This is a genomic window from Streptomyces sp. NPDC057694 (assembly GCF_042799415.1).
In the GTDB taxonomy this organism is placed as follows: Bacteria; Actinomycetota; Actinomycetes; order Streptomycetales; family Streptomycetaceae; genus Streptomyces.
This window is the reverse complement of sequence record NZ_JBHVIX010000008.1, coordinates 1-57,123: the sequence shown is the minus strand read 5'-3', so window position 1 is coordinate 57,123 and position 57,123 is coordinate 1. Positions and strand designations below refer to the sequence as shown.

47 protein-coding genes and 1 pseudogene (1 of these 48 only partly in view) are annotated in these 57,123 nt (G+C 71.9%); 27 read left to right on the top strand and 21 right to left on the bottom strand.

Going from position 1 to position 57,123, the window contains the following annotated elements:
- The 3 genes from ACFVDP_RS19555 to ACFVDP_RS19545 form a co-directional block, all read left to right on the top strand.
- On the top strand, positions 1-1,059 hold the 3' portion of the coding sequence (locus tag ACFVDP_RS19555; protein WP_383491045.1) for a peptidase C39 family protein. It extends 318 nt beyond the left edge of the window; the window shows 1,059 of its 1,377 coding nt (coding positions 319-1,377); its start codon lies beyond the left edge, outside the window; it ends in the stop codon at positions 1,057-1,059.
- A 159-nt stretch (positions 1,060-1,218) separates the two neighbouring features.
- Positions 1,219-1,365 carry an SCO1431 family membrane protein gene (locus tag ACFVDP_RS19550; RefSeq protein WP_383491043.1) on the top strand — a complete coding sequence of 49 codons (147 nt, stop codon included), beginning with the start codon at positions 1,219-1,221 and terminating at the stop codon, positions 1,363-1,365.
- A gap of 95 nt (positions 1,366-1,460) precedes the next feature.
- Entirely contained in the window at positions 1,461-2,093 is a 633-nt protein-coding gene (locus ACFVDP_RS19545; RefSeq protein WP_383491041.1) for a TetR/AcrR family transcriptional regulator, read from the top strand.
- Between the two features lie 49 nt (positions 2,094-2,142).
- On the opposite strand, the gene ACFVDP_RS19540 is transcribed toward ACFVDP_RS19545, so the two are convergent.
- A complete protein-coding gene (locus tag ACFVDP_RS19540) occupies positions 2,143-3,384 on the bottom strand; it encodes a glycoside hydrolase family 18 protein (protein ID WP_383491039.1) in 1,242 nt (413 codons plus the stop codon).
- Between the two features lie 348 nt (positions 3,385-3,732).
- On the opposite strand from ACFVDP_RS19540, the gene ACFVDP_RS19535 reads away from it, so the two are divergent.
- The 3 genes from ACFVDP_RS19535 to ACFVDP_RS19525 all read left to right on the top strand — a co-directional run bounded on the left by ACFVDP_RS19535 (position 3,733) and on the right by ACFVDP_RS19525 (position 7,721).
- On the top strand, positions 3,733-4,896 hold the full coding sequence (locus tag ACFVDP_RS19535) for an acyl-CoA dehydrogenase family protein (protein ID WP_383491037.1): 1,164 nt from the start codon (positions 3,733-3,735) through the stop codon (positions 4,894-4,896).
- A gap of 619 nt (positions 4,897-5,515) precedes the next feature.
- Positions 5,516-6,589, top strand: coding sequence for a hypothetical protein (locus ACFVDP_RS19530; protein WP_383491487.1), 1,074 nt, complete (start codon positions 5,516-5,518; stop codon positions 6,587-6,589).
- A gap of 28 nt (positions 6,590-6,617) precedes the next feature.
- Complete coding sequence (locus ACFVDP_RS19525) at positions 6,618-7,721, top strand: phosphotransferase family protein (RefSeq protein WP_383491035.1); 1,104 nt, start codon at positions 6,618-6,620, stop codon at positions 7,719-7,721.
- A gap of 11 nt (positions 7,722-7,732) precedes the next feature.
- Here ACFVDP_RS19525 and ACFVDP_RS19520 read toward each other — a convergent pair whose 3' ends face one another.
- A complete protein-coding gene (locus tag ACFVDP_RS19520) occupies positions 7,733-8,170 on the bottom strand; it encodes a hypothetical protein (protein WP_383491032.1) in 438 nt (145 codons plus the stop codon).
- Between the two features lie 223 nt (positions 8,171-8,393).
- On the opposite strand from ACFVDP_RS19520, the gene ACFVDP_RS19515 reads away from it, so the two are divergent.
- From ACFVDP_RS19515 to fxsA, 4 genes are all read left to right on the top strand, one after another.
- Positions 8,394-8,837: an Lrp/AsnC family transcriptional regulator gene (locus tag ACFVDP_RS19515; protein ID WP_361546599.1), complete on the top strand. Its 444-nt coding sequence runs from the start codon at positions 8,394-8,396 to the stop codon at positions 8,835-8,837.
- Positions 8,838-9,026: 189 nt separating this feature from the next.
- Positions 9,027-10,640 carry an amidohydrolase gene (locus ACFVDP_RS19510; protein WP_383491030.1) on the top strand — a complete coding sequence of 538 codons (1,614 nt, stop codon included), beginning with the start codon at positions 9,027-9,029 and terminating at the stop codon, positions 10,638-10,640.
- Between the two features lie 500 nt (positions 10,641-11,140).
- Complete coding sequence (locus ACFVDP_RS19505; RefSeq protein WP_383491028.1) at positions 11,141-11,914, top strand: polyprenol monophosphomannose synthase; 774 nt, start codon at positions 11,141-11,143, stop codon at positions 11,912-11,914.
- Positions 11,915-11,984: 70 nt separating this feature from the next.
- Positions 11,985-12,566 (top strand): FxsA family membrane protein, encoded by a 582-nt coding sequence (gene fxsA / locus ACFVDP_RS19500; RefSeq protein ID WP_383491026.1) that lies wholly within the window; start codon positions 11,985-11,987, stop codon positions 12,564-12,566.
- Positions 12,567-12,663: 97 nt separating this feature from the next.
- Here the strand turns inward: fxsA and ACFVDP_RS19495 are convergent, their stop codons facing one another.
- The 4 genes from ACFVDP_RS19495 to ACFVDP_RS19480 all read right to left on the bottom strand — a co-directional run bounded on the left by ACFVDP_RS19495 (position 12,664) and on the right by ACFVDP_RS19480 (position 16,148).
- Positions 12,664-13,038 carry an RNA polymerase-binding protein RbpA gene (locus ACFVDP_RS19495; RefSeq protein ID WP_003977404.1) on the bottom strand — a complete coding sequence of 125 codons (375 nt, stop codon included), beginning with the start codon at positions 13,036-13,038 and terminating at the stop codon, positions 12,664-12,666.
- 267 nt (positions 13,039-13,305) lie between these two features.
- On the bottom strand, positions 13,306-14,667 hold the full coding sequence (locus tag ACFVDP_RS19490) for an MFS transporter (protein WP_383491024.1): 1,362 nt from the start codon (positions 14,665-14,667) through the stop codon (positions 13,306-13,308).
- Positions 14,668-14,715: 48 nt separating this feature from the next.
- The gene (locus tag ACFVDP_RS19485) at positions 14,716-15,483 is read right to left on the bottom strand and encodes a glycerophosphodiester phosphodiesterase (RefSeq protein ID WP_383491022.1); all 768 of its coding nucleotides are present in this window, start codon (positions 15,481-15,483) and stop codon (positions 14,716-14,718) included.
- Positions 15,480-16,148, bottom strand: a complete 669-nt coding sequence (locus tag ACFVDP_RS19480; RefSeq protein WP_383491021.1) for a YitT family protein — start codon at positions 16,146-16,148, stop codon at positions 15,480-15,482. The genes ACFVDP_RS19485 and ACFVDP_RS19480 overlap by 4 nt, the downstream gene beginning before the upstream one ends.
- Before the next feature lie 149 nt (positions 16,149-16,297).
- Here ACFVDP_RS19480 and ACFVDP_RS19475 point away from each other — a divergent pair, with 149 nt between their 5' ends.
- The gene (locus ACFVDP_RS19475) at positions 16,298-17,797 is read left to right on the top strand and encodes a PLP-dependent aminotransferase family protein (protein WP_383491019.1); all 1,500 of its coding nucleotides are present in this window, start codon (positions 16,298-16,300) and stop codon (positions 17,795-17,797) included.
- Between the two features lie 115 nt (positions 17,798-17,912).
- Here the strand turns inward: ACFVDP_RS19475 and ACFVDP_RS19470 are convergent, their stop codons facing one another.
- Together ACFVDP_RS19470 and ACFVDP_RS19465 are read right to left on the bottom strand one after the other, a co-directional pair.
- The gene (locus tag ACFVDP_RS19470) at positions 17,913-19,433 is read right to left on the bottom strand and encodes a hypothetical protein (protein WP_383491017.1); all 1,521 of its coding nucleotides are present in this window, start codon (positions 19,431-19,433) and stop codon (positions 17,913-17,915) included.
- A gap of 112 nt (positions 19,434-19,545) precedes the next feature.
- The gene (locus ACFVDP_RS19465) at positions 19,546-19,740 is read right to left on the bottom strand and encodes a hypothetical protein (RefSeq protein WP_018534760.1); all 195 of its coding nucleotides are present in this window, start codon (positions 19,738-19,740) and stop codon (positions 19,546-19,548) included.
- Between the two features lie 280 nt (positions 19,741-20,020).
- Here ACFVDP_RS19465 and ACFVDP_RS19460 point away from each other — a divergent pair, with 280 nt between their 5' ends.
- The 5 genes and pseudogenes from ACFVDP_RS19460 to ACFVDP_RS19440 all read left to right on the top strand — a co-directional run.
- On the top strand, positions 20,021-20,413 hold the full coding sequence (locus ACFVDP_RS19460) for an ankyrin repeat domain-containing protein (protein WP_383491015.1): 393 nt from the start codon (positions 20,021-20,023) through the stop codon (positions 20,411-20,413).
- A 279-nt stretch (positions 20,414-20,692) separates the two neighbouring features.
- Positions 20,693-22,105, top strand: coding sequence for a HEAT repeat domain-containing protein (locus ACFVDP_RS19455; protein WP_383491013.1), 1,413 nt, complete (start codon positions 20,693-20,695; stop codon positions 22,103-22,105).
- A gap of 151 nt (positions 22,106-22,256) precedes the next feature.
- Positions 22,257-23,381 (top strand): glycosyltransferase family 4 protein, encoded by a 1,125-nt coding sequence (locus tag ACFVDP_RS19450; RefSeq protein ID WP_383491011.1) that lies wholly within the window; start codon positions 22,257-22,259, stop codon positions 23,379-23,381.
- Complete coding sequence (locus ACFVDP_RS19445) at positions 23,378-24,535, top strand: glycosyltransferase (protein ID WP_383491009.1); 1,158 nt, start codon at positions 23,378-23,380, stop codon at positions 24,533-24,535. The genes ACFVDP_RS19450 and ACFVDP_RS19445 overlap by 4 nt, the downstream gene beginning before the upstream one ends.
- A pseudogene (locus tag ACFVDP_RS19440) lies at positions 24,532-25,362 on the top strand (SGNH/GDSL hydrolase family protein); the annotation flags it as partial. The gene ACFVDP_RS19445 and the pseudogene ACFVDP_RS19440, both read left to right, overlap by 4 nt.
- A gap of 219 nt (positions 25,363-25,581) precedes the next feature.
- Here ACFVDP_RS19440 and ACFVDP_RS19435 read toward each other — a convergent pair.
- The 4 genes from ACFVDP_RS19435 to ACFVDP_RS19420 form a co-directional block, all read right to left on the bottom strand.
- On the bottom strand, positions 25,582-26,562 hold the full coding sequence (locus ACFVDP_RS19435; protein WP_383491007.1) for an NAD-dependent epimerase/dehydratase family protein: 981 nt from the start codon (positions 26,560-26,562) through the stop codon (positions 25,582-25,584).
- A complete protein-coding gene (locus tag ACFVDP_RS19430) occupies positions 26,559-26,996 on the bottom strand; it encodes a MerR family transcriptional regulator (protein ID WP_383491005.1) in 438 nt (145 codons plus the stop codon). Before ACFVDP_RS19430 ends, ACFVDP_RS19435 begins: the two co-directional genes overlap by 4 nt.
- Before the next feature lie 77 nt (positions 26,997-27,073).
- Positions 27,074-27,904: a putative hydro-lyase gene (locus tag ACFVDP_RS19425; protein ID WP_383491003.1), complete on the bottom strand. Its 831-nt coding sequence runs from the start codon at positions 27,902-27,904 to the stop codon at positions 27,074-27,076.
- A complete protein-coding gene (locus ACFVDP_RS19420) occupies positions 27,901-29,205 on the bottom strand; it encodes an MFS transporter (protein ID WP_383491001.1) in 1,305 nt (434 codons plus the stop codon). Before ACFVDP_RS19420 ends, ACFVDP_RS19425 begins: the two co-directional genes overlap by 4 nt.
- 125 nt (positions 29,206-29,330) lie before the next feature.
- On the opposite strand from ACFVDP_RS19420, the gene ACFVDP_RS19415 reads away from it, so the two are divergent.
- The 4 genes from ACFVDP_RS19415 to ACFVDP_RS19400 all read left to right on the top strand — a co-directional run bounded on the left by ACFVDP_RS19415 (position 29,331) and on the right by ACFVDP_RS19400 (position 37,306).
- A complete protein-coding gene (locus ACFVDP_RS19415) occupies positions 29,331-30,029 on the top strand; it encodes a GntR family transcriptional regulator (RefSeq protein WP_383490999.1) in 699 nt (232 codons plus the stop codon).
- Positions 30,030-30,098: 69 nt separating this feature from the next.
- Positions 30,099-31,625: a hypothetical protein gene (locus ACFVDP_RS19410; RefSeq protein WP_383490997.1), complete on the top strand. Its 1,527-nt coding sequence runs from the start codon at positions 30,099-30,101 to the stop codon at positions 31,623-31,625.
- A 103-nt stretch (positions 31,626-31,728) separates the two neighbouring features.
- Entirely contained in the window at positions 31,729-32,622 is an 894-nt protein-coding gene (locus ACFVDP_RS19405; protein WP_383490995.1) for a hypothetical protein, read from the top strand.
- Between the two features lie 52 nt (positions 32,623-32,674).
- A complete protein-coding gene (locus ACFVDP_RS19400) occupies positions 32,675-37,306 on the top strand; it encodes a hypothetical protein (RefSeq protein WP_383490993.1) in 4,632 nt (1,543 codons plus the stop codon).
- Between the two features lie 94 nt (positions 37,307-37,400).
- Here ACFVDP_RS19400 and ACFVDP_RS19395 read toward each other — a convergent pair whose 3' ends face one another.
- The gene (locus ACFVDP_RS19395; RefSeq protein ID WP_383490991.1) at positions 37,401-37,868 is read right to left on the bottom strand and encodes a hypothetical protein; all 468 of its coding nucleotides are present in this window, start codon (positions 37,866-37,868) and stop codon (positions 37,401-37,403) included.
- Between the two features lie 420 nt (positions 37,869-38,288).
- Between ACFVDP_RS19395 and ACFVDP_RS19390 the strand changes: the two genes are divergently transcribed.
- From ACFVDP_RS19390 to ACFVDP_RS19375, 4 genes are all read left to right on the top strand, one after another.
- Positions 38,289-41,183: a nitrate- and nitrite sensing domain-containing protein gene (locus ACFVDP_RS19390; protein WP_383490989.1), complete on the top strand. Its 2,895-nt coding sequence runs from the start codon at positions 38,289-38,291 to the stop codon at positions 41,181-41,183.
- Positions 41,180-41,617, top strand: coding sequence for a roadblock/LC7 domain-containing protein (locus ACFVDP_RS19385; protein WP_383490987.1), 438 nt, complete (start codon positions 41,180-41,182; stop codon positions 41,615-41,617). Before ACFVDP_RS19390 ends, ACFVDP_RS19385 begins: the two co-directional genes overlap by 4 nt.
- Before the next feature lie 9 nt (positions 41,618-41,626).
- Complete coding sequence (locus tag ACFVDP_RS19380) at positions 41,627-42,031, top strand: DUF742 domain-containing protein (protein ID WP_383490985.1); 405 nt, start codon at positions 41,627-41,629, stop codon at positions 42,029-42,031.
- Between the two features lie 103 nt (positions 42,032-42,134).
- On the top strand, positions 42,135-42,740 hold the full coding sequence (locus ACFVDP_RS19375; RefSeq protein WP_383490983.1) for an ATP/GTP-binding protein: 606 nt from the start codon (positions 42,135-42,137) through the stop codon (positions 42,738-42,740).
- Positions 42,741-42,861: 121 nt separating this feature from the next.
- On the opposite strand, the gene glpK is transcribed toward ACFVDP_RS19375, so the two are convergent.
- From glpK to ACFVDP_RS19350, 5 genes are all read right to left on the bottom strand, one after another.
- Positions 42,862-44,379: a glycerol kinase GlpK gene (gene glpK / locus ACFVDP_RS19370; protein WP_383490981.1), complete on the bottom strand. Its 1,518-nt coding sequence runs from the start codon at positions 44,377-44,379 to the stop codon at positions 42,862-42,864.
- Between the two features lie 88 nt (positions 44,380-44,467).
- Positions 44,468-45,223: an MIP/aquaporin family protein gene (locus tag ACFVDP_RS19365; RefSeq protein ID WP_383490979.1), complete on the bottom strand. Its 756-nt coding sequence runs from the start codon at positions 45,221-45,223 to the stop codon at positions 44,468-44,470.
- Positions 45,224-45,672: 449 nt separating this feature from the next.
- Positions 45,673-46,863: a lipid-transfer protein gene (locus ACFVDP_RS19360; protein WP_383490977.1), complete on the bottom strand. Its 1,191-nt coding sequence runs from the start codon at positions 46,861-46,863 to the stop codon at positions 45,673-45,675.
- Complete coding sequence (locus tag ACFVDP_RS19355) at positions 46,860-47,297, bottom strand: Zn-ribbon domain-containing OB-fold protein (RefSeq protein ID WP_383491485.1); 438 nt, start codon at positions 47,295-47,297, stop codon at positions 46,860-46,862. The genes ACFVDP_RS19360 and ACFVDP_RS19355 overlap by 4 nt, the downstream gene beginning before the upstream one ends.
- A 111-nt stretch (positions 47,298-47,408) precedes the next feature.
- Positions 47,409-48,218 (bottom strand): M15 family metallopeptidase, encoded by an 810-nt coding sequence (locus ACFVDP_RS19350; RefSeq protein WP_383490975.1) that lies wholly within the window; start codon positions 48,216-48,218, stop codon positions 47,409-47,411.
- A 71-nt stretch (positions 48,219-48,289) separates the two neighbouring features.
- Here ACFVDP_RS19350 and ACFVDP_RS19345 point away from each other — a divergent pair, with 71 nt between their 5' ends.
- Positions 48,290-48,826, top strand: a complete 537-nt coding sequence (locus ACFVDP_RS19345; protein WP_383490973.1) for an NUDIX domain-containing protein — start codon at positions 48,290-48,292, stop codon at positions 48,824-48,826.
- Positions 48,827-48,872: 46 nt separating this feature from the next.
- On the opposite strand, the gene ACFVDP_RS19340 is transcribed toward ACFVDP_RS19345, so the two are convergent.
- Positions 48,873-51,236, bottom strand: coding sequence for a glycoside hydrolase family 31 protein (locus ACFVDP_RS19340; protein ID WP_383490971.1), 2,364 nt, complete (start codon positions 51,234-51,236; stop codon positions 48,873-48,875).
- Between the two features lie 214 nt (positions 51,237-51,450).
- Here ACFVDP_RS19340 and ACFVDP_RS19335 point away from each other — a divergent pair, with 214 nt between their 5' ends.
- On the top strand, positions 51,451-53,424 hold the full coding sequence (locus ACFVDP_RS19335; RefSeq protein WP_383490969.1) for an acetoacetate--CoA ligase: 1,974 nt from the start codon (positions 51,451-51,453) through the stop codon (positions 53,422-53,424).
- A 79-nt stretch (positions 53,425-53,503) separates the two neighbouring features.
- Positions 53,504-54,406: a hypothetical protein gene (locus tag ACFVDP_RS19330; protein WP_383490967.1), complete on the top strand. Its 903-nt coding sequence runs from the start codon at positions 53,504-53,506 to the stop codon at positions 54,404-54,406.
- Between the two features lie 69 nt (positions 54,407-54,475).
- On the opposite strand, the gene ptsP is transcribed toward ACFVDP_RS19330, so the two are convergent.
- Positions 54,476-56,146: a phosphoenolpyruvate--protein phosphotransferase gene (gene ptsP / locus ACFVDP_RS19325; RefSeq protein WP_383490965.1), complete on the bottom strand. Its 1,671-nt coding sequence runs from the start codon at positions 56,144-56,146 to the stop codon at positions 54,476-54,478.
- 75 nt (positions 56,147-56,221) lie between these two features.
- Positions 56,222-56,671 carry a PTS glucose transporter subunit IIA gene (locus tag ACFVDP_RS19320; protein WP_383490963.1) on the bottom strand — a complete coding sequence of 150 codons (450 nt, stop codon included), beginning with the start codon at positions 56,669-56,671 and terminating at the stop codon, positions 56,222-56,224.
- Positions 56,672-57,123 lie beyond the last annotated feature (452 nt).

The following is a 57,123-nucleotide window of genomic DNA, read 5'->3' as shown; positions in this document are numbered from 1 at the left end:
TCGCCCGTCCACACCCTCGCCGTGCCCGCCACCGAGGTCATCGCCTCCTGGAACGCGCACACGCCGGCCGGAACCTGGATCCAGATCGAGCTCCAGGGCACGTACACCGACGGCACCCGGACCCCCTGGTACGTCATGGGCCGCTGGACGGCCGGGGACGACAAGGACGTCGACATCCGCCGCACCTCCGTCGACGACCAGAGCGACGACAAGTCGAGCATCTGGACCGACACCTTCTCCATCGACGACGCGGCGTCCGGCCTGCGCCTCGTCTCCTACAGCCTGCGTCTGACCCTGCTGCGCGCCCCCGGCGCCAAGGCCGCGCCCACCGTCTGGCGGCTCGGCGCGATGGGCTCGGACGTCCCCGACCGCTTCACCGTCCCGGCCTCCGTCCCCGGCTTCGCCGGTGAGCTGGCGGTCCCGCGCTACTCGCAGGACGTGCACGCCGGGCAGTACCCCGAGTACGACGGCGGCGGCGAGGCGTGGTGCAGCCCCACCTCCTCACAGATGATCATCGAGTCCTGGGGGCGGAAGCCGAGCGCCGCGCAGCTCGCGTGGGTCGACCCGGCCTACGCCGACCCGCAGGTCTGCCTCGCGGCCCGCTCCACGTACGACTACCAGTACGAGGGCTGCGGCAACTGGCCGTTCAACGCGGCGTACGCGGCGACGTACAAGGATCTCCAGGGTGTCGTCACCCGGCTCGGCTCGCTCACCGACCTGGAGACGCTGATCGCGGCCGGCATCCCGGCCATAACGTCCCAGTCGTTCCTGAAGACCGAACTGACCGGCGCGGGCTACGGCACCTCCGGGCACCTGATGACGGTCATCGGCTTCACCGCCGACGGCGACGTGATCGCCAACGACCCGGCCTCGCACGACGATCCGGCGGTCCGCCGCGTCTACAAGCGGCGCGAGTGGGAGAACATCTGGCTGCGCACGAAGCGGTACAACGCCTCCGGCAGCGTCGTCTCCGGCACCGGCGGCGTCTGCTACCTCTACTTCCCGGCGCACCCGAACCCGAGCCAGCGCAAGGCGCTGGCGGCCGTCGGCGTGCGCTGACCGCCGCCGGTTCCAGGGGGCGGGACGCGTGATGAAGGTCTCGGTCGCAAGAGGCTGCGGCGATGGCATGGTGGAGAAGGCGCCGGAGGGGAGTCGGGCGCCTTCGGGGGGAGTTCCTGCCCCGATCAGGCCTCTGATCACGAGCCGAGCGAGACGCCCATGACCGCCAGTTCCGCCACCGCCCATGCCACCCGTGCCCGTACCGGTGGTCCCCAGGACGACGGCCCCAAGATCCTCGAGCACGTCCTGGGCTGGACCTTCGTCGTCGTGGTGGCGATGTTCGTCACGCAGCTCGGCTGGCTGTGACCAACCCGCCACCCGGCGTGAGGTGATCCGCATCACTGCCGGCCCGTGAGGTGCCATACTGCGGAATCCGCAGGAGTCGGACACCAGGGCCGGAATTGAAGAACAGTGAACAGCGGGCGCGCGGCACCGACCGATCCGTCGCGCGCCGCGCCGAACTCATCGCCATCGGACGGAAGTTGTTCGCCCACACGTCCTACGACGCGCTGTCGATGGACGACATCGCCCAGCAGGCCGGCGTCGCCAAGGGGCTGATCTACTACTACTTCAGGTCCAAGCGCGGCTACTACCTCGCGATCATCGAGGACTCCGTCGGCGACCTCGTCGACCTGGCGAGCGGCGCCGCCGATCTGCCCCCGGTCGACCGCGTGCACCGCACCATCGACGGCTATCTGCGCTACGCCGAGCACCATCAGGCGGCGTACCGCACGATCATCACGGGCGGGGTCGGCTTCGACGCCGAGGTGCAGGCCATCCGGGACGGTGTGCGCGAGGAGATGATCGCGACCATCGCCCGGGGCGCGTACGGAAAGCCCGATGTGCCGGAGCTGGCCCGGCTCGCCCTGCTCGGCTGGCTGTGCAGCGTGGAGGGCGTCACGCTGGACTGGATCGGCAGCCGGGAGGTCGAACGGGACACGGTGCGGGCCCTGTTGGTGCGCACCCTCGTCGAGATCCTGCGGGTGATCGAGGAGTTCGAGCCCGCGTACCCGGCGCCCGTGACCACAGCATGACGGGGTGGGACCGGAATCCGGTCCCACCCCGCCTGTCCTGCCGCCGTGCCTAGTCGATCGCCTTGATCAGCTCGCCGTCGGAGGTGTCACCGGACAGCTCCCACAGGAAGGTGCCGCCCAGGCCCTGCTGGTTCTTGTAGTCCATCTTCCCCGCGATGGTCTGCGGGGTGTCGTAGCTCCACCAGTCCGAGCCGCAGTGCGCGTACGCGGTGCCGCCGACCGTGCCCGTCGCGGGGCACTTGGTCTTCAGCTCCTTGTAGTCGTCGATGCCCTGCTCGTACTTGCCGGCCGCGGGACCGGTGGCCGTGCCGCCGGGGGCGTCCTGGGTGACGCCGGTCCAGCCGCGCCCGTAGAAGCCGATGCCGAGCAGCAGCTTGGACGCCGGGACGCCCTTCGCCTCCAGCTTGGCGATGGTCGACTCGGAGTTCCAGCTCTCCTTCGGTATCCCCGTGTACGAGGTCAGCGGCGAGTGCGGGGCCGTCGGACCCTGCGCGTCCCAGGCGCCGAAGTAGTCGTACGTCATCGGGTTGTACCAGTCGACGTACTGGGCGGCGCCCGCGTAGTCCGTGGCGTCGATCTTGCCGCCGTCCTCGGCGTCGGCCGGGATGGCGGAGGTGATCAGATAGTCGCCGCCGAACTTCGAACGCAGCGCCGACATCAGGTTCTTGTACGCGTCGGGGCCGCTGGTGTCACAGGTCAGGCCGCAGGCGTTCGGGTACTCCCAGTCGATGTCGATGCCGTCGAAGACATCGGCCCACTTGGAGTTCTCGACGAGGTCGTAGCAGGACTGGGCGAACGCGGCCGGGTCCTTCGCCGCCTCGCCGAACCCGCCGGACCAGGTCCAGCCGCCGAACGACCAGAGGATCTTGAGGTTCGGGTGCAGCTTCTTCAGCTTGAGCAACTGGTTGAAGTTGCCGCGCAGCGGCTGGTCCCAGGTGTCGGCGACCCCGTCCACGGCCTGGTCGGCGGTGTACGCCTTGTCGGTCGCGGCGTAGGAGTCACCCATGGCGCACTTGCCGCCCTGGACGTTGCCGAACGCGTAGTTGATGTGGGTGAGCTTGTCGGCCGAGCCGGACGTCTCGACGTTCTTGACGTGGTAGTTCCGGTCGTAGACACCCCATTCGGTGAAGTATCCGACGACCTTCGAACCGGCGGCGGTCGTACCGGAGCCGACGTCCGGCTGGGCCGACGCGCTGCCCGCGGAGGCGAGCAGTCCGGCGCTGAGGACGACGCCGCACGCGGCGGCGGCGAGCGCCTTGAGGCGCATGCGGGGGAGGTGCGGTCTGAGCATCTTGTCTCCTCGTGGGGGAGGGGAGCATGCGGGATGTGGGGAATTCCGTGCTGGACCTGCGGACGGAACAGTAGGAGGACTAGACCAGTGGGGTCAATGGTCCGAACCAATCTCCCCACCTTCCGCACACGCCGCGAAGGGCCCAGGAGTGGTGCTGAAAAACTTGGAGTAAGCGGTCGTTAACCGGTGACGCGAGGCTCCGGATCGGGAATACTCAACACGCCGCAGCCGCTGGTCAGCCGCTTCCGAGACCCGGAAGGGCAGCATCGGTTCCGGTAGTGACCACCCGGTGGCGTCGCCTCACCCCGCGGCGCCACCGCAGCGCCCGCCTGGGAGGAGAGCGTCGCCATGCCGGAGCCAGGAGTCGAGCGTCAGCTGCCGACGGACGAAGCTCAGGACCTGATGCAGCTGGTCCGTGACATCGCCCAGCGGGAGATCGCCCCGCGCGCGGCCGAGGAGGAGGACGCCGGCCGCTTCCCGCGCGAGACGTTCTCGCTGCTGTCCTCGTCGGGACTGCTGGGACTGCCCTACGACGCCGAGTTCGGCGGCGGCGACCAGCCCTACGAGGTGTACCTCCAGGCGCTGGAGCAGCTGGCGGCCGCGCGCCTCACGGTCGGGCTCGGCGTCAGCGTCCACTCGCTGGCCTGCCACGCACTGGCCAACTTCGGCACGAAGCAGCAGCGCTCCGAGCATCTGCCGGACATGCTCGGCGGCGGGCTGCTGGGCGCGTACTGCCTCTCCGAGCCCTCGTCGGGATCCGACGCCGCCTCCTTGCGTACGAAGGCGGTGCGCGACGGCGACGACTGGGTGCTGACCGGCACGAAGGCCTGGATCACCCACGGCGGAGTCGCCGACTTCTACACGGTGCTGGCCCGCACGGGAGGCGAGGGCGCCCGCGGCATCACGGCGTTCCTGGTGCCCGGTGACGCGGCCGGGCTGAGCGCCGCCGTCCCCGAGAAGAAGATGGGGATGAAGGGCTCGCCCACTGCGCAGGTCCACTTCGACGGAGTACGGATCGGCGACGTGCGGCGGATCGGGGACGAGGGGCAGGGCTTCCAGATCGCCCTGTCGGCCCTCGACTCCGGCCGGCTCGGCATCGCGGCCTGCGCGATCGGCGTGGCGCAGGCCGCGCTGGACGAGGCGGTGTCGTACGCGAAGGGCCGGTCCCAGTTCGGCCACCCCATCGCCGACTTCCAGGGCCTGCGCTTCATGCTCGCCGACATGGCGACGCAGATAGAGGCGGGCCGCGCCCTGTACCTGTCGGCGGCCCGGCTGCGGGACGCGGGCCGGCCGTTCTCCAAGCAGGCGGCCATGGCGAAGCTGCTGTGCACCGACGCGGCGATGAAGGTCACCACGGACGCGGTGCAGGTCCTCGGCGGGTACGGCTACACCGCGGACTTCCCGGTCGAGCGCCTGATGCGCGAGGCGAAGGTGCTGCAGATCGTCGAGGGCACCAATCAGATCCAGCGCATGGTCATCGCCCGCCACCTCGCGGGACCGGAGTCGCGCTGAACTGCCCGGTGCTGAACTGCCCGGTCCGCACGGTGGGCGCCACCAGCTCCACCCACTCGGGGTCGTGCCGGCCCGGCAGCGTCCTGCCGCGGTCGGCCCAGCTCGCGATCAGGGCCCGGTAGATGGGCGGGTCCGGATGCGCCACGGGGGCCGCGACACGCTGATGGGCGTGCGGCGGCGCGGGCCGCGGGGGCTGAGGAGGCTGTGGGGCCGCGTGGGACAGCTGGGGCGAGTGGGACGGGTGCGCCTGCGGTGCCTGCTGTTGCTGATGATGAACCGATTCTGCGGCAACAGGGACGAGGATGCGCCTGCGTCGTCCGGTGGGCGCAGAGGCCGGGATCTCCGTCGGGGTCATGCCAGGTCAACGTTCGGGCGACGGGTCAGGTCACGTGTTGACGGTATCGAGCGTCCGTTCGCGGCATAACCGTGCTCCGATCGCGCCCCGGTCGAACATCTGGTCAGGTACGGAGAGCTGACGTACCGTCAACTCCCCGCCGCCGGGCAGGCCGTACCCCTCCGGGCGACGTCAACCGGTCCGCACGCAGGGAGGATGCCCGTGGCCGACGACGAACGTCCCGTGGCTCTCGACGAGTACCCCGTCCACCAGGTCCCGCTGTCGATGAAGCACGTGGCGACCGGGGACCGCAACGCCTACGACCGCTGCATCTTCCACCTCGTCGACCCCGAGGGGCGCTTCCTGCTCATCCTCGGCCTCGGCGTCTATCCCAATCTCGGTGTGATCGACGCCTATGCCACGCTCCGCACCGACGACACCCTGCACGCCGTCCGCGCCTCCGACGCGCTGGACGAGGAGAACCGGATGGGGATGGAGGTCGGCCCGCTGCGCATCCACGTCGAGCGCCCGCTGAAGGAGTTCGCCCTCAGCTGCGCCGCCGACCCCGACGACGCGGACGGACTCTCGTACGAGCTGACCTGGCGGGCCGCCTTCCCGGCGCTGTGGGAGCCGCACCACCTCCAGCGCAAGGGCGGCCGGCTGACCCTGGAGGGCAAACGGTTCGTGCAGGCCGGCCGGGTCGACGGGCGCCTGCGCATCGGCGGCCGTGAGGTGGACGTACGAGGCTGGACCGGCACCCGCGACCGGAGCTGGGGCGTGCGCCCCGTACCCGGCGAGGAAGGTGGGCGGCTCGCCCAGGACCATCCCACCGAGGGCTTCCACTGGATCTGGGCACCGGTCCGCTTCGACGACCGTTTCCTCATGGTGCTCACGCAGGAGGACGCCGACGGGTACCGCACCCTCACGGACGCCACCCTCGTCCGCGAGGGCCACCGTGACCGCCAACTCGGCTGGCCCCAGACCGACATCACCTACCGCCCCGGCACCCGCCACCCCGAGAGCGCGGTCGTCCACCTCACCGATCCGGTCGCCCGCAAGCCCCTCGAACTCGGCGTGGAGATCCTCACCTCCTCGCCGCTCGCTCTCGGCGCCGGGTATCCGCCGGCCGACGACTGGCAGCACGGCACCTGGCAGGGCCGGGGCTGGACCGACCGGCGCGCCTACGACCTCTCCGACCCGTCCGCCCACCCCCTGGCCGCGTACGGGGTGACCGATCACGCGGCCCGCTTCACCCTCGACGGGCAGGTCGGCCACGGCATCTTCGAGCACGGCAGCTTCGGCCGGCACGACCCGAGCGGCTTCACCGGCTTCGACTCGGTCGCCCCGCCACGCCCGTAAACCACCTTCAGGCAGAGGGAGTTCGACGATGGCGACAGCGCCACGCCCGCGCACCTCCACCCGCGAACCCGAAGAGATCGCCCGCCGGCTCACCGCGTGGCTCGGCACCAGGCTGCCCGGCGCCGCGGCGGTCGACGTCCGCGTCCCCGAGTCCAACGGCATGTCCAGCGAGACCCTGCTCTTCGACATCGAGCACCCCGAACCCCCGGTGCGCGCCTGCGCGTTGCGCCTGGCCGCCGATCCGTCCGCGTACACGATCTTCCCGGTGTACGACATGCCGCGCCAGTACCGCACGATGCGGCTCGCCGCCGAGCTAGCCGGGATCCCGGTACCGCGGGTGCTGTGGCTGGAGGAGGACCCGGGCCCGCTCGGCGCGCCCTTCTTCGTCATGGAGCGGGTCGCCGGCCGGGTGCCGCCCGACGTGATGCCGTACACCTATGAGGGCAACTGGCTGCACGCGGCGACCGACGCCGAGCGCGCACGGCTCGAAGAGGCGAGCATCGGCATCATCGCCCGGCTGCACGACGGCGTACCGGCGGCCGCCGCCGAGTTCCTGGCGCTGCCCGGCGAAGGCAGCCCGCTGCGCCGCCACGTCACCGCCCAACGGGCCTTCTACGCCTGGGTGGTGGCCGGGCTCGCCCCCTCACCGCTGATCGAGCGCGCCTTCGACCGGCTGGAGGAGTTGTGGCCGCGCGACGAGGGCGAGGCGGTCCTCAACTGGGGAGACGCCCGGATCGGCAACATCATCTACGACGGCTTCGAACCGGCCGCCGTGCTCGACTGGGAGATGGCGGCGCTCGCCCCGCGCGAGGTCGACCTCGGCTGGACCGTCTATCTGCACCGCTTCTTCCAGGACCTCACCGTGAGCTTCGGCCAGCCGGGACTGCCCACGTTCCTGCGCCGCGACCGGATCGAGGAGAGCTACGCGCGCCGCACCGGCCACACCCCGCGCGACATGGACTTCTACACGCTCTACGCCGCCCTGCGGCACGCGGTGGTGATGCTCAGGGTCGCCTATCGGCAGGCCCACTTCGGCGAGGTCGCCGTACCCGCGGATCCGGACACACTGATCCTGCACCACGACAGTCTGCGCGCCATGGTGCAGGGCAGTTACTGGCGAGACCTTGAGTGACCCAGGGTGGGTCAGGCGGCCCTGTCCTGCTGCCGGGGCACCTGGAGCGGGCGCGAACCGGGCCCGCCGACGTGGGAGAAGGGCTGGGTGCGCCAGTCGAGCCCCTGAGGGAGCGTCAGCAGCAGCGCCGTGTCCTGTTCCTGAGTGCCCGTCACGTCATCGGCGGGGCGGGCCTCGTCGGCCGCACGCCCGGTGCCCGCACAGACGGAGAGCCCGAACGGGTTCCAGGGCGAGGTGACGTGGGCGTGCTCGGGCAGCTCGTCCTCGTCCGCGAGGAGGGCGATGGGCTGGGCGCAGTCCGGGCAGATCACCCGGTACATCTCGAACGTGTCGTACGCGTCGAGCTCGTCGTCGAAGCCGGGTTCGACGCCCTCCGGCTCGGGCTCGACGGCCGCCTGCTTGCGGTTGCCGCGCACGGCAGGGCGTCCGGGACGCTTCACACTCTGCATGGGATTCTCCCCCTCGGGTGGGCCGGCCGCGGATGTCCATGAGTCGCGGCCTCGACCACAGCAAGCACTTCCCGCCCCGTGCGCGAGGTAACCGCGCGACACCCCAGGACACGGCCGGAAAGGTGTGGTCTTCGTCACATGCCGATTGCAGGTGCCCGAGGCGCGGTAGACGAGAGGCCCTTCGCGGTACCGGGAGGATCAAGGGACCGGTAGGTTCGTCGCCATGGAGGAGCTCGACCGACAGATTGTGCAGCTGCTCGTCAAGGACGGGCGGATGAGCTACACCGACCTGGGCAAGGCCACGGGCCTGTCCACGTCAGCGGTGCACCAGCGGGTGCGCCGTCTCGAACAGCGCGGCGTGATCCGCGGCTACGCGGCCGTCGTCGACCCCGAGGCCGTCGGACTGCCGATGACGGCGTTCATCTCGGTGAAACCGTTCGACCCGAGCGCCCCCGACGACATCGCCGAACGCCTCGCGGGCGTCCCGGAGATCGAGGCGTGCCACAGCGTGGCCGGCGACGAGAACTACATCCTGAAGGTCCGGGTGGAGACCCCCCACGAGCTGGAGAACCTCCTCGCCCGGGTCCGCTCCCTGGCCGGCGTCTCGACCCGCACGACGGTAGTCCTCTCCACCCCGTACGAGGCCCGCCCGCCGCGCATCCAGTAGGCCCCCGCCGCCTTGGGCAATCTGCCGCCCCAAAGCCTTGGGCAATCTGCCGCCAGGGGCGGCAGGGTGGGCAAGGCGGCACCCCGGGGCGGGGCGAGCGCTCCGTCCGGCCTGTGCCCCGGCGCGGCCCCGCCCGACAAATAGGACCCCGCGCACACCGCCCCCCGCGCGACGCGGGAAACTGTCCCCATGAGCACGCCCCCCAACACCCGCACCGTCCTCCTGCGCCGCGGCGAGGTCCACAGCCCCGCCGACCCCTTCGCGACCGCCATGGTCGTAGAGGCGGGCCACGTCGCCTGGGTCGGTTCGGAAGGCGCCGCTGACGCGTTCGTGGACGGCGTGGACGAGGTCGTCGACCTCGACGGCGGCCTGGTCACCCCGGCGTTCACCGACGCCCATGTGCACACCACGTCGACCGGCCTCGCCCTCACCGGCCTCGACCTCACCGCCGCACGCACCCGCGCCGAAGCCCTCACCCTCGTACGCGACCACGCGACGTCCCGCCCCACCGACCGGATCCTCCTCGGACACGGCTGGGACGCGGCCCGCTGGCCCGACGGCCGGCCGCCCACCCGCGTCGAACTCGACGAGGCCACCGGCGGCCGCCCGGTCTATCTCTCCCGCATCGACGTGCACTCCGCCGTCGTCAGCACGGCCCTGCTCGACCTCGTCCCGGGTGTCCGCGACCGCGCCGGGTACGACCCCGAGGGCCCCCTCACCCGCGACGCCCACCACGCCGTGCGCGCCGCCGCCCTCGGCGCGGTCGGCCCCCAGCAGCGCACCGAGGCGCAGCGCGCCGCGCTCCGGCACGCCGCCTCGCTCGGGATCGGCTCGGTCCACGAGTGCGGCGGGCCCGACATCTCCTCCGAGGACGACTTCACGGGCCTGCTCGACCTCGCCCGCTCCGAGCCCGGCCCGCGCGTCGCCGGCTACTGGGCGGACCGCGACATCGAGCGGGCCCGGGGCCTGGGCGCGCTCGGCGCCGCCGGCGACCTCTTCGTGGACGGCGCCCTCGGTTCGCACACGGCGTGCCTGCACGAGCCGTACGCCGACGCCGCCCACACCGGCACCGGCTACCTCACCGCGGACGACATCGCCGCCCATGTCGTGGCCTGCACGGAGGCGGGCCTCCAGGCCGGTTTCCACGCCATCGGCGACGCCGCCTGCACCGCCGTGGTCGACGGGATGCGCGCGGCCGCCGAGAAGGTCGGCCTCGCGCGCGTGCGCGCCGCGCGCCACCGGGTCGAGCACGCCGAGATGCTCACCCCCGAAACCGTCGCCGCCTTCGCGGAGTTCGGCCTCACCGCGTCCGTGCAGCCCGCCTTCGACGCCCTGTGGGGCGGCACGGACGGCATGTACGCCGACCGCCTCGGCGCCGAGCGGGCCCGCACCCTCAACCCCTACGCGGCCCTGCTGAAGGCCGGCGTCCCGCTCGCCTTCGGCTCGGACAGCCCGGTCACCCCGCTCGACCCGTGGGGCACGATCCGCGCCGCCGCGTTCCACCGCACGCCCGAGCACCGCGTCTCCGTACGCGCCGCGTTCACCGCCCACACCCGCGGCGGCTGGCGCGCCGTCGGCCGCGACGACGCGGGCGTCCTCGTCCCGGGCGCCCCCGCCGACTACGCCGTCTGGCACACCGGCGAGCTGGTCGTGCAGGCCCCGGACGACCGGGTGGCGCGCTGGTCGACCGACCCGCGCTCGGGCACCCCGGGCCTGCCGGACCTGACCCCGGGTGCCGAACTCCCGGTCTGCCTGCGGACCGTCGTGTTCGGACAGACGGTCTTCGTACGGCCGGACGAGTGATGTACCGGGGCGGCGTGCATCCGATCGCGGGTCCGCACCGTCCCGTACGACCTGCGTATCCTCCGCCCTGACCAGGCGTGTTCCCGAAGACCCCCAGGTCAAACGGCTGTTGACAGAACGCGGCGGGGGGCGGGTAGGTTCGGCCGGGTCCACCACCTTCCAGGCACGACCGGGGAAGTCCACGCAGTCGTCGAACGCAGCTGGGTCAGGGGGTGGTGCGCCGCACCGGCGCATCATCACTGGGAGCCAGGCCCAGCGCCCGCGCCACGGGGCGCTGGAACGTTCCGGCCGGTCGAGCCAGGTGCGACCCGGGTGGGGCCCGGGCGTTCAGTAGACAACGGCTTTAGGTCGACCCGCAGCCAGCGGGCCCCAGGTCGGCCCGAAGGACGCCCGGCCCCGATCCGCAGTTTCCGTTCACCCGCCGCAGGGCGCCTTGTCGGCGTGAACTTTCCTGCTCGCTATGGTGGTCCCCTTGTGCAGGAAAGTTTTAAGGGGAAGCTGTGAGCGACGGCGGCGGGCGGAAGTTCGGCCCTCTGGGTACGGCCTTGGTGATCATTCCGACCTTCAACGAGGCGGAGAACATCACGTCCATCGTGGGCCGCGTCCGGGCAGCGGTGCCCGCGGCGCACGTCCTGGTCGCCGATGACAACAGCCCGGACGGCACCGGCAAGCTCGCCGACGAGCTGGCCGCCGAGGACGATCAGGTGCACGTGCTGCACCGCACCGGCAAGGAAGGCCTGGGCGCCGCCTATCTGGCCGGCTTCGCCTGGGGCATCGAGCACGACTACGGCGTCCTGATCGAGATGGACGCCGACGGCTCGCACCAGCCGGAGGAACTGCCCCGGCTGCTCACCGCGCTCAAGGGCGCCGACCTCGTGCTCGGCTCGCGCTGGGTGCCGGGCGGCCGGGTCGTGAACTGGCCCAAGTCCCGCGAGTTCCTCTCCCGCGGCGGCTCCACGTACTCGCGCCTCCTGCTCGACGTCCCGATCCGCGACGTCACCGGCGGCTTCCGCGCCTTCCGCCGCGAGACCCTCGAAGGCCTCGGCCTCGACGAGGTCGCCTCGCAGGGCTACTGCTTCCAGGTCGACCTGGCCCGCCGTGCCGTCAAGGCGGGCTATCACGTCGTCGAGGTCCCGATCACCTTCGTCGAGCGCGAGCTGGGCGACTCCAAGATGAGCAAGGACATCGTCGTGGAGGCCCTGTGGCGGGTCACCACGTGGGGCGTGGGGGAGCGGGTGGGCAAGGCGCTCGGACGCAGGCCGGAGGCCCGCTGAGCCCCTCCTGGGGCGCGTTCCTGATCTTCTCCTTACGCCACTTGGACGCGGTACCGGGCACACTTGAGCCATGACCACTGGTACTCCGCCCCGCAAGCCCCCGGGGGCCCGGCGCTCCCGGGCCCGTACGCTCCTGCCGATCGGCGTCGCCGCGTGGGTGGTCCTGGAGATCTGGCTGGGGACCGTCGTGGCGCAGGCGATCGGCGGATTCCCGTACTTCCTGATCATGGTGGCCGGCTTCGTGCTCGGCGCTGTCGTGATCAAGGCGGCCGGACGCCGCGCCTTCCAGAACCTGAACGAGACGCTCCGGCGCCAGCAGCAGGGTGTCGTGGAGGCCGGGGAGCAGCGCCAGCAGGGCAATGGGCTGCTGCTGCTCGCCGGCCTCTTCCTGATGATCCCCGGACTGATCACGGACGCCTTCGGCCTGCTGCTGCTCGTCCCGCCGCTGCGCACGGCCCTGAGCCGCTACACGGAGCGGACGCTGGAGAAGAGGATGAGCGCGGCGGCCCCGGGCTCGCTGGGCGACGCGTTCCAGCAGGCGCGGATGCGCCAGCCCGGCTCCACGGTCATCCAGGGCGAGGTCGTCCGCGAGGACGAGTACCCGGGCCCGCGCCGGGACGACGCCGACCCGCGCCCGCCGCTCACGCCCTGAGGCGGCGCGGGCGCACATGACAAAGGCCGGGGGCCGGACACACGGTGTGTGTCCGGCCCCCGGCCTTGTGCTCTGTTTGTTCAAGCCCCGCTTGGGATCACGCGGACTTGCGGCTGTCCCTCGGGTGGACCGCGATGTTCATCGCGCCCGAGCGCAGTACCGCCAGGCGCTCCTCGAGGACCTCTTCGAGCTCCTCACGGGTGCGCCGCTCCATCAGCATGTCCCAATGCGTACGGGCGGGCTTCGCCTTCTTCTCCTCAGGGCCGTCACCGTCCACGAGAAGTGCCTGGGCCCCGCAGACCTTGCACTCCCACTCCGGCGGAATCTCGGCCTCCACCGAGAAGGGCATCTCAAAGCGATGGCCCTTCTCGCATGCGTACTCCACGGCCTGGCGCGGAGCCAGGTCGATGCCGCGGTCCGTCTCATAGCTGGTCACTACGAGGCGTGTGCCGCGAAGAGCTCGCTCACTCATGAATCGTGCCTCCCGGGCTTGTCGCCCACAGGACAGGTGTCGCTGTCGTCGTCATCCGGTCAACGTCCGGTCGGCGGTAAAGATTCCCGGTCCCCGGGTCATGCGTCGCCGTCGTAGCCGCAGCCTGATCAGTACATGCTGTACCCACCGGCGCCCGGTTTGTCACATCTGACACCAGATGTTACCTAGCGTCGCAATATCTTGACGTGCAGTAACGGTACGCCTGGCAGGCCAACCGCGTACACTACCGGCCTTTGCCCTCAGGTGCTAAATCCGGGTCGGTACAGGATTCCCCGCGTCGCGGATCGCCTGACGGACAGGTACCCGCGCGAGCAGGACAAAACCGATCACAAAGAAGGCAACCAGCGACACGATCGCGTCCCGGTAACTGCCGGTCAGCTGGAACGCGAGCCCGAACACCAGCGGCCCCACCCAGCTCATCCCCCGGTCGCTCATCTCGTACGCGGAGAAGTACTCGGCTTCCTTGCCGGCCGGTACGAGGTGCGAGAACAGGGAGCGGGAGAGGGCCTGGGTACCGCCGAGGACGAGGCCGATGCCGACCGCCAGGGCGTAGAACCACCCGGGCGAGCCCTTGGGCAGGAAGTAGCCCGCCCCGATGGTCACCGTCCACGCCACCAGGGAACCGAGGATCGTGCGCTTCGCGCCGTACGCGCGCGCGAGGCGGCCCATCCCGAGCGCCCCCGCCACCGCCAGGACCTGCACCAGGAGCACCGCCGTGATCAGCGACGACTGATCGAGGCGCAACTCCTCGGAGCCGTACACGGAGGCCTGGGAGATCACCGTCTGCACACCGTCGTTGTAGACGAGATAGGCGAGCAGGAAGGAGAGCGTCAACGGATGGCGGCGCATGTCCTTCAAAGTGGCGAGCAGCTGACGCAGCCCGGTCCCCGTCCGCGTACGGCCCTGCGCGGGAATCGAGCGCCGCTCACGCAGACGGCGTAGCGGGATCAGGGTGAACGCGCCCCACCAGAGTCCGGCGGAGGCGAGGCAGATGCGCACGGCCGTCGACTCCGTGAGGCCGAAGGAGTCGTGGGCCAGATACAGCACCAGGTTCACCACGAGTACCAGCGAGCCGGCCGCGTAGCCGAAGGCCCAGCCGCGCGACGACACGGCGTCGCGCTCCTCGGGAGGGGCGATCTGCGGCAGGAAGGAGTTGTAGAGGGCCATCGACACGGCCAGCGCGGCGTTCGCCACCACGAGGAGCAGTCCGCCGAGCAGATAGCGGTCGCCGCCCAGGAAGAACATGGCCGTCGTGGCCGCCGCGCCGATGTAGGCGGAGAGCGCGAGCAGGGGCTTCTTGCGGCCCGACCGGTCGGCGGCCGCGCCCGCGAGCGGCATCACGAAGATCGCGACGATCACCGAAAGGGAGACCGTGTACGCGAAGAAGGACCCCGCGCGGACCGGGATGCCCAGCGGGTGCACATAGCCGTCCGCGTCCGCCGCGGCCTTCGCCACCGAGGTGAGATACGGGCCCAGGAACACGGTCAGGACGCTCGTCGAGTAGACCGAGCACGCCCAGTCGTAGAAGTACCAGCCGCGTTGTTCGCGCTTGCGCTCGGCCAGGGCGGTCGCGCCCGTCGCCGTCTCGTGCGCGGTGTCGGTGCCCACCCGTGTCCCCTTGTTGTCCCCGTGAGTCCGTCGCGCCGCGGGCAGCCGTCAGGCCCAGGTTCCCCGGTCCTTCAGCACGTCCCGCAGCGTCTCGATGTGATCGGAAACTATGCCATCGACCCCGAGGTCGAGAAGCCGTCTCATCTCGGACTCCTCGTTGACCGTCCAGACATGGACCTGGAGACCGCGCGCGTGGGCGGCTCGTACGAAACGGTCGTCGACGACCCGGATCCGCCCATGGGTGACCGGGACCTGCGCGCAGACGGCCGAGCCGCGCAGGACCGCCGGGAGGCCGTACGACTTCAGGCGCAGGCCGAGCACGCCCTTGGTGCCGTACGAGGTGGCGAGCCGCGGCCCGGCGACGGCCTGCGCCTTGGCCACCCGGCTCTCCGAGAACGAGCCCACACAGACCCGGTCCCACGCGCGCGTGCGGCGGAGCAGATCCAGCAGGGGCACGAGGGCCGGCTCGGCCTTCACGTCCACGTTCCAGCGGACGTCCGGGAAGGCCTCCAGGAGATCCTCGAAGAGGGGGACCGGTTCCGTGCCCGCCACGCGCGCGTGGCGGATCTCGCTCCACGGCAGATCCGCGATCCGGCCCCGCGCGTCCGTCACCCGGTCCAGGGTGGCGTCGTGGAACGCGACGAGGCGGCCCTCGCGCGTCGCGTGCACATCGGTCTCGATGTAGCGGTAGCCGAGGTCCACGGCGTGCCGGAACGCCGCGAGGGTGTTCTCCAGACCGCCCGCCGCCCCGCCGCGGTGGGCGAGGGCGAGCGGTCCGGGATGGTCGAGATAGGGGTGGCGTACGCGGTCGGTCACCGACGCAGTATCGCCCGTCGCGGTGACGCCCCGGCGGCCGCGGTGAATCCGGCCGACGGCGCGGGGGCGGCGAAGACGCGCAGGAAGAACTGGGCCAGCGGGCCGATCGCGACCGCGTACAGGACGGTGCCCACCCCGATCGTGCCGCCGAGCAGGAACCCAGTCACCACGACGGCGACCTCGACGGCCGTGCGCATCAGGCGGATCGAGCGGCCCGTGCGCCGGTGCAGCCCCGTCATGAGGCCGTCGCGCGGACCGGGCCCGAACTTCGCCGCGATGTAGAGGCCGGTCGCCGCCCCGTTGAGCACGATCGCGACGATCATCAGCGGAATACGGACCCCGTAGGCGTGCACCTCGGGCACGAGGGCGAGCGTGCCGTCCATGGCGAGGCCGACCACGAACACGTTCGACACCGTGCCGAGGCCGGGACGCTGGCGCAGCGGGATCCACAGGAGCAGTACGAGCGCGCCCACGATGATCGACACGACGCCGATCGAGATGCCGGTCAGCTCGGAGAGGCCTTGGTGCAGCACGTTCCACGGCTCCAGGCCGAGTCCCGCCTCGACCAAGAGCGCCGAGCTGGCGCCGTACAGGGCGAGACCCACGTAGAGCTGGAGGAGGCGGCGAGGGAGGGGGCCGCTGCCGGGCGCGGGCGGCAGCGGCATGGACGGCTCCGGCACTGTCGGCTCCGACGCTGACGGCTCTGGCGCGGACAAGAGAACCCCCTGTGGTGGCTGTGGACTGACCCGTGACACTCTGTGGCCTGTAAACCCCTGCCAACCATGGCCAATTCCGGGAAGGTGGACTGGACCGCATGGCTCAGTGGACTTCGGCGATCGGCTCGGCCCAGCTCGCCCGGCTGCTCACCTCGCAGCAGGAGCGCCCGCCGGGCCCCGGCGCCCGCCGCCCGCCCGCCTACCGGGCGCTCGCCGACGGCATCCGCCTGCTCGTCCTGGAGGGCCGCGTCCCGGTGGCCACCCGGCTGCCCGCCGAGCGGGAGCTCGCCCAGGCGCTCTCGGTCAGCCGCACCACCGTCGCGGCCGCCTACGAGGCGCTGCGCGGCGAGGGGTTCCTGGAGTCCCGCAGGGGAGCGGGCAGTTGGACCGCGGGCCCGGCCGGGAACCCGCTCCCCGCCCGGGGCCTCGAACCGCTGCCGCCCGAGGCCCTGGGCTCGATGATCGACCTCGGCACGGCCGCCCTGCCCGCCCCCGAACCGTGGCTGACCCGCGCCGTGCAAGGCGCACTCGACGAACTGCCGCCCTACGCCCACACCCACGGCGACTACCCGGCTGGGCTGCCCGCGCTGCGCACGATGATCGCCGAGCGGTACACCGCGCACGGCATCCCGACCATGCCCGAGCAGATCATGGTGACGACCGGCGCCATGGGCGCCATCGACGCGATCTGTCACCTCTTCGCGGGCCACGGCGAGCGCGTCGCCGTCGAGTCGCCCAGCTACGCGAACATCCTCCAGCTGATGCGGGAGGCGGGGCTGCGGCTCGTCCCCGTCGCCATGGCCGACCGGCTCACCGGCTGGGACGTCGACCGCTGGCGGCAGGTGCTGCGGGACGCGGCGCCGCGACTCGCCTATGTGGTCGCGGACTTCCACAATCCGACCGGCGCGCTCGCCGACGAGGAGCAGCGCCGCGCACTGGTCGACGCGGCCCGCTCGGCGGGCACCGTGCTCGTGGTCGACGAGACCATGACCGAGCTGCACTTCGACCGCGACCAGAAGATGCCGCGCCGCGTCTGCGCCTTCGACCCGGCCGGCTCGACGGTCGTCACGGTGGGCTCGGCCAGCAAGGCGTTCTGGGCGGGCATGCGGATCGGCTGGGTGCGGGCCGCCCCGGACGTGATCCGCAGTCTGGTCGCCGCGCGCGCCTACGCGGACCTCGGCACTCCGGTCGTCGAGCAGCTGGCGGTGAACTGGCTGCTGAACACCGGCGGCTGGGAGGAGGCCGTGGATCTGCGCCGCGGCCAGGCGCGGGAGAACCGGGACGCCCTCGTCGGCGCACTGCGCCGGGAACTGCCCGACTGGGAGTTCGACGTGCCGGAGGGCGGCCTGACGCTGTGGGTGAAGGCGGGCGGCCTCTCCGGATCGCGGCTCGCCGAGGTGGGGGAGCGGGTCGGGGTGCGGGTGCCGTCCGGGCCGCGGTTCGGCGTGGACGGCGCCTTCGAGGGCTATGTGCGGCTGCCGTTCACCGTGGGCGGCGCCGTGGCCGACGAGGCCGCCGTGCGGCTCGCGGCGGCGGCCGGACTGGTGAGGGACGGTCAGGGTGCGGGCGGGGACGTGCCGCGCACCCTGATCGCGTAATACGCCGTCAGTACTCCACGAGCGCCGATCGCGTGATCCGGCATCAGTACTTATGGAGCGCCGATCGCGTGATCCGGCGTCAGTACTTATGGAGTGCCGATCGCATGATCCTTCGTCAGCGCTCCGCGAGCGCCTCGGCCTCGTCCGGAACCGCCTCCGCCTCCACGGCGGTGTCCGCGGACTCGGCGGGGGCGAGCCGCTGCGGCAGCAGCCCCATGACCGCCTGCCGGTGCGCCTCACTTGTCGCGTCGTCGTAGGGGTCGGGTGTGGCCGGCACCTGGAGCCGGAGGACCGGCCCCGCGCCCAGACGGGCGTAGCCGCGGCCGGCCGGGACCTCGGAGGTGGGGGTCGTCGGCGGCTGGATGCCGAGGACGTCCTCCAACTCCTCCGGAGTGGCCGGACCGAGCACCACGCGCGCGCGGGTGTGCTGGCGCACCGGCTCGATCAGGGCGTCGAGGCTGTCGAACTGCTCGGCCACGACGACCGTCACGCCGGCCGCCCTACCGTGCCGCAGCGGCACCTGGAGCAGCGTCTGCGGATCCCTGCGGCCGTCCGCCGCGGCGAGGTGACCCAGCGCGCTGGGCCGGTCGAGCAGGATCCACAGAGGGCGCTTGATGTCGTCCGGAGTGGGGTGCCCGGCCTGTCGCGCCCGGTTCGCCGCGATCAGCCGGCGCTCGGTCTCGTTCGCCGCCCATTCGAGGCTGGCGAGCGCCCCCGCCAGACCGCACTCGACGGCGAGGACACCGTCCCGGCCGACCAGACAGGCGTAGTCGCCGGTTCCACTGCCCTCGATGATCAGTACGTCGCCGTGCTCGAGGGCCTGCAGCGCGATCGAGCGCACGAGGGACGTCGTGCCGCTGCCGGGCTGGCCCACGGCCAGCAGATGGGGCTCGGTGGAGCGGACGCCGGTGCGCCAGACGACCGGCGGCACGTCCCGCTGCTCCTCACCGTCCATGACCGGCAGCGTGCGCTGCACCCCGGTCTCGTCGGTGAAGCCCAGCACCGTCTCGGCGGGGGCGGTCACGAAGCGCTGGGCGGCGATGTGGGTGGGGAGCGGGGCGAGCACCGTCACGGTGAGGTGGTTGCCCTCCTCGTCCCAGGCGAAGTGGTACTCACGGCCGCGGCCCAGCTTGGCGCCGAGCAGCTGCTCGATCCGGGCCCGCGACTGCGCCTCGCCGTCGGTGAAGTAGGCGGGGTAGCTGATCGTGAGCCGGTCGAAGCGGCCGTCGCCGTCGAAGTCGTAGGTCTCGAAGGCCTTCTCCCACTCGCCGCCGTGGGCGTAGAGCGGGCTGGGGTCCTCGGCCACGGAGAAGTACGGGACGAGCGCCTCGTAGAGCGAGGAGAGGCGCTTGACCTGCGACTCGTCGGGTCCGGCCGGCGCCTCGGGCTGCTTGGGGTCGCGGCCCTTCCACGCGGCCGCCGCCATGACCGTGATGATCGCGAGCAGCGGCCCGTAGGGAATGAACACCACGACCAGGACCACGGCGGCCACCAGGAACAGCAGCGGTCCGCGCCGGTCCTTGGGGGTGTCCGTCCACTTGCGTCGCCCGGCGGCAACCAGACGACGCAGTCCACGGGTGATCGTGATGAGCGGATGGAGTACGTCGGTGGCGCCGTCGGCGGCCGTCCGTGCCATTTCCCGGCTCCGGGCGATGGAGGCGCTGCCGGTGCTCAGAATCCGGGGCAACGGGGAGTTGGGACGCCTGACCACGTCGGTCTCCTGAAGGTGTGTGCGGGTGGATGGGCCGTCAGAACTTGATCCCGCCGAGCAGGCTGGCGAGGCTCGCGCCGCCTGCCTTGATGCTCGGGGCGATGGCCGTGCCCGCCAGGTAGAAGCCGAAGAGGGCGCATACCAGTGCGTGCGAGGCCTTCAGTCCGTCCTTGCGGAAGAACAGAAAGACGATGATGCCGAGCAGCACGACGCCCGAGATGGACAGGATCATGAGGGTTCTCCTGGTTGGTGGGGACAGTCACCATGAGTTCTTCCAGGCTCACAGCATGTATCTATACGACAAAAGGTGCAAATGGGTGGATTTCCTCATGTTTCACCCGGTCAGCAGACGCGGATGAGGTACCCGGACGGGCTGTCGGACGGTCGTCCGTACTGCCCGTGATCTTTGCCTCGGCGGGGTCCGCTCATGTGCCCCGGCGGGCAGTACCCTGGCGATTCACTCGTACGGCCGCACGGCTGTACCGGCACGGATGTGAAAGGCGGTTCAGTCGATGAGCGAAGCCCCCGACCCGGAGGTCGTGGAGCTGGCCACCAAGATCTTCGACCTCGCGCGCCGCGGCGAGACGGAGGCACTCACGGCGTACGTGGACGCGGGCGTGCCCGCGAACCTCACGAACGACCGGGGGGACACGCTCGTCATGCTCGCCGCGTACCACGGCCACGCGGAGACCGTGACCGCGCTCCTGGAGCGCGGCGCCGACGCCAACCGTGCGAACGACAAGGGACAGACCCCGCTCGCGGGCGCCGTCTTCAAGGGCGAGGAGCCGGTGATCAGGGCGCTGCTCGCCGGTGACGCGGATCCGGCCGCGGGGACGCCGTCGGCGGTCGACACGGCTCGGATGTTCGGCAAGGCGGAGCTCCTGGAGCTCTTCGGCGCCTCCTGAGACACAGGCGCTGACCAGGCAGAACGGGGGTGCAGGAAATGTGGTCGCGGCGGGCGGAACCGCTGGGTCATGATGACGGCGTGATTTACGGACGCGATGGCGGGGCAGGTGCTGCCCACGTGCCACGTGGGCCGTAAGTGGCCCGGTTCGGGCCTTGGACGAGAGGCAGAGAGATGGTCTACAGCAAGCAAGAAACGGCGGGCGCTCCGACGTGTTGTCACGTGGCCAGGTAGGTGCGGATTCCCGGTTGCGTCGACGCTTGATGTGAGGCTGTTTCCCATGTTCGAACCGGTCATAGCGCCCAGCGGTACGCTGCTCGGCCTGCTGCAGCGGGGCCGCGGTGACGGCACGCTGCACGCGCTGACGGCGCCGCGGGACGAGGCGCTCGCGGCTCTCAATCACTGTGTGCTGAGCGACCCCCGCCACGACTGGCAGGTGGAGAACCGCTCGCTGTACTACGCCCGTCTCTACCTCGACCTCCACGGCGAGCTCGGGGAGATCGAGCGGCACCTCTTCGACCCCGACGACGTCGTCGACACGGACGAGTGCCGTACGGGGCTCGCCCTGTCCGTGCTCGGGCACCTCGCCTCCTATGGCAGGCGGGACGCCCTGGAGCTGCTGCGCAGGTACGCCGCCTTCGGCGGGAACTGGGCCTGGGCGCTCGACGAGCTGGCCCTGCGCGACGACGACGCCGGACTGCGCGCCCTCGCCGAGCCGGTCCTCGCCCGCTTCCCCCAGGACGCCGAGGCCGATCTCGTCGCGGCCGTCCGCGACGCCTTCGAGCCCCGCCCGTGGCGGTTGTGGGCCGAGGACCCGCGGCCCCACATCGGAGCACGCGTGCGTGCCGCCCAGGAATCCGGCTCCTTCGACCGCTGGCAGCGGCAGATGCGGCCCTCGGGGCCGCGCCCCGAGTGGAGCGTGCAGGCCGTCTTCGACTGGGCGCAGGAAGGCTTCGAGCGGGGCGCGGTGCTGTACGTGCCGGCCGCGCGCTGCCTGACCGCCGTCGCGGGCCCCACGGACCGTGCCGAGATCCTGCGGGCCGCCCGCGAGGGTTCGGACGGAGCCCGCTGCACCGCCCTGCGCTACTTCACCGACACCCAGGATCCCGACGTACTGGATCTCGTCGAGGCCGCCGTGGAGTCACCCTCCCGGGTGGTCGTGGACGCGGCCGTCGACTGCTTCGAACGGATGCGGTCCGTCGCCGCCGTGGAGCGTGCCCGGCGCTGGGCACCACGGCCCGACGTGCTCGGCGCCGCCGCCGGGCGGATGCTCGCGTGCCGCGGCGGCACCCAGGACCGCGAGCTGGTCCTGACCGCCCTCCGGGAGGCCGTCCGCGGCGACGGGCCCGACGCCCCCACCCTCTGGCCGCTCGTCGACGGGGCGAGCCGCCTCGGCATCGTCTGCGCGGCCCCCGTCCTGCGGCACATCTACCGCGAGACCGCCTCGTCCCACGGACGCGGACAGGCCGCCCGCGCCCTCGCCGCCACCGACCCCTCCTTCGCCGCCGGGTTCGCCGTCGAGTGCCTGTGGGACTGCGAGGAGTCGACCCGCGAGATCGCCGCACGGCACGCCGAGACCGGTGACGCCCGGGTGGTGGACCAGTTGCGCAGGCTCGCCGCCGACCCGGCCGAGGAGGCCGAGGTGCAGACCGCCGTACGCAGCAGGATCGGGCCGGACGCGACGGCCCTGTGACGCCCTGATGGACGGGAGGCGGCCCCCGGGCGAGGGGCCGCCTCCCGCCGTTTCCCCAGGTGTCGCGGGGTGACCCAACGCTCACGGGACGTTCCACGGCGGGAAAGATCCACTTTGACGTGGGCACGCCGGACGCGGCGAGAACACCCGTATGCGTGTCGTCATCGTGACCGAGTCCTTCCCGCCCGACATCAACGGAGTGGCGCACTGCGCCCTGCAGACCGCCCGGCATCTCGCCGCCCGCGGTCACGATCCCCTGGTCGTCGCACCGGCCGTCGCGGCCGGCCCCGAGGCGGACGCGGCCGCGCCCTGCCCGGTGGTCCGCGTCCCCTCACTGCCGCTGCCCGGCTATCCCCAGGTCCGGGTGGCGCTGCCGAGCCGGCGCGTTGCCCAGACGCTGGCCGCGCACGGCGCCGAACTCGTCCATCTGGCCAGCCCGTTCGTGCTCGGGGTGCGCGGTATGACGGCGGCCGCCCGGCTCGGGATTCCCGCCGTCGCCGTCTATCAGACCGATCTGGCCGGCTACGCCCGTACGTACATGGGGGCAGGGGAGGCCACGGCCTGGCGGCGGATCCGCGGGGTGCACGGCGCCGCCGACCGCACCCTGGCCCCCTCCACGGCGGCGCAGCGCGATCTGGAGGCGCACGGGGTGCCGCGGGTGCGGCTGTGGCCCCGGGGCGTGGACTCCGCACGGTTCCGCCCCGCGCTCCGCGACGAGCGGCTGCGGGCCGACCTCGCACCGGGCGGCGAACTGCTCGTCGGATACGTGGGACGGCTCGCGCCCGAGAAGCGGGTGGAGCTGCTGGCGCCGGTGTGCGGGCGGCCCGGCGTACGGGTCGTGATCGTCGGCGACGGACCGAGCGAGGCGTCCCTGCGGGGCGTGCTCCCCGGAGCCCGTTTCCTCGGACGGCGCACCGGCGACGAACTCGCCCGGATCTACGCCTCCTTGGACGTGTTCGTGCACACAGGCCCGTACGAAACCTTCTGCCAGACCGTGCAGGAGGCCATGGCGAGCGGCGTGCCGGTGGTCGCACCCGCGGCCGGCGGCCCGCTCGACCTCGTGGCACACGGCACGACCGGACTCCTCGTGCCGCCCGACGACGCCGACGCCGTGCACGACGCGGTACGGGCGCTGGCCGCCGACCCCGGGCTGCGGTCCGCCTTCGGTGCGGCGGGCCGTACGGCGGTGGCCGGGCGGACCTGGGCGGCGGTGGGAGACCAACTGCTCGCCCACTACGACGAGGTGCTGCACGCCCGGACGGTGGTGGCGGCATGAGCGGGGCACTGCGCATCGTCCGGCTCGCCAACTTCGTCACCCCCGCGTCCGGCGGCCTGCGCACCGCGCTGCGCGAACTGGGCGCCGGGTACGCGGCGGCCGGGCACGAACCCGTGCTCATCGTGCCCGGGGAGCGGACGGCGGACGAGGAGAGCGACCAGGGCCGGGTCATCACGCTGCCGGGGAGGCCGCTGCCGGGTACCGGCGGGTACCGCGTGCTCGCCGAACGGCAGCGCGTGACACGGCTGTTGGAGCGGCTGCGCCCCGACCGCCTGGAGGTCTCGGACCGCACGACGCTGCGCTGGACCGGCGAGTGGGCCCGGCGGGCGCGGGTGCCCGCCGTCATGGTCTCCCACGAGACCGCCCACGGCGTCCTGCGCGCGTGGGGCCTGCCAGAGGCGGCGGCACGCCGGGCCGCCGACGCCCTCAACTCCCGCACGGCGCACGCCTACGCGCGCGTGGTGTGCACCACGGAATGGGCCGAGCGCGAGTTCGTCCGGCTCGGCGCCCGCAATGTGGTGCGGGCCCCGCTCGGCGTCGACCTCGTCAGCTGCCGACCGGAGTCCTGGGACTTGCGTGTGCGGGCTCGGCACGCGCGCGTGGACGAGATTCTGCTCGTCATGTGCACCCGGCTGTCCGTGGAGAAGCGGCCCGGCACGGGGATCGCGGCCCTGGCGGCACTGCGCGCGGCGGGCGTCCCCGCACGGCTGGTCGTCGCCGGGGACGGGCCGCTGCGGGCACGGCTCCAGCAGCGGGCGCGGGGGCTGCCGGTGACATTCCTCGGGCATGTCGCCGACCGGAAGGCGCTCGCCGCCCTCCAGGCCACGGCCGACGTGTGCCTGGCGCCGGGACCCGCGGAAACGTTCGGCCTCGCCGCGCTGGAGGCTCTGGCCTGCGGGACGCCGGTCGTCGTCAGCGCCTCCTCGGCACTGCCCGAGGTGGTCGGGGCGGCCGGCGCCGTGGCCGCCGACCACGGAGCGGCCTTCGCCCGGGCCGTACGCGAGGTGCTCGCGCGGCCCGAACGGCAGCGCCGGGAGGCCGCACGCGCGCGTGCCGAGTGTTTCGGCTGGGGCGCGGCGGTGGACGCCTTCCTGGCGGCGCACGACGTGGCACCCCTGAGGGTCGGGCTCCCCGCGGTCCGGGAGCTGCGATGAAACCGCTGCGGTTCGCCGCGCTCGGCGACTCCCTCACCGAAGGCATCGGCGACCCCGTCGGTGGCGGACGGTGGCGGGGCTGGGCCGCGCTGCTCGCGGCCGGGCTCGCCCCCTCCCACGTACCCGTCGAATTCCGGAACTTCGCGGCGAGCGGGGCGCAGACCGGCGACGTCCTGGACCGGCAGCTGCCCGCCGCGCTGGCCTTCGCCCCCGACGTCGTGTCCGTCGTCGTCGGCGTCAACGACACCCTGCGCCACACCTTCGACATCCACGCGGTGGCCGCCCGACTCGACACCGTCTACGGCGCGTTCGGCGCGCAGGGCGCGGTGCTGCTCACCGCCTGTCTGCCCGACCCGGGCGCGATGCTCGGCCTGCCCGGGGCTCTGGCCCGTCCGCTCGCCCGTCGGCAGCGGGCGGTGAACTCCGTGGTCCACGTCCTGTCCGAACGCCACGGAGCGGTCCATCTGCACGCCTCGGAGGGCGACCGGGTGGCCGACCGCGCACTGTGGAGTGCGGACCGGCTGCATCCGGGGGAGCGCGGACACCGGCTCCTCGCCGCCCGCTTCCACGCCCTGCTCACCGCGTCGGGCGTGGCTCACGGACCGGCCCCCGGCTTCGAACCGGACGGGCCCGCGCCGACCCGCACCGCCGCCTGGTGGTGGCTGGCCACCGCGGGCACCGGCTGGATCGCCCGGCGCTGCACCGACCTGCTGCCCCAACTCGTCGCCCTGGCCGCGGACGAGATACGGCACGGGCTGCGCGGAACCGGCGCACGCCTTGACCTGCGGGCGTCGGCCGGGGTGGCGGCGGCTTTGTCCGCGACCTCGGGCGGGGCGATGCGCGTCGTCTCTGGGGGTGAGGCGATGCGCGTTGCGGCTGACGGCGGGACGATGCGTATCGCGTCTGACGTCGAGGCGATGGGTGGCGTCTCTGACGCCGGGCCAACCCACATCGCCTCTGATCTCGCCTCTGACGCCGGGCCGATCCGCGTCGCGCCTGACGGCGGGGCGCTGCGCATCGCCCCCGAGTGGCGTGCGCCGCGCCCGTCAGTCCGCGAGCAGCCCGAGGGCGTCCAGTGACGCGGTCGAGTCCACGAGCGTCGTCGCCACGTCGCGCGGCCGCCAGCCCAGCTCCGTGCGGGCCCGGTCGTTGTGGATGACCGGGCGGGGCAGCGGGGCGCCCGGCGCCTCCTCGGTCGGCACGCGCGCGGCGAGCGGACCGAGCCGCTCGCGCAGGACGGCCGCCAGCTCGACGAAGCTGAGAGTCGGACCGTCCGCGACGGCCAGGAAGCGCCGCCCCGCGGCCTCGGGGGCGGCCATCGCCCGAAGATGTAGGTCCGCCACGTCGCGGACGTCCACGACGCCGAAGCGGGCCCGCGGGGCCACCGGCATCGCGCCGTCGAGCATCGCCTTGACCAGCTGCATGGAGGAGCCGATCGTGGCCGTCAGGGTGGGCCCGAAGATGCCCGTCGGGTTGACGACGACGAGTTCGGTGCCGCCGCCCGAGCGCTCCATCAGGTCCCACGCGGCCCGCTCGGCGATCGCCTTGGAGCGCGGGTAGGGCGCGAGCCCCGGGGTGTCGGGGTCGGTCCAGTCGCCCTCATCGAACCCAGCGGACTCCGCGCCCGGCTTGGGCGTGTAGCCGACCGCCGCGAAGGACGAGGTCAGCACGGTGCGCCGGACACCCGCGGCCCGCGCCGCGCGCAGCACCCGCAAAGTGCCATCGCGGGCCGGGACGATCAGCTCGTCGGGATCGTCGGGCTGGATCGCCGGGATCGGGGAGGCCACGTGGTGCACCTCCTCGCACCCGGCCACCGCGGCGGGCCACCCGTCGTCGCTCAGCAGATCCGCCGCGACGACCTGGAGCCCGGCGTCGTCGGCGCCGCCGCGCCGCACCGCCGCGCGCACCTCGGCCTCGCGGGCCGTCGAACGCACCGTGGCCCGCACCTCGCGCCCGGCGAGCAGCAGGGCGGTGATCAGTTGCGTGCCCAAGTAGCCGGACCCGCCGGTCACCAGAACCGGGCTCATCGCAGCACCTCCAGGCGCTTCGCGGCCTCCAGGGACCGCTGTGTCGCCGTTGCCTCCGCCGCGCCGTCGCCGCGTTCGCGCGCGTCCCACAGAGCGGCCTTCTCGCGCAGATAACCGAGCCGGGCCTGCTGCGCCGCGATCTCCTCCTCGACGCGCGCCGCGTGGCGCAGCAGCAGATCGCGCTGCTCGGCGGCGGCCGCCCGGCCGCGCGCCCGGTTGGACTGGTAGGTGCGCATGTCCTCGATGCTCATGCCGACCGTGCGCAGGCAGGCCAGCGCCTGGAGGAGATCGAGGTCCTCCTCGGCGTAGCGGCGGTGCCCGCTGCGCTCGTCGCGGCCGACCGGTCCGATCAGCCCCACCTCCTCGTAGTAGCGCAGAGTGGGTTCGCTCAGCCCACTGCGCCGCGATACGTCCTGAATCGTGTAGCTCGACATGTTCGGCAGCAGAACACACTTCAAGCGCTTGAAGGCAAGCCCGGACGGAACGTGGCGCTCACGCTGGCCCGGCGGACTCAGTACGGCGGGGCGATCCGGTACTGCTCGTCCCGGGCGTCCGCGACGAACATGTGCCCCGGCGCGTGGGTGATCGCGAACGGCGGCCGGGAGGCCGTCACGGCCGCCTGCGGTGTCACCCCGCAGGCCCAGAAGACCGGGATGTCGCCCGGCGCCCGCTCCACCGGGTCGCCGAAGTCCGGCGCGTCGAAGTCCGTGATGCCGAGGACCCTCGGGTCGCCGATGTGCACCGGGCCGCCGTGCACCGCCGGCATCAGGGAACTCTCCCGGATCGCCGCCTCCAGCGCCTGCGGCGGAACCGGCCGCATCGACACGACCAGCGGGCCGTGCAGCCGGCCCGCGCCACGGCACGCGCGCGTGGTCACGTACATGGGCACGTTCCTGTTCTGCTCGACATGGCGCAGCGGCACCCCGGCCGCCGCGAGCGCCCACTCGAAGGTGAAGCTGCAGCCGATCAGGAAGGAGACCAGGTCGCCGCGCCAGTGGTCGCGCACATCGGTCGGCTCGGCCGTCAACTCGCCGTGCTCCCACACCCGGTAGCGCGGCAGATCCGTGCGCAGATCGGCGCCGGACGCCAGGACGGTGGTCCACTCACCCGGGTCCGTGACGTCCAGGACCGGGCACGGCTTGGGGTTGCGCTGGCAGAACAGCAGCATGTCGTAGGCCCAGTCGGCGGGTACGGCGATCAGGTTGGCCTGCGTGTGGCCGCGTGCCCAGCCTGCGGTGGGGGCGCTCGCGCCCGTACGGAAATGGGCGCGGGTCCGACGGGGCGTCCAGGTGGCGGTGCGCTCGTCGGTGAGGCCGTTGGTCACGTCGTCGGTGAGGTTCACAGCAGTTCCTTCCCGCGGGTCTCCGGCAGTCCGAGCAGTGCCACGACGGCCAGGGCGTATCCGATGGCTCCGAAGACGAGCGCGCCGCCCACTCCCCAGCTGTCCGCGAGGAAGCCGACCAGGGTCGGGAACACGGCGCCGATCGCCCGGCCGGTGTTGTACGTGAAGCCCTGTCCTGTGCCGCGTACGGCGGTCGGATACAGCTCGCTCAGGTACGAGCCGAAGCCGCTGAAGATGGCCGACATGCAGAAGCCGAGCGGGAAACCGAGCACCAGGAGAAGGGTGTTGGCGCCGTCCGGGATGTGCGTGTACACCAGGATGCTCACCGCGGACAGGATCGCGAACAGGACGATGTTGCGCTTCCGGCCGATCCGGTCGGTGAGGTAGCCGCCCGTCAAGTAGCCGATGAACGCACCGGAGATGAGGAACGTCAGGTAGCCGCCGGTGTTGACCACCGTGAGGCCGCGGTCCGACTTCAAGTAGGTGGGCACCCAGGTGGCGAGCGTGTAGTAGCCGCCCTGGACGCCGGTCGACAGCAGGACCGCGAAGAGCGTCGTGCGCAGCAGCCCCGGCCGGAAGATCTCGGCGAACGACCCTTTGCGCTCGCTGACTTCGAGCCTCTCCACCGCCTTCGGGGCGTCCTGCACCCGGCGACGCACCCAGATCACCAGGAGGGCCGGCAGCGCGCCGGTCCAGAACATGACCCGCCACGCCAGATCGGCGTCGAGGAACTGGAACACCAGGGTGTAGACGACGACGGCCAGGGCCCAGCCCGCCGCCCACGCGCTCTGCACGGCGCCGAGCGTGCGCCCCCGGTGCCTGGCGGAGGCGTACTCGGCGACCAGGATCGCGCCGACCGCCCACTCGCCGCCGAAACCGAGCCCCTGAAGGGCGCGGAAGACGAGCAGCGTCTCGTAGGTGGGCGCGAACCCGCACGCCACGGTGAACACCGCGTACAGGCCCACCGTGAGCATCAGGGCCCTGACCCGGCCGAACCGGTCGGCGAACACGCCCGCGGCGGCGCCGCCGACCGCCGACACGACGAGGGTGACCGTGGTGATCAGGCCGGTCTGGCCACTGTTCAGACCGAAGTACGCGGCCAGCGCGACCATGCTCAGCGGCAGCGTGAAGTAGTCGTAGGAGTCGAGGGCGTAGCCGCCGAAGGCGCCCGCGAACGCGCGCCTGCCGCGTGGGCCGAGCGCCCGCAGCCAGCCGAGGGCGCCGTCGGCGGCGGGGAGCGGGGCGTGCGGTGCGGACGTCTCGGGGGCGGTGGTGCCCGGCGTCGGTGGAGTCGTGCTCATGAAGCACCTCGCAGAAGGGGTGGTGCGTGCAGCGGAGCCGTGCCTGACCGCCAAGGTAGAGGATCGTTGAACGATCCCTCAATACCCATGTTGTCTCGTTCTTGTATCTGCGCTTGAATTCGGCCGTGGCCACGGAAGAACTGAACGCACTCGCCGACGATCGGGCGCTGCTGGGACGCACCAGCACCGCGGAGCGCGTCGCCGACATCCTCAGGAGCCGGATCGCGGAGGGCTTCTTCCCGCCCGGCACCCGCCTGTCGGAGGACAGCATCGGCGGCGCGCTCGGCGTCTCCCGCAACACCCTGCGCGAGGCGTTCCGCCTGCTCACGCACGAGCGACTGCTCGAACACCGGCTGAACAAGGGTGTCTTCGTGCGCGTCCTGAGCATCGACGACGTCGTGGACATCTACCGGACCCGGCGCATGATCGAGTGCTCCGTCGTGCGCTCGCTCGGCGAACCCCCGTACGCCCTGGACCGGGTGGCCGCGGCCGTCGAGGGCGGACGGCGAGCCGCGAAGGCCCGCGACTGGAAGGGCGTCTCCACCGCCAACATCCACTTCCACCGCGAACTCGTCGCCCTCGCGGGCAGTGAGCGCACCGACGAACTGATGCGCAGCGTGCTCGCCGAACTGCGGCTCGCCTTCCATGTCGTCGACGACCCGCGCCGCCTCCACGAGCCCTACCTCGCCCGCAACGCGCGGATCGTCCGGACCCTCGCCGACGGCCACCGCGACGAGGCCGAGGCGCTGCTCGCCGAGTACCTCGACGACTCCCGCGACGGGCTCGTCGAGGCGTACGGACAGCGTGTGACACCGGAGGCGTGACGGCCCACGAGTACCGAGGCATCTGCGTCGTTTCGACCGTTGTCGGACCCAGCGCCTAGTCTGTGCTCCGTGACTTCGCCTGCCACCACGGAATCCGTTCCGCCCCAGCTCAGCGCGGGGCCGCGCCCCGCACCGGGCCCGGCCGCCGACGAAGGGCTCGCGCGGCGGCTGCGCGCGCTCGCCTGCACCGCGCCCCTGCACGACCTGGACGTGCGCAAGGCGAACCTCGCGGGCGAGTACTCGACGTACGGCATGGCCGAGGTCGCCCTCTCCGCGATCGACCTCGTCACGCTGAACATGGACTTCGACACGGGCGCGGACCACGAGCAGATAGTGGCTCGCCTGATGCCCCGCATCGCCGCCCAGGCCCCGCAGCGCCCGGTGGCCGAGCATGAGCGCGTGGCGCGCTGGGTCCTGGAGAACCTGATCAACGTGGGGAGCGTGGACCGCGGGTTCCGCGCCGTCTACGGCACGTTCGCGACGGACGGCTCCTATGTCCGGCGCGACTACGACTTCAAGCTGATCGAGGAAGTGCCCGGCTACGGGGGCAGCGTCTACCTCCGCACGACGGACGAGGCGGTGAACGTCCTCGTCGGAGCCCTCGACACCGATGTCACCAGCGCCCAGATCGCCGCCGAGGTGAAGCTCGAAGTACTGATCAGCCGCGGCCGCCTCGCCGACGCCCAGCTCGCCGCCGAGCAGGCCCGCTACCGGACCGTGCAGTACTCGGAGACGCTGCGCAAGGCACTCGACGCCACCCGCCGCAATGTGCGCGCCGTCGACTGGCTGCAGGCCGTACCCGACATGATCGCCGAGGCCCTGGACCACGTGGCGGACCGCTACCGCCACGAGAACGCGATCCTGACGAACATCCGCAAGGCGCGCGACGAGTCCGAGGACCCCGAGCAGAAGCGCCGCGCCGCCGAGCTCGTCGACATCGTCAAGGACTGCATCCGCCGCCACACCCAGCTTCAGTCGCGGCTTCTGGAGGCCGGACCGCTGTTCCGTGCCGAGCAGGACCGGCAGGCCTTCGCCACCCCCTCCGCGCGCGCGGGCCTCGACCTGTACGGACAGCTCGTCGCGCCCCTCCTGCCGCTGCCGGTCCAGGACGCGCGCAAGGTGACGGACGCCTTCTTCGCGCGCGGCACCGGGCTGCGCACGCCCGTCTCCGTACGTGTCGGGGACCTCGTCGACATACTGCTGACCCCGCCCGTGGAGCGGGAGCACCTCGGCGCGGAGATGCCCGAGCCGGACCTCATCGAGACCCCGGACGACAGCCGGTTCAGCGACGAGCAGCTCGCGAGCGCCAAGCAACTCCTCGACCTGCCGTCGGACGCGCCGCGACGGCTGTCCGGCCTGCTCGCCGAAGCCCGCCTGCGCGACTCCGAACTGCCGTACCTGGTGGCCCTGCTGGCGGTGCACGCGGCGAGCCCGGCCGTCGGCACCGCCTACCGGCAGGGCGAGGAGAAGCTGCTGTTCGCCGTGGACGACGGCACCGAGCTGGACGACGAGGAGTTCGGCGGCGCCGACCTCATCGTGGGCACCGCGCTGCTCGACGCGGCCGGCATGGCCGCGGACCGGACGGAGGCCGCGTGATGCGCGGACCGAGCCGCACGCACGGCCGGCGCCGGATGGACGGCTCGCGCCAGATGTACGGCTCGCGCCGGATGTACGTAGGAACGATCAAGGAGCCCCGCCCGTGACCGAGCACCCCGAAGAGCACGCCGAATGGGGCGAGCCCGAGGCGTCCGGCCCGGTCAAGGCCGCGGCCCCGATCACCCCGGCCGACGCAGCCGACGCCGCGCGGCTCGTCGCCTTCGGTCTCCAGCCCAAGCTCCAGCCCTCCCGCGACCAGGAGTACCAGGAGCTGCTGCGCCGCTACCGCGAGGACCCGGCGTTCGCGCGCCTCGCCGACGCCGTCGCCTCCGGGCTCGGGCTCGTCGTCCTGGAGGTGTCCCCGCGCGCGGGCATGGCCGTGACCGCCGCCGAGGACTCCGTGTTCGCGGTGCGGATGGGTGACTACGCGCGCCGGACCGCCGCCGACTCCACCGACCGCTTCCTGCACGGCCTCGCCCATCTCGCCGTCGCCGCGCTCGCCTTCCCGCGCCCCGAGGACCTCGCCGACGACGGCTACATCGGACGCGTGAGTGTCAACGGCGTGGACGCGTTCGTCCGGCAGGCCTGCCGCAAGCTGGAGGAGCGGGCCGAGGAGCAGGGCGAGAACACCGACCCGGCGACCGACGCCCCAGGACTGGAGGCCGCCTGGCGGATCTGGGCCCGGCGCAGCTCCACCGGCGCCACCAAGGACACCCGCCGCCTGGCCAATTCGACCACCGGCATCGTCGCCAAGGCCGTCGCTTTCCTCACCGACTCCGGATTCCTGCAGAGAACCGGCGACGACGGCGGCGGCACCTACCGCACCACGGCCCGCTACCAGCTCCAGGTCCGCGACATGGCGGGCACCGCCGCCATGGCCGAACTGCTCGACCTGGGCGTCGTGGCCGTCACGGACGGATCCGCGAGCCTGGCCCCGCCGATGGACGAGGACGCGGGCGACCTCGTCGCCGACGCGGGCCTGCCGTTCCACTCCTGATCGCGAACCTGCCGAATCTTCTGAACTTCCGTACCTACCACGAGAGTCCGCCATGTACGAGCTGTCCCGGGTTCGCCTCTACTCCATCGGGCCTGCCGGCGCGCGCTACGCCGACACCGTGCTCGACCTGCGGGGCGTCGGCGCGCCCGTGCCCGACCCCGCGCCCACCCAGGCGGAGTTCTTCGAGGACGAGCCCGTCGGCCCGCCGCGCCGCCCCGCGCCGGCCGGAGTGCTCTTCCTGGAGAACGGCGGCGGCAAGTCGGTCCTGCTCAAGCTGATCTTCTCGGTGATGCTGCCGGGCCACCGCAACACCCTCGGCGGCGCCAGCTCCGGCGTGCTGCGCAAGTTCCTGCTCGCCGACGACTGCGGACACGTCGCCCTGGAGTGGCAGCACACCCTCACCGGCGAATGCGTCGTCGTCGGCAAGGTCAGCGAATGGCGGGGCCGCCAGGTCTCCAACGACCCGCGGAAGTTCGCCGAGGCCTGGTACTCCTTCCGGCCCGGCCCCGGGATGAGCCTGGACGCCCTGCCGGTGGCGGAGTCCACCGCGGTACGACCCATCGTCGAGGGCGCCTCCAGCGCCCAGGGCCGCCGCCGCACCATGAAGGGCTTCCGCGACGCGCTCGTCGAGGCGGGCAAGGCCTACCCGCACCTCGAAGTGCACTGGGAAGAGATCCACGACCGGTGGAACGAACACCTGGGCGACCTCGGCCTCGACCCCGAACTCTTCCGCTACCAGCGCGAGATGAACGCGGACGAGGGCGAGGCCGCAGGACTCTTCGCCGTCAAGAAGGACTCCGACTTCACCGACCTGCTGCTGCGCGCCGTCACCGACACCCGGGACACCGACGGCCTCGCCGACCTGGTCGGCGGCTTCGGCAACAAGCTGGGCCGGCGCTCCGAGCTGATGGCCGAGCGCGACTTCACCGCCGGCTCCGTGGACCTGCTGACCCGGATCGTGGAGGCGGCCGACACGCGGGCACGCGCGCGGGACATCCACGCAGGCGCAGAGCGCCGTACGCGCACCCTGGCCCGGCGCCTCTCCGCCCGCGCCGCCGTCGAGCGCGGCCGCACCGGCGACCTCGCCCAGCAGGTCACCGCCGCCGCGCACACCGTCACCGAGGCCGAGTCCGCGCGTGAGCGCAGCGCCCTGATCTCCGCCGAACTCGCCTACCGGCACGCCTCGCTGGCGCTCGCCGGGGCCGAGAAGGCCGCCGCCGCGCAGAAGCGCGAGCTGGCCGACGCCCGTACGCTGCACTCCGCCTGGCAGGCCGCCGAGGCCGTCCTGCGCCACCGCGCCGCGGCCGACCGCTCCGCACGCGTGGCCGTCGCCATCCGCGAGGCCGAGCGGGACGCGGCCCCCGCGCTCGCCGCCCGCGCCAAGGCGGCCTTCGATCTCGTCCGGGCCCTGCACAGCGCCGCCGAGCGCGCGGAGAGCCACGCGAACGAGGAGGAGGAGCGTTCCGCCGTCCTCCAGGAAGCCGGCGAGACCGCGCACCGGGACGCGACCGCCGCCGCCACCGACGCCCAGCGCGCCCGCAGCGAGCTCGGCCACCTGCGCCAGCGGCTCAGCGAGGTCGAGCAGGAGACCGCCGAGGCCGTCCGGGCCGGCTGGCTCGACGACAGCGCGCCCGACGCCGACCCGGCCCGCGCCGCGCTCGCCGCCGCCGACGCAGAGAAGACCACCGTCGCCGCCTGGGACACCGCCCGGGAGGCCGCCCGCCGCGCCTCCGAGCAGGCCAGGGAAACCGCCTCCACCGAGGCTCGCGCCGAGCTGACCGCGGCCCGCGCCGCCGACGCCGCGAGCGCCGCCGAGAGCGCCCACCAGGCCGAGGACCGGGCCGCCGCGTCCCTCGCCGCCGAGGAGCGACTGGCCGAACTGCTGGGGGTCAACGGGCCGTTGCAGGCCCCCGAGGGCGGGCGGACCCCCGCCGGGGCAGCCGACGCGCCCCTCACCACCGACGACCTCGACCGCGCCGCCGACGACCTCAAGACCCTCCTCGACGACTCCGTGGCCTCCGCGGAGCGACAGCTGTTCGACCTGCGCACCGCCGCGGCCGACGACTCCCGCATCCTGGGCGCCCTCGGCGACGGCGGCCTGCTGCCGCCGGGCCCGGACGTCCTCGCCACCGTCGAGTTCCTCGGCGAGCACGGCATCCCGGCCCTGCCCGGCTGGCGCTACCTCGCCCAGTCCGTCGACCCGGCCGACCACGCGCGCGTGCTCGCCGCCCGGCCCGAGCTGGTCGACGGCGTCATCATCACCGACCCGAACTCCCACATCCGGGCCAGGGAGGCCCTCGCCGGCGCCGCGCTGCTGCCGCGGTCCGCCGTCGCCGTCGGCACCGCCGCCGCCCTCCTCGCCCCGACCCCGGCGGAGAACGCCTCCGACGAGGGCGTCTTTCTCGTCCCGCCGAACCCGGCCATGCACGACGAGCACGCCGCCGACGAGGAGCGGCAGGCACTGCGCGAGCGGGCCGCCCGCCGCGACGAGGACATCCGCGCCCTCGCCGGACGCCTCGCCAAGGACCGCGAGCTGGCCGCCCGGCTCGGCTCCTGGCGCTCCGGCTGCCCGGCCGGATACCTCACCGAACTGGCCGACGTCGCACGGGAAGCCCGGGCGTTCGCCGAGGAGGCCGAGGCCGAACTCGCCGAGGCCCGCACCGCGCGCGCCGAGGCCGACGAGATCGCCGCCGAAGCCACCCGGGTCCGTGACGAGCGGCAGGAAGCCGCGCAGAAGGCCCGCCGCGCCGCCGACGCGCTCGCCGGACTCGCCTACCGGCTGCGCGAGCGCGCCGCCTGGCAGGCCAAGGTCCGTGAACTCGCCGACGAGGCCGTCGAGTTCGAGGCCCGCGCCCAGACCCGTCTGGAAGGGGCCCGCGCCGCGGACGAGGACCGGCGCGCCGCCCAGCGCTCCGCCGACGACGCCCACCGCACCGCCCGCACGCTGCGCGCCGAGCGCGCCGAGATCGCCGGAGCCCCCGACGACGTACCCGAGGGGGAGGCCCCCAAAACGTCGCTGCCCGCCCTGCGCGAGGCCTACCGGGCCGCGTCCCAGGTGTACGAGAAGGTCGGCGTCGGCGCCGATCTGCGGGCCGAGCAGGCGCGAGCCGAGAGCGACGAGAGCGCCGCACTCGCCGACCTGAACCGGCTCACCAACAAGGTGCGCACCCGCGCCGCCGCCCTCCTGGAGTCACCTGAGGGCGCCGACGGCCCGTCCCGGCAGGCCGCCGCGGCCCGCGCCGACGAGCACGTACAGCTCCTGGAGACCCGCGCCTCCACCGGGAGCGAGCAGCTCGGACGGCTGCGCGGCGAGGCGGAGCGGCACGCGCCCGAGGACGGCACCGCGCACACCGAACTGCCCGACGAGCAGGTCCCGGCCGACGCCGAGCAGGCCCAGTCGCTGCTGCGCACCGCCACGACCGAACTGGCCGTGCGCACCGACGCCCTGGCGACCGCCCGCGCCGCCCACACCGAACTCCTCGACGCGCACCGCACCGCGGAGGACGGGGCCGGCGGCTTCGACGAGACGGCGGCGCTCCTGCGCGACCTGCTCCGCGACCACACCGCCGACACCGACGAGCAGGACGAGCCCGAGCCCTACCCGGGCAGCCTGGAGGAGGCCCGCACCGCCACCGGCGAGACCCGGCGCTCCCTGCGCGGCTGCGCCACCGACCTGTCCGGCGCCGAGGCCGCGGTCCGCGAGGCGAGCGACATCCTCGTACGGCACGCGAACGCCACGCGGTACGAGGCCGTGCGCACCCCCGCCCGTCAGCAGATCCGGGAGCTGCCCGCCGCCGCGCTGCCGGAGCACGCGCAGAAGTGGGCCGACGCGTTCGCCCCCCGGCTGCGTGTCCTCACCGACGAGCTGGCCCAGCTTGAGCGGAACCGGGACTCGATCGTCGACCGGCTGCGCGGACTCGTCGAGTCGTCGCTCGCCACCCTGCGCTCGGCCCAGCGGCTGTCCCGGCTGCCGGAAGGACTCGGCGAGTGGTCCGGTCAGGAGTTCCTGCGGATCCGCTTCGAGGAGCCCGACCAGGCCACCCTCACCGAGCGCCTCGGCGAGGTCATCGACGAAGCGACCCGCGCCGCCGTCAAGAAGAACTCCGACCTGCGCCGCGACGGCATGTCCCTGCTGCTGCGCGGAGTCAGCGCCGCCCTGCAGCCCAAGGGCGTCGCCGTGGAGATCCTCAAGCCGGACGCCGTGCTGCGTGCCGAGCGTGTCCCCGTCGGTCAGATGGGCGACGTGTTCTCCGGCGGTCAGTTGCTCACCGCCGCCATCGCCCTGTACTGCACGATGGCCGCACTGCGCTCGAACGACCGGGGCCGCGACAAGCACCGCCACGCGGGCACGCTGTTCCTCGACAACCCGATCGGCCGCGCCAACGCCACGTACCTCCTGGAGCTCCAGCGTGCCGTCTCCGACGCGCTGGGCGTCCAACTCCTCTACACCACCGGCCTGTTCGACACGACGGCGCTCGCCGAGTTCCCCCTCGTGATCCGGCTGCGCAATGACGCGGACCTCCGGGCGGGGCTGAAGTACATCAGCGTGGAGGAGCACCTGCGTCCGGGCCTGCCGCAGCAGGATCCGGAGGGGGAGACGGTGCACGGCGAGATCACGGCCACCCGGATGTTCAAGCGCCCTGAACTGAAGCCGCAGCCGCAGTCTCAGCCTTCACCGAGCTGACCAAGGACGGAGCTGCCCGGCGGGGCAGGCGGCCGTCGGCATGGGCGGCCGGTGGGGCAGGCGGGGAAGGTGCCCCCTGCCCCCCGATGACGCCTCACGTATGCGTCAGCTGCCCGGTCCCGCCGTGCGTCCGTATGTTCTTCGTGCCCCGCCCGCCGGAGCGTGCCGCGCGGCGGGCCTGGCGGCGCTCTCTTCGCAGCCGTCGGGCCGTGCTGGCCGGGACCGACACCACGCCGTTGCGCTGGTTCCACACCTGGCGCGTCACCCAGACGTCCAGGACTCCCCAGGTCGCCACCACCGTGCTGCCCACGCTGCTGAGCACCATGGGGAAGGCCAGCCAGGAGTCCGCGAGTGTGCACAGGGTCGCGACCATCGCCTGGATCAGGGTGAGCGAGGCTATGAGCGCCGCCCGTACCGCCGCCGTCCGCACAGGGTCGGGCATCCGGCGTCGCTTCGCCGGCTCCTCGACCCACAGTTCGCGCTGCCCCGCCGTACTCATCACTGCATCACTCCCCGCCGCTCCCGGGCCTCGGTCCTGATGCCCCCGCATCGGCCTGCACATTGACTGCCCGGTTTGATCACCTTTACGCCGCGTGTGCCGCGCGCCCGGCTCCCTGCGCATGCCCCCGTCCCGCCCTGTGATGTACGACGAACGGCACGGTCCGAAGATTCCCGATCCCGAACCGAAAGATCCCAGAACCTCGCCACCGCCCCACCGGCTCCGCCGAGTTCCGGCGGCAGGCGAAAAATTCAGGCCAACTCTGCGCGAAGCGGGGCCGATTGTGATCGCTCTAGATTGATTGAATCCCGGGCCGCAATCTCACCCAATGACAGGACAACTACGGACGTCCGCACCAAAGACGTGTCGGACAGCATCCGGACAGGCCTTCGAGTTGGTCCTGTCTCAGTAGTAGGCTCGCGCCGCTTGTTGACGCACATGTGTGCCCCTGACCGACCGCAGGGGGCCGATCTGGGGGAGGCCATGCGCTTTCGCGGGAAGTCCATCCGCCGGAAGATCGTGGCGCTGCTGATGGTGCCGCTGCTGTCCCTGACAGCCATCTGGGCCTTCGCCTCAGTGATCACGGGACGCGCTGCGCTGGAGATGTTCTCGGCCGGCAAGGTCGCCGACGACATCGGCTACCCCCTGGCCGAGACCGGTCGCGTCCTTCAGGAGGAGCGCCGCCAGACACTCGTCTATCTCGCGGATCCCCGTGCCTCCGACGCCCAGTCCGCCCTGCGGGCCAAGCGCGGCGCCTCCGACGAGGCCATGGGCGAGATCAAGGAGAAGGCCCGCGACGCCGATCTCCGCGGCGAGATGGACGGCGGCACACGCGCGACCCTGGACACGGCCGTCGAGGGATTCGAGGGCATCGAATCCCTGCGCCGCAACGTCGACGAGGGAACCGTCACCCGCGGCCAGGCCCTCACCTTCTACAACCGCCTCATCGAACCGACACACGACTTCTTGCTCGGCGTCGTCTCCTTCGACGACGCCCAGGTGGAACGCGAGGGACGCGCCGTCGTCGGACTGGTCCAGGCGCGCGAACTGATGGCCCAGGAAGACGCGTTGGTCGGCTCCGGCCTCGTCGCCCGCCGGCTCACCCAGGACGAACTGCGCCAGGTCTCCGACCTCATCGCCCAGCGCACCCTCCTCTACGAGACCAACCTCGCCCTCCTCCCCGACGACGAACGCTCCCGCTTCCAGCGGTATTTGAGGAGCGCCGACACCGCCCCGCTGCGTACCGCCGAGAACGCCGTGGTGGACGGCAGGCCCGGCACACCGAAGGGCGTCACCGTCGAGAGCTGGGACAAGGCGTCCAGCCATGTGCTGCACACCCTGGAGAGCCGGAACACCCAGGCCGCCGAGCACTACGAGGAGCGGGCCAGGCCCGTCGCCGTCCAGGTCTTCGTCCGGGCCGGGATCGCCGGCGTACTCGGCCTGCTCGCGCTGCTGTACTCCGTCTTCTTGTCGCTCCGCATCGGCCGCGGTCTCGTGCGCGACCTGCGCCGCCTGCGTCTGGAGGCGCACGAGGCGTCCGGCGTGCGGCTGCCGAGCGTGATGCGCCGCCTCGCCGCGGGGGAGGAGGTCGACGTGGAGACCGAGGCGCCGCGCCTGTCGTACGACAAGGACGAGATCGGGCAGGTCGGCCAGGCCCTCAACACACTCCAGCGGTCCGCCGTCGAAGCCGCCGTGAAACAGGCCGAGCTGCGCCGCGGCGTCTCCGAGGTCTTCGTCAACCTCGCCCGCCGCAGCCAGGTACTGCTGCACAAGCAGCTCAGCCTCCTCGACGCCATGGAGCGCAGGACCGAGGACACCGACGAGCTCGCCGATCTCTTCCGCCTCGACCACCTCACGACGCGCATGCGCCGGCACGCGGAAGGACTGGTGATCCTCTCCGGTGCCGCCCCGTCCCGGCAGTGGCGCAAGCCCGTCCAGCTGATGGACATCGTGCGCGCCGCCGTCGCCGAGGTGGAGGACTACGAGCGGATCGAGGTACGCCGGCTGCCGCGGATCGCGGTGACCGGGCCCGCCGTCGCCGACCTCACCCACCTGGTGGCCGAACTCCTGGAGAACGCCACGGTGTTCTCGCCCCCGCACACCGCGGTGCAGGTACTCGGCGAGAGCGTCGCCAACGGCTTCACCCTGGAGATCCACGACCGCGGCCTCGGCATGGCCGCCGACGCACTGCTCGACGCCAACCTGCGGCTCGCCGAGACCCCCGAGTTCGAACTCTCCGACACCGACCGGCTCGGCCTGTTCGTGGTCAGCCGGCTCGCCCAGCGACAGAACGTACGGGTATCCCTCCAGCCGTCCCCCTACGGCGGCACCACCGCTGTCGTCTTCATCCCGGACTCCCTGCTCACGGAGGCGACGGACACCGAAGGCGCCGGGTTCCGCCTGGACCGGCCCGAGGCGGTGCGCCGCACACCGGCCGCTCAGCGCGGCCGGAGCCTCACCGCCTCCGAAGGTCTGCCGGGCCTGCCGCCGTCGCTGCTCGACGGCCCGGTGGAGCTGGAGGCGCCGCTGGCCACCTCCGACATGACCCCGTTCCCCGGGGCTCTGGGCGACGACGACAGCGAGCGCGGCGCCCTCTTCCGCCCCCGCCGCCCCGTGGCCGGCACCCCCGGCGAACAGCACCAGCAGGCCGACGAGGCCGACCGCGACAGCGTCTTCGGCCCGCGCCGGGGCAGTGACGGCGACCACGACAAGGCCCCTGGCGGCCTCGTGCCGCTGCCCCGCCGGCGCACCCCCAAGCTGGTCAGCTCGCACGGCAGGCCCGTCACCCACACCCGGCCGGGGGAGAACGACCGTACGGGCGCCGGGGCCGGTGAACGGCACGACCGGAACGGCGAGAACCGGCTGCGCGACACCGGTACGCCACCGCCGCCGGCCGACCTGCCCGGGCGACGCGCCCGCGCCACCGAGCCCGCCGCCGCCCCGGCCCCGCTGTCTCCGACCGCCCCCGCCGCCCCGGGTGGTCTGCCCCGTCGCGTACGGCAGGCGAGTCTGGCCCCGCAGTTGAAGGACGGACCCGACCTGCGCGGCGACCGGGCCACAGACCCGGACGAGACGGCCTCCGCGGAACCTGCAGAGCGGGACGCCGACGAGGTACGCAGCCGGATGGCCTCTCTCCAGAGCGGCTGGCGACGCGGCCGCGAGGAGAACGCCGAGGACGACGGAACCGTCACGGGCGGCGGAACCGTCACGGACGACCGAACCGCCACGAGCGACGGAACCGCCGCCACCGGCCGAACGGCCTCGGGTGACGAGACCACCACGACTGACCACAACGCCGTCGGCGACCAGCACGCCACAAGCGACGAGAGCGCCGACGGCACAGCACAGGGAACGACATCTGAGGGGGACGGTCGATGACCGCACCGAAGGCCAGCGCGCACACCAGCCCCGGGGGTTCGGGTGAGCTGAACTGGCTTCTGGACGATCTGGTGGAACGCGTAGCCAGTATTCGCAAGGCGCTCGTGCTCTCCGGGGACGGACTGCCGACCGGGGTCTCCCAGGACCTCACCCGCGAGGACAGCGAGCACCTCGCCGCCGTCGCCTCCGGCTTCCACAGCCTCGCCAAGGGCGTGGGCCGGCACTTCGACGCGGGCGGCGTCCGGCAGACGGTGGTCGAACTCGACGACGCCTTCCTCTTCGTCACCGCGGCGGGCGACGGCAGTTGCCTCGCCGTTCTGTCGGACGCGGACTCCGATGTCGGCCTCGTGGCCTACGAGATGACCTTGCTGGTCAAGCGCGTGGGCGCACATCTGGCGACGGCGCCGCGCACGGATCCACCCGCCGGAGGGTAGTGGGCTGGCATGAGCGCAGACGGTCAGGGGACGCAGGAGACGCACCACTGGTTCGACGACGACGCCGGGCCTGTCGTGCGTCCGTACGCCATGACACGCGGCCGCACCACCAGTGCGGGTCAGCACCGTCTCGACCTGATCGCGGTCGTCGTCGCGCAAGCCCGCGGCGGCGACCCGGTGGCCGACCAGACACTGTCACCGGAACACGTCGACATCGTCGAACTGTGCCGTGACAGCCCGCAGTCGGTGGCGGAACTCGCCGCGGAGCTCGATCTGCCCATCGGGGTCGTCCGCGTCCTGATAGGCGATCTCGTCGACGACGAGCTGGTCCATGTGACCCGCCCGGTCCCACCGGCGGAACTGCCCGACGAAAGCATTCTGCGCGATGTGATCGACGGCTTGAGAGCCCTGTGAACATCCCGGTGAACAGCCCCATGTGAACAGCCATGTGAACACCCCTGCGGCCGACCGACCGTACGCAGCACGATCAGAACCTGTGAGTCAGGAGAGACAACCCATGATCTTCGGGCGTTCCGAGCGCGGCAGGGGCCCCGTCGAGCCCGTCACGCTCAAGATCCTGGTGGCCGGCGGGTTCGGCGTGGGCAAGACGACGCTCGTCGGCGCGGTCAGCGAGATCCGGCCGCTGCGCACGGAGGAACTGCTCAGCGAGGCGGGCCGCCCGGTGGACGACACCCAGGGCGTCGAGGGCAAGCACACCACCACGGTGGCCATGGACTTCGGCAGGATCACCGTTCGCGAGAACCTGGTCCTGTACCTCTTCGGCACACCGGGCCAGGACCGCTTCTGGTTCCTGTGGGACGAGCTCGCGACCGGCGCGCTGGGGGCCGTCGTCCTCGCCGACACCCGACGGCTCGAGGACTGCTTCGCCGCCATCGACTACTTCGAACGGCGGGACATCCCGTTCGTCGTCGGCGTCAACTGCTTCGAGGGCGCGTCCCGTTACCCGATCGACATGGTGCGCCAGGCCCTCGACCTCGACCCCGCCGTACCGGTGGTGCTGTGCGACGCGCGCGAGAAGGACTCCGTGAAGAACGTGCTCATCCGCGTGGTCGAGCACGCCGCGGCCGTGTCCGCGCAGCGCCGCGAGCCGGCCGTCACCTGATTCGTCACGCAGGGGCACGCGCGCGTAGCGAGGTGTTTCGCCACTACGCGCGCGTGCCTATGTGCGTCTCTTGTGCGTCTACTGGGCCACGGGCCAGTGGCCCAGAAGACGGTGTCGGGGCCTACTCACCGTCCTCGTGCCAGCCGAGGCTCTTCTCCACCGCCTTGTGCCAGTTGTGGTACTCGCGATCCCTGGTCCGCGCGTCCATCGACGGCGTCCACTCGACGTCGCGCTGCCAGTGCGCCTTCAGCTCGTCCAGGTCGTTCCAGACTCCCGTCGCGAGCCCGGCCGCGTAGGCGGCGCCCAGGCACGTCGTCTCCGACACCTTGGGCCGGATCACCGGCACGTCGAGCACATCCGCCTGGTGCTGCATCAGCAGGTTGTTCTTCGTCATGCCGCCGTCGACCTTCAGGGTCGTGATCCGCACCCCGGAGTCCTGGTACATCGCGTCGACGACCTCGCGGGTCTGCCAGCTCGTCGCCTCCAGCACGGCCCGCGCGAGATGCGCCTTGGTGACGTACCTGGTCAGGCCCGTGACCACACCGCGCGCGTCGGAGCGCCAGTACGGCGCGAACAGGCCGGAGAACGCGGGCACGATGTACGCCCCGCCGTTGTCGTCCACACTCGCGGCCAGCGTCTCGATCTCGTCGGCGGTCTTGATGATGCCGAGCTGGTCGCGGAACCACTGGACGAGCGCCCCGGTGATCGCGATCGACCCTTCGAGGCAGTACACCGGCGCCTCGGAGCCGATCTTGTACCCCATGGTGGTGAGCAGCCCGTTCTTCGAGGGAACGGGCCGGTTGCCGGTGTTGAGCAGCAGGAAGCTGCCCGTGCCGTACGTGTTCTTCGCCGTGCCCGTGTCGTAGCAGGCCTGCCCGAACACGGCGGCCTGCTGGTCACCCAGCGCCGAGGCCACCGGCACACCGGACAGCTGCCCGACCGCCGTGCCGTATACCTCGGCCGACGAACGGATCTCCGGAAGGACCGCCTCGGGTATCCGCATCGCCGAGAGGATCGAGGCGTCCCACTGAAGGGTCTCCAGGTTCATCAGCATGGTGCGCCCGGCGTTGGTCACATCGGTGACGTGCACACCGCCGTCGGTGCCGCCGGTCAGGTTCCAGATCAGCCACGAGTCGATCGTCCCGAAGGCGATCTCGCCGCGTTCGGCGCGCGCCCGCAGCCCCGGCACGCTGTCCAGCAGCCAGGCGGCCTTGGGCCCGGAGAAGTAGCTCGCGAGCGGCAGACCGGTCTGCTCGCGGAACCGGTCCTGCCCGTCGGTGCCGCCCAGTTCGTTGCAGAGCGCCGAGGTCCGCGTGTCCTGCCACACGATGGCGTTGTGCACCGGTTTCCCGGTCGCGCGGTCCCAAAGGACTGTGGTCTCCCGCTGGTTGGTGATGCCGAGGGCGCTGAGCTGGTCGGGGCGCAGGCCCGCCTTGGCGATCGCGCCGGCCACGACCGCCTGGACCTTGGACCAGATCTCCGTGGCGTCGTGCTCCACCCAGCCGGGCTTGGGGAAGATCTGGCGGTGTTCGCGCTGGTCGACGGCGACGATCTCGCCGTCGTGGTTGAAGATGATGCAACGGCTCGATGTGGTGCCCTGATCGATCGCGGCTACGTACTTCACGGAAGTCTCGGGCATGGCTACCCCTTCGTGAGAAGACGGTCGTACGTGGATCGGGTCTCTGAACGCCGCGGAAGCGGGGCCGGAACGATTCCGCGGCCGCGCTTCAGAACGCTGCGTTGTAGATGACCCCCGCCAGCGCGCCGCCGATCAGCGGCCCGACGACCGGGACGAGGGCGTAACCCCAGTCGGAGGTGCCCTTGTTGGGGATGGGGAGGAACTGGTGCACGATGCGCGGGCCGAGGTCACGCGCGGGGTTGATGGCGTACCCCGTCGGTCCGCCGAGCGACAGACCGATGCCGACCACCAGCAGCGACACGATCAGCGCCGTCGTCCCCGACTCGCCCAGGCCCTTGGTGAGCCCGAACGCCAGAATGGGCAGCACGAGCGCGATCGTCGCGATGACCTCGGTGAGCAGGTTCGCGACCGGATTACGGATCTCGGGGATCGTGGAGAAGATCCCGAGCGTCGGCAGCGGGCCGTCGTCGTCGGCCGCCGTGCTCTCGGCGCCGGAACCCACGTTGGCGTTGAACTGCGCGAGATACACCAGGTAGGCGAGGACGGCGCCCAGCATGGCGCCGACCATCTGGCCGCACAGATAGACCCAGACCTGGTCCCAGTCGCCGGTGTCAATGGCGATGCCGAGGGTGACGGCGGGATTGAGATGGCCGCCCGACAGGGGAGCCGCCGTGTACGCGCCGGCCAGCACGCCGAACCCCCAGCCGAACGCGATGACGATCCAACCCGAGGCTCTTGCCTTGGAGTGTTTCAGGGTGACGGCGGCGCAGACGCCCGCGCCGAACAGGATCAGAATGGCGGTGCCGATGACCTCACCGACGAAGATGTCTCCGTTGCTGTGCATAGCGGCTCCTAGCCCCTCGCCCGGGGCAGGGCGCCCGGGTCCTGCGCACAGGGGTGTCTCCCCTGGCTGGTTCTGGCTACTTCGGCCGAGACCAGGGAAGATCCGTGCCCTGCCCGGCGTCCGTGACGAGCGTGCCCGCACAGCCGGAACCGCGCGTGGGGGAGCGGCCCTGACCTGCCACAACCGGGCAGGAAACGCCTCGGGGACAGGGAGCGGCCCCGGGGCGTCAGAGGTGGGCCGTCATGCGGCGATGCCGACTGACACCCGGAAGTGTTCACCGGCCGTACTGGAGCGTCAAGGTCGCCGACCGCAACGGTTAACCGGGGGCAATCACTCCCTCAAGTGCCGTCTCCCGAACGCCGTTCGGCGGCACTCCGCTGAAGTGCGCGAAGCGCCTTGTCGGCCCGTCTGGGTGTACGCGCTGTTCACGCAGCGCACCCTTCCGCCGCTCAGCGCACCGCCACGACCGACGAACCGTGTCCGAAGAGCCCTTGGTTGGCCGTGATCCCGACCCGGGCTCCGGCCACCTGCCGTGCCCCGGCCGTGCCCCGCAACTGCCAGGTCAGCTCGCACACCTGGGCGATGGCCTGAGCCGGCACCGCTTCCCCGAAGGACGCCAGCCCACCGCTGACGTTCACGGGTATGCGGCCGCCGGGCGCCGTCGCCCCCTCGCGCAACAGCTTGGCCGCCGCCCCTTCGGCGCACAGCCCGAGATCCTCGTACCACTGCAACTCCAGTGCGGTGGACAGGTCGTAGACCTCGGCGAGCGACAACTCCTCGGGTCCGATGCCGGCCTCCTCATAGGCGGCGCGGGCGATGGAGGACCGGAAGGAGGGGCCGTCCGGCTCAGCCCCCGCGGCCGAGTCCGTGGCGATGTCCGGCAGATCCAGCACGGTGTTCGGATAGGTGGGCGTCACGGTGGACACGGCCCGGATCCGTACGGGATCGGTGACTCCGTGCCGCCGCGCGAACTCCATGCTGGACAGCACCAGCGACGCGCCGCCGTCCGACGTGGCGCAGATGTCCAGAAGCCGCAGCGGATCGGCGACGACGGCGGAGGCGGCCACCTCGTCGGCCGACACGGGCTTGCGGTAGCGGGCCAGCGGATTGAGCGCCCCACAGGCCGCGTTCTTCACCTTGACCTGGGCGAAGTCCTCCAGCGTGTCACCGTGCACGGCCATCCGACGGCGTGCGTACAGGCCGAAGTACGTCGGATTGGTGGCGCCGAGCACGCGGAACCGCAGCCAGTCGGGATCGTCCGGCCGATCACCCCCGGCCGGGCGGAAGAACCCCTTGGGCGCGGCATCGGCGCCGACAACGAGCACGACGTCCGCGAGCCCCGCGAGGATCTGCGCCCGCGCCGTGGCGATGGCCTGCGCCCCCGAGGCGCACGCCGCGTACACGCTGGTCACGCGGGCGCCCTGCCAGCCCAAAGCCTTCGCGAACGTAGCCCCCGCGACATACCCCGGATACCCGCCGCGCACCGTGTCGGCGCCGACCACCGACTGGACCTCCCGCCAGCCGATCCCCGCGTCGGCGAGCGCCGCCCGCGCCGCCGCCGTCCCGTACTCGACGAAGCTGCGCCCCCACTTGCCCCAGGGATGCATGCCCGCGCCGAGCACCGCCACGTCCCCCGTCATGCCGTCACCCCCGCCGGCCGCCAGTGCCATGTCGTCCAGGCCGTACCGCTCGCCTCGTCCCCGTCCTCGCTGAGCAGCCCCGGTACGACCTCCACCTCCATGCCGATCTCCAGATCGGCCACGGACACCCCGGGAACCCCCTGCCCGAGCACCACCAATCGCTCAGCGGCGAGCTCCACAGCGATCAACGTGTACGGCTCCCAGGGAAGTTCCCGGTCCGAGGCGTACGGGTGCGGCGGTCGGTAGCGCGCGTCGGTGTACGACCAGATCCGTCCGCGCCGCGACAGCGGCACCTCGACCAGGTCGCCGCCCGCGCACCCGGGATTGCGGCAGGCCCCGTTCTCCCGAGGGAAGTACACGGACGCACAGGCCGAACAGCGCGTCCCCAACAGGCGGAAGTCCTCACCGTCACCGGTGAACCAACCGGCCACCACCGGTGTGCGCGTACGCGTCACGAACCCTCCCGACACCGAATCTGACGGAACGTCAGAAGTGTGCCACGGGCGACCGCCCGCCGTCAGGGGTCCCGCAGAACCGCGGGCGGATCAGTGCCCGGTCAGCGACCTCCGCGAGAGGGGAAAGTCGAAGTACGTGTCCGGGAACAGCTCGGGCTTGTAGGTGAAGTGCCACCACTCCTCGGGCAGGTTGACGAAACCCTGACCCGAGAGCGCGTTCCGCAGCAGGTCACGATTGGTTCGCTGCACTCCCTCGATGCGGGGATCGTCGGTGTGCGCCAGTGTGTCGAAGCAGTCGAACCCTGTCCCCATGTCCACGGAGTTGTCGGGGAAGCGGTCCTTCTGCGGCCCGTAGCAGGCCTTGAGCGGCTCGCCCGGCAGATACGGACGGGTGGGCAGGACCGGCAGCTTCACGACCGTCAGATCGACGGTGGAGCCACGGCTGTGGCCGGACTTCTCGGCGATGTACCCGTCCGCGAACAGCCGCGTCTTGTCCACCTGCGGATAGAACTCCGCCTTCATTTGCTCGGCGTCGAGGTCCTCGGCCCACCGCACGAAGTGGTCGACGGCCCGCTGCGGCCGGTAACAGTCGTAGACCTTCAGGGAGTAGCCCCGCTTCAGAAGCCCGGCCTGCGCCTTGTGGAGTGCCTCGGCGGCCGGTCTCGTCAGGATGCACATCGGCTTCTTGTAGCCGTCGATCGGCTCACCCACGAAGTTGTGCGCCGTGAAGTAGCGGATCTCCTGCACGATCGTCGGATCGACGTCATGGAGCGCCACGAACTCCTTGGGCGCCTTGGGATCGGGAGTCGCCTGCGCGACCGAGGGGGCGGCGGCCGTACCGAGCAGCGCGGCAGCCGTGAGGGCAACGAGTTTCCGCAGAGCGGCGGCAGTTCGAGTCATGGCCCTGCGTCTATCAGGCGGCAGGCCCACAGGGGAAGACCGAACCCCGGTGATCGGATACAGTCCGCGCCGTGCCCGCATCAACCCACCCCACGGTCAACCCCGTTCCGGATTCGCACTGTTCGAGCTGCGGAGCCGCCTACGGGACCGGCGTACGCGGCTGGCCGCGCACCTGCCCCGCCTGCGACTCCGTCGCCTATCGCAACCCGCTGCCCGTGGCGATCGCGCTGCAGCCCGTGTACGACACGACCGGCACCGCCCTCGTCGTGATCACCCGCACCATCCTGCCCGCGCGCGGCGAGGTCGCCCTGCCCGGCGGCTTCATCGACGACCGGGAGGACTGGCGGCACGCCGTCGTCCGCGAACTGAGGGAAGAGACGGGAATCGACGCGGCAACCCGCGACGTGCGCCTCATGGACGCCATGAGCGCCCCGGACGGCCATCTCCTCCTCTTCGGCCTGCTGCCCGAACGCCCGGTCGCCCAGCTGCCCACGAGCGCCCCCACGGACGAGACCGACGGATGGCACCTCCTGCGCCGCCCGGCCGAACTCGCCTTCCCGCTGCACACGGTGGCGGCCCGGGCGTGGTTCGAAGGCCGCTACATGTAACCGGTCCCCGGAGCGGCCGCACCGCTGAAGGCAGACGGGCCGGCTGTCACAGGCCCCGCACCCGCACCGGGTGCGGAGGCTGCCCACCACCCTCGGCGTCGCGCTCGACGACGACCCGCTCCCCGCTGCGGTGCACCCGGTAACGCTCGACCTCCGGCTCCTCCCAGCCCTCCCCGGCGTCCGCGACGACGTAACCGCCGCCCGTGCGTCCGGGCGCCGGAGCCCAGACCTCCAGGGCGATCCCCCCGCCGTCGCCGCGCACCGGAACCACGTCGCCCGCGCGCGCGAGGACCGGAATCCGCGACAGAGGGGCGCTCACCGACACCCGCCCCGGACCGTCGAACACCTCACCGGTCACCGTGTCGTACCACCGCCCCTGCGGCAGAAGGACGTCCCTGCGCCTGACCCCGGGCCCCCACACCGGAGCGACCAGCAAGGAGTCACCCAACAAGAACGCGTCCTCACAGTCCCGCAGCGCCCGGTCCTCCGGCGCCGCCCACCACAAAGGACGCACGTACGGAGCACCGGTGCGCCGGGCGAAGTGAGCGAGCGTCATGAAGTAGGGCAGCAGGCGTCGGCGTTCATGCAGCGCCACGCGCGCGTGCCCGAGCACGTCGTCGAACGGCCACGGCTCGCGCCGGCCCGCGCGCAGCGCCGAATGCGTGCGCAAGAGCGGCAGATAGGCGCCCAGCTGGATCCGGCGCAGGAACAGCTCGGGGGACGGCTCCCCGTCGCAGCCGCCCACATCCGGACCCGCGTACGGCACCCCGCACAGACCGAGCCCGACGACGAGCGAGAGCGAGGCCCGCAGACCGGGCCAGCCGGTCGCGACCCCACCGGACCAGCTCCCTCCGTAGCGCTGCATCCCGGCCCAGCCCGAACGCGAGCACACGAAGGGCCGCTCCCGTGAATGCAGTTCACGCAACCCTTCGTAACCCGCCCGCGCCATGCACAGCCCATAGACGTTGTGCACCTCCCGGTGGTCGGCCCCGCGGCCGTCGAGATCGTGCCGGGCCGACAGCGGTAGCGAACGGTCCCCGAACGCCGCGAAGGACAGCGGCTCGCTCACGTCGTGCAAGAACCCCGACGAGCCCTGGGCGAGCCGCGCCTCGTACAGCCCGCCCCACCACTTCCGCACCCGCTCGGCGGTGAAATCCGGGTACACCGACTCACCGCCCGGAACGACGCCCCGCACCGCTCTGCCCGCCGTGTCGCGCACGAAGGCGTCGATCGCGCGTCCGCTGTCGTACACGGCGTCGCCCCGCCGCGGACCGACCCCGGGACCGACGACGGACACCAGACGCACCCCGTCGGCGAGCAACTCGTCCGCCAGCCGGCGCAAGGAGCGAGGCGGATCGTCACGGAGTTCCGGACCCTGCCGCGCCCTGTGGTGATCGATGTCCAGATGCACCGCGTCCAGGGGCAACCCGTGCTCTTTATGGGTGGCCACCACACGGCGCACCTCCCCTTCAGCACCGGACTCGTCACCGAAACCCCGGACGGCGTGCTGGTGCCCCAGCGCCCAGGAAGGCGGCACCGCGGCGCCACCGGTCAGCTGCGTCCACCCCTGCGCCACACGCGACGGAGTGCCCACCACGGCCCAGCACCGCAACGGCCCGCCACGCATCCGCAGTTCGCAGGATCCGGCGCTGTCGTGCCCCGACCCGTCCCCCTCACGCCCCTCGCGGAGGGCGACCGTGCCGTCCCACGACGTGTCGTGGAACACCAGGTGCGTCCCCGCGTCGGCGACCACCAACTGCACCGGCATGGTGATGGACAGCGGATCGTCCCCCGGACCGAACGCACTGTGCGAAGCCGTGTTCCACATCCGGTACTTGCCGTCGCGCAGCCGCGGCCCCGAAGGACGTGCCCCGAGACCGAAGAACCGCGCGTCCGCGGCGACCTCCGACCGCTGCGCCCAGCGCGCCTCGCCACCGCCATCGAGCTCCCACCAGCGCGGCGGCAGATCGCGGCGCAGCAGCACACCGCCCGGAGTGCACAACTCGACGGCACCGTGCCGGGACACCGTCACCGTCGCGCGCTCGGCGACCACCCGCCACCCGCCGTCCTTGTCCGGCTCCAGCGTCACGCGGGAGTCCGGTTCGGGACACACCCCGGCCAGTGCGTACGAGGGCTCAGGGTCGGCCCCGTCCCACCCCCAGAAGACGGCCCCGTTCACCGTGACCAGGATCCGCAGCACGGAGCGGGCGAAAAGCACCCGACCACCACCGGGCGCCGGTTCCACCCCGACCACACGCCCCGGCACCCGAGCCCGTGCCTGCCCCTGCTCCGGCAACCCCGCCGAGTCCGCCCGGCGATGCCGCCACGAGGCACGCACAACCCGCAGTCCCTGGGCGGCGCCCACCTGAGAAACCGCTTTCAGCGAGCGCACCAGGTCACGACCGTTCATGCTGCTCACCCTGCCACTGACTGCCCCGCGCGCGTGCCGCGTTCAACTGCCGTTCACCAGTGGCGCCGGCACATCTTCGCGACACGGACTATGTGGCGGACGCCCTGGTGCCGAAGTCGATCACGTGGCATCGTCCCTGTCAGCCGCGTCACGCGCACACCCCAGCCCGTGCGCGCCAAGAACGCTCACGCCGCGTACTTCCGGGAGCCGCCCCATGGACACTGCGAACCCCTCGCCGCTCTGGCAGCCCGATCGGGAACAGATCGCCGAAGCGCAGATCACCCGCTTCCAGACCTGGGCGGCCGAACACCACGGAGCACCCGCCGAAGGCGGCTACGAGGCGCTGCACCGCTGGTCGGTGACCGAACTCGAGACGTTCTGGAAAGCCGTCACCGACTGGTTCGACGTGCGCTTCACCCACCCCTACGCGCGCGTACTGGGCAGCCGCTCCATGCCGGGCGCCGAGTGGTTCCCCGGCGCCACCCTCAACTACGCCGAACACGCACTGCGCGCGGCGGAGGACCCCGCACGGGCCGACACCGCCGCCATCCTCCACGTGGACGAGACGCAGGAGCCCCGCCCCGTCACCTGGACGGAGCTGCGCCGCCAGGTCGGCTCACTGGCCGCGGAACTGCGCACCCTCGGCGTCCGCCCCGGCGACCGCGTCAGCGGCTACCTGCCCAACATCCCCGAAGCGGTCGTCGCCCTGCTCGCCACCGCCGCCGTCGGCGCCGTATGGACCTCCTGCGCCCCCGACTTCGGCGCCCGCAGCGTCCTGGACCGCTTCCAGCAGGTCGAGCCGGTCGTCCTGTTCACCGTCGACGGATACCGCTACGGCGGCAAGGAGCACGACCGACGCGACACCGTCGCCGAACTCCGCTCCGCACTGCCCTCCCTGCGCGCAGTGGTCCACATCCCCCTGCTCGGCACCGAGGCCCCCGAGGACGCCCTCGAATGGGCCGCCCTCACGTCGAACGACGTGGCGCCCGTCTTTGAAGAGGTGCCGTTCGACCACCCCCTGTGGGTGCTGTACTCCTCGGGCACGACCGGCCTCCCGAAGGCCATCGTCCAGTCGCAGGGCGGCATCCTCGTCGAGCACCTCAAGCAGCTCGGCCTGCACTGCGACCTGGGCCCCGACGACCGGTTCTTCTGGTACACGTCCACGGGCTGGATGATGTGGAACTTCCTGGTCTCCGGACTGCTCACCGGCACCACGATCGTCACCTACGACGGCAGCCCCGGCTACCCGGACACCGGTGCCCAGTGGGCCATCGCCGAACGCACCGGCGCGACGCTCTTCGGCACCTCCGCCGCCTACGTCATGGCCTGCCGCAAGGCGGGCGTGCACCCCTCGCGCGACCATGACCTGTCCCGCGTCACCTGCGTGGCGACCACAGGCTCGCCCCTCCCGCCCGACGGCTTCCGCTGGCTCCACGACGAGGTCCGGCACGACCTCTGGATCGCTTCGGTCAGCGGCGGCACCGACGTCTGCTCCTGCTTCGCCGGAGCCGTCGCCACCCTCCCGGTCCACATCGGTGAACTCCAGGCTCCCGCCCTCGGCACGGACGTCCAGGCATGGGACCCGCAGGGCAATCCCCTCATCGACGAAGTGGGCGAACTCGTCGTCACCAACCCCATGCCGTCCATGCCGATCCGTTTCTGGAACGACCCGGACGGCAGCCGCTACCACGACAGCTACTTCGACACCTATCCCGGCGTCTGGCGCCACGGCGACTGGATCACCCTCACCTCGCGGGGCTCCGTCGTCATCCACGGCCGCTCCGACTCCACACTCAACCGCCAAGGCGTCCGGATGGGATCGGCCGACATCTACGAGGCCGTGGAGCGACTCCCCGAGATCCGCGAGTCCCTCGTCATCGGCCTCGAACAGCCCGACGGCGGCTACTGGATGCCACTCTTCGTGCACCTCGCGCCCGGCGCGGTCCTCGACGACGACCTCCGCTCCCGCATCAAGCAGGTCATCCGCGAACAGCTCTCACCCCGTCACGTCCCCGACGAGATCATCGAAGCCCCCGGCGTCCCCCACACCCTCACCGGCAAGCGCATCGAGGTACCGGTGAAGCGCCTCCTCCAGGGAACCCCCCTGGAAAAGGCGGTGAACCCGGGCTCCATCGACAACCTCGACCTGCTCAAGTTCTACGAGGACATCGCCCGCAAGCGCGCCTGACCACCGCCGGATCCGAGGTCACTGTCAGTGGCCACGATTACTCTGAGTGAGCATTGATCGAGTACGCTCAGGGGGAATCATGGCGAACACACAGCACGGCAGGACCACCACCTCGCGGCACATCCTGCGCCGCGAGGTGGCCGGAACCATCGGCCTGTTGGCGGACGAGCAGGACTTCACGGCGATGCGGCGCTACCGCAGCTTCACCTTCGAGGACCACCAGACCTATCTGCGGCAGGTGGAAGGGCTGCTCAAATCCCTGGCCTCGTCCGGCAGCCACACCAGCGTCGCGCTCTTCGACCCGGACGAGTACGCGGACTTCTGCGCGGAGACCGGCATCGAACCGGACACCGCCACGAGCCGCGGCCGATTCACCGCGGAGCTCGCCTCCATCGGCCCGGCCCTTCCGTACGAGGGACAGCCACTGGCCGATCTCGTCCCCGACCTCGTCGAGGCGGCGGTCCGCCAGGCGACCTGGACGTACGCGTCGTCCGTCCTCGCCCGCCTGGGTCCCTGCGCGGTGTGTCACCAGGACATCGGCAGGATCGCCTTCGCGCGTGCCTCCTATCTCGTCGCCCGCGTACTCGACACGATCGGCGAGGGCATCCACCATCTGGTGTGCAGCGCCTCCACAGGCCGAGAACCGCTCCAGGCGGTGCTCCACGTGGATGCCACCACGCCGGACACCGTCCAGCTCGACGAGACCACGACGATGGAGCTGACCACCGTGCTCGCCCTGGCCATCGCCACGGGCAGCGCGTGCGCCCTCGTCCTGCGGACCAGCAGGACGGGGGAGAGGGACCATGTGTTCGGCTGGCAGGTGAAGGAGGAGAGCCTGCGACAGCTCACAGCGGCACAGGTCTTCGACGCCTACTGCATCGACGCCTACTCCGGAGACCTGCTCGCGCCGGAGCCCGACGTCGACTACTGCACGGCACCGGAGGTGAACACCACCGGCCCGGAGGGCAGGCATCGGCACTGACCCGACGGAACAGCGTGAAGGGCGCCCCACCAAAGGTGGAGCGCCCTTCACGGAACCGCAGTCCGGCTACTACTCGCCGGACAGCACGGCCTGAGCGGCGTTGCGCGCCTCGTCGGCGGAGTCCGCGGCACGCGCCGCGGCGGCCGCACGCTCGCACTGGGCCAGCGTGTACTTGCCGAGCGTCGCGCGCACATACGGAATCGACGCGGCACCCATGGACAGGGAGGTGACCCCCAGACCGGTCAGCACACAGGCGAGCAGCGGGTCGGACGCGGCTTCACCGCACACACCGCAGCTCTTGCCCTCGGCCTTGGCCGCCTCGGCCGACAGCGCGACCAGGTCGAGCAGCGCGGGCTGCCACGGGTCCTGAAGACGCGACACGGCACCGACCTGACGGTCGGCCGCGAACGTGTACTGCGCGAGGTCGTTGGTGCCGAGCGACAGGAACTCGACTTCTTGCAGCACGGAACGGGCCCGCAGCGCGGCGGACGGGATCTCCACCATCGCGCCGAACTTGGCCTGCAGTCCGGCCTCACGACAGGCGTCGGCGAACGCCTTGGCGTCGGCACGGTCGGCCACCATCGGGGCCATGACCTCAAGGTGTACGGGCAGCCCGTCGGAAGCCTTCGCCAGCGCGGTCAGCTGCGTCCGCAGCACCTCCGGGTGGTCGAGCAGCGACCGCAGCCCTCGCACGCCCAGCGCGGGGTTGGGCTCGTCGGCGGGGGTCAGGAAGTCCAGCGGCTTGTCAGCGCCGGCGTCCAGAACACGTACGACGACACGTCCTTCGGGGAACGCCTCGAGTACCTTGCGGTACGCCTCGACCTGCTTCTCCTCGGTCGGAGCGTGCGCGCTGTCGTCGAGGAACAGGAACTCGGTGCGGAAGAGACCGACCCCCTCGGCGCCCGCCTCGACGGCCGCCGGCACGTCCGCAGGACCGCCGATGTTCGCGAGCAGCGGCACCTTGTGCCCGTCCGAGGTGGCACCGGGACCGGTCGAAGCCGACAGCGCGGCCTTGCGCTCGGCGGCCGAGGCCTCGAGCGCGGCCCGCTTCTCGGCGCTCGGGTCGACGAAGATCTCGCCCGTGCTGCCGTCCACGGCGACGACGGTGCCCTCGGCGAGCTCCCCGGCACCTGGCAGCGCCACAATGGCGGGCACCCCGAGAGCACGCGCCAGGATGGCGCTGTGACTGGTCGGTCCGCCCTCCTCAGTGACGAAGCCGAGCACGAGCGTCGGGTCCAGCAGCGCGGTGTCCGCAGGAGCCAGGTCGCGGGCGATGAGGACGTAGGGCTCGTCGCTGTCCGGCACACCCGGCATCGGAACACCGAGCAACCGCGCGACGATACGGTTCCGCACGTCGTCGAGGTCGGCCACGCGACCGGCCATGTACTCACCGGCGCCGGCCAGCAGCTCGCGATAGTGCGAGAAGGCGTCGTAGATCCCGCGCTCGGCCGTACTGCCGACCGTGATGCGCCGGTCGACATCGGCGATCAGCTCGGGGTCCTGAGCGATCATCGCCTGAGCCTCGAGCACCGCCTGTGCCTCACCGCCGGCCAGATTGCCGCGCGCAATCAGGTCGGCCGCGACAGCTTCGACGGCCTGACGGGCGCGCCCCTGCTCGCGCTCCGCGTCCTCCGCCGCAATCTGCTTGGCCGGCGGTTCGAGCACCGCCGTCCCCATGTGCCGAACCTCGCCGATCGCCACACCGTGGCTCACGCCGACGCCTCGCAGCGTTGTCTCCATCTCACCCGTCTCCGATAGTGCGGCGGCCGAGCCGCCGCGATGGTTGTCCTGCCGGCCGTCAATGACGGCGCACTGTTACTTCCAGCCGAACAGTGCCGCGCCCGCCGTGAGGTCGCCGGACTCGACGACGTCGGAGAGCGACTCGGCGGTGGCCTCGAGCGCGACGACGGGGCAGACCGGCGACTTGCCGGCGGCCTCGACGGCGGCCGGGTCCCAGCGCACCACGGCCTGGCCGCGCGTCACGGTGTCGCCCTTGTTCACGAGCAGCTCGAAGCCCTCGCCGTTGAGCTGCACGGTGTCGATACCCAGGTGCGTCAGCACACCGTGTCCTTCTTCGTCCACGACGACGAAGGCGTGCGGGTGCAGGGAAACGACGATGCCGCTGACGGGAGCGACGGCCTCGGAAGGCTCACGCACAGGGTCGATGGCGGTGCCGGGCCCGACCATCGCGCCGGAGAAGACCGGGTCAGGAACGGCAGAGAGCCCAATGGCGCGTCCTGCAAGCGGGGACGTCACATCGGTCATGGCAAGCCTCCCAGGGGTGGAGATTGATGGTCGTCGTCACTGCCTGTCCTGGACGACGTACCGTTTCGAAGCGTAAGTCATAAAAAGTCCCGGTTCCGCACGAGAGGTACCGGTTGGCTGACGTAGAGCACCCCGCAAACGATTTGCACCGCGCGCAGCGCCCCATGTACTGTCGTACCTCCGCCCGGGAGCACGAGGTACCGACAAGTACCCCGCTCCTGTGGCCTCTAAGAGTCGAACCCTACATCTGGTCTAGACCTGTGCACTCACGGGTGTGGTCAGAAGGGCGAAAAAAGACTGCTAGAGTTCGGGTCGCCGGAAAGGAAATCGCGAAAGCGGTCCTGGAAAGCGAAGCAAGACCCCGAGGAAATCGGCCGGTGAAACGGTCTGATAGAGTCGGAAACACGAAATACCGAAGGGAAGCGCCCGGAGGAAAGCCCGAGAGGGTGAGT

What these genes read in the sequence shown, in the direction of transcription:
- ACFVDP_RS19550 (WP_383491043.1), top strand. Translation starts at nt 1,219, where the DNA reads ATGACCGCCAGTTCCGCCACCGCCCATGCCACCCGTGCCCGTACCGGT.
- ACFVDP_RS19540 (WP_383491039.1), bottom strand. Translation starts at nt 3,384, where the DNA reads ATGCTCAGACCGCACCTCCCCCGCATGCGCCTCAAGGCGCTCGCCGCC.
- ACFVDP_RS19535 (WP_383491037.1), top strand. Translation starts at nt 3,733, where the DNA reads ATGCCGGAGCCAGGAGTCGAGCGTCAGCTGCCGACGGACGAAGCTCAG.
- ACFVDP_RS19530 (WP_383491487.1), top strand. Translation starts at nt 5,516, where the DNA reads ATGAAGCACGTGGCGACCGGGGACCGCAACGCCTACGACCGCTGCATC.
- ACFVDP_RS19525 (WP_383491035.1), top strand. Translation starts at nt 6,618, where the DNA reads ATGGCGACAGCGCCACGCCCGCGCACCTCCACCCGCGAACCCGAAGAG.
- ACFVDP_RS19520 (WP_383491032.1), bottom strand. Translation starts at nt 8,170, where the DNA reads ATGCAGAGTGTGAAGCGTCCCGGACGCCCTGCCGTGCGCGGCAACCGC.
- ACFVDP_RS19515 (WP_361546599.1), top strand. Translation starts at nt 8,394, where the DNA reads ATGGAGGAGCTCGACCGACAGATTGTGCAGCTGCTCGTCAAGGACGGG.
- ACFVDP_RS19510 (WP_383491030.1), top strand. Translation starts at nt 9,027, where the DNA reads ATGAGCACGCCCCCCAACACCCGCACCGTCCTCCTGCGCCGCGGCGAG.
- fxsA (WP_383491026.1), top strand. Translation starts at nt 11,985, where the DNA reads ATGACCACTGGTACTCCGCCCCGCAAGCCCCCGGGGGCCCGGCGCTCC.
- ACFVDP_RS19495 (WP_003977404.1), bottom strand. Translation starts at nt 13,038, where the DNA reads ATGAGTGAGCGAGCTCTTCGCGGCACACGCCTCGTAGTGACCAGCTAT.
- ACFVDP_RS19480 (WP_383491021.1), bottom strand. Translation starts at nt 16,148, where the DNA reads ATGCCGCTGCCGCCCGCGCCCGGCAGCGGCCCCCTCCCTCGCCGCCTC.
- ACFVDP_RS19475 (WP_383491019.1), top strand. Translation starts at nt 16,298, where the DNA reads ATGGCTCAGTGGACTTCGGCGATCGGCTCGGCCCAGCTCGCCCGGCTG.
- ACFVDP_RS19470 (WP_383491017.1), bottom strand. Translation starts at nt 19,433, where the DNA reads ATGGCACGGACGGCCGCCGACGGCGCCACCGACGTACTCCATCCGCTC.
- ACFVDP_RS19465 (WP_018534760.1), bottom strand. Translation starts at nt 19,740, where the DNA reads ATGATCCTGTCCATCTCGGGCGTCGTGCTGCTCGGCATCATCGTCTTT.
- ACFVDP_RS19460 (WP_383491015.1), top strand. Translation starts at nt 20,021, where the DNA reads ATGAGCGAAGCCCCCGACCCGGAGGTCGTGGAGCTGGCCACCAAGATC.
- ACFVDP_RS19455 (WP_383491013.1), top strand. Translation starts at nt 20,693, where the DNA reads ATGTTCGAACCGGTCATAGCGCCCAGCGGTACGCTGCTCGGCCTGCTG.
- ACFVDP_RS19450 (WP_383491011.1), top strand. Translation starts at nt 22,257, where the DNA reads ATGCGTGTCGTCATCGTGACCGAGTCCTTCCCGCCCGACATCAACGGA.
- ACFVDP_RS19445 (WP_383491009.1), top strand. Translation starts at nt 23,378, where the DNA reads ATGAGCGGGGCACTGCGCATCGTCCGGCTCGCCAACTTCGTCACCCCC.
- ACFVDP_RS19435 (WP_383491007.1), bottom strand. Translation starts at nt 26,562, where the DNA reads ATGAGCCCGGTTCTGGTGACCGGCGGGTCCGGCTACTTGGGCACGCAA.
- ACFVDP_RS19430 (WP_383491005.1), bottom strand. Translation starts at nt 26,996, where the DNA reads ATGTCGAGCTACACGATTCAGGACGTATCGCGGCGCAGTGGGCTGAGC.
- ACFVDP_RS19420 (WP_383491001.1), bottom strand. Translation starts at nt 29,205, where the DNA reads ATGAGCACGACTCCACCGACGCCGGGCACCACCGCCCCCGAGACGTCC.
- ACFVDP_RS19400 (WP_383490993.1), top strand. Translation starts at nt 32,675, where the DNA reads ATGTACGAGCTGTCCCGGGTTCGCCTCTACTCCATCGGGCCTGCCGGC.
- ACFVDP_RS19395 (WP_383490991.1), bottom strand. Translation starts at nt 37,868, where the DNA reads ATGTGCAGGCCGATGCGGGGGCATCAGGACCGAGGCCCGGGAGCGGCG.
- ACFVDP_RS19390 (WP_383490989.1), top strand. Translation starts at nt 38,289, where the DNA reads ATGCGCTTTCGCGGGAAGTCCATCCGCCGGAAGATCGTGGCGCTGCTG.
- ACFVDP_RS19385 (WP_383490987.1), top strand. Translation starts at nt 41,180, where the DNA reads ATGACCGCACCGAAGGCCAGCGCGCACACCAGCCCCGGGGGTTCGGGT.
- ACFVDP_RS19380 (WP_383490985.1), top strand. Translation starts at nt 41,627, where the DNA reads ATGAGCGCAGACGGTCAGGGGACGCAGGAGACGCACCACTGGTTCGAC.
- ACFVDP_RS19375 (WP_383490983.1), top strand. Translation starts at nt 42,135, where the DNA reads ATGATCTTCGGGCGTTCCGAGCGCGGCAGGGGCCCCGTCGAGCCCGTC.
- glpK (WP_383490981.1), bottom strand. Translation starts at nt 44,379, where the DNA reads ATGCCCGAGACTTCCGTGAAGTACGTAGCCGCGATCGATCAGGGCACC.
- ACFVDP_RS19365 (WP_383490979.1), bottom strand. Translation starts at nt 45,223, where the DNA reads ATGCACAGCAACGGAGACATCTTCGTCGGTGAGGTCATCGGCACCGCC.
- ACFVDP_RS19360 (WP_383490977.1), bottom strand. Translation starts at nt 46,863, where the DNA reads ATGACGGGGGACGTGGCGGTGCTCGGCGCGGGCATGCATCCCTGGGGC.
- ACFVDP_RS19350 (WP_383490975.1), bottom strand. Translation starts at nt 48,218, where the DNA reads ATGACTCGAACTGCCGCCGCTCTGCGGAAACTCGTTGCCCTCACGGCT.
- ACFVDP_RS19340 (WP_383490971.1), bottom strand. Translation starts at nt 51,236, where the DNA reads ATGAACGGTCGTGACCTGGTGCGCTCGCTGAAAGCGGTTTCTCAGGTG.
- ACFVDP_RS19335 (WP_383490969.1), top strand. Translation starts at nt 51,451, where the DNA reads ATGGACACTGCGAACCCCTCGCCGCTCTGGCAGCCCGATCGGGAACAG.
- ACFVDP_RS19330 (WP_383490967.1), top strand. Translation starts at nt 53,504, where the DNA reads ATGGCGAACACACAGCACGGCAGGACCACCACCTCGCGGCACATCCTG.
- ptsP (WP_383490965.1), bottom strand. Translation starts at nt 56,146, where the DNA reads ATGGAGACAACGCTGCGAGGCGTCGGCGTGAGCCACGGTGTGGCGATC.
- ACFVDP_RS19320 (WP_383490963.1), bottom strand. Translation starts at nt 56,671, where the DNA reads ATGACCGATGTGACGTCCCCGCTTGCAGGACGCGCCATTGGGCTCTCT.